The organism is Paenarthrobacter sp. YIM B13468 (assembly GCF_042788025.1).
GTDB lineage: Bacteria > Actinomycetota > Actinomycetes > Actinomycetales > Micrococcaceae > Arthrobacter > Arthrobacter aromaticivorans.
The window spans coordinates 1-56,798 of sequence record NZ_JBHZPI010000020.1; the positions used below are offsets into that span (position 1 = coordinate 1).

Consider the following 56,798-nt stretch of genomic DNA (forward strand, 5'->3'; position numbering starts at 1 on the left):
TCACTATTCCAGAGCAGTACCAACCAAAACCCCTACAGGGCCTCAGAATCGCTCCGGAGCAACTTTTCAAACTTACCCGATCAACCAGATCTTTGCAAATCAGCGTTTCCGCGATTACCGATCCAAGTCTCGGCCCCACCATCACAGGCACGCTCAAAAGCGAACCATGTTCCAGGCTGTCATCAAAGGGGGTCGGCCCCCGCGGCTCTCAGCACCAGGCTGTCTCACTCGCGGCGACTCAGAAGACATTACACGCCCACAAGCCCCGACACAAATCCACCCCCACACCACCCAAAACCCCGCAAACACACGCCAAACACCCCCACCCAAGACCCAAAACCAGCCCAAAACCACCAAAACAACTTACCGTGAAGCCCGTCACACCAACCAAACCCCATCACCCCGCCCACCAAACACCACACCCAGCCACCGCCGTCGAACCCTACTCCCCCACCCCCATCCCGACAGAACCTGAGACAACAAACCCCAAAACCCGCCGCGATGTGAGAGAAGGATGCTCGAAAACAACGATGATGTGAGAGAAGAATGCTCGAAAACAACGACGATGTGAGCGAGCAACTTTCCCCAGCAAAGCACCGCTTAAACGCAGAAAAGGCCGGCAACCATAACGGTTGCCGGCCCTTTCAGGTAGAGCGATGATCGGGAAATTAGGCTGAAACCTCAATGGTCGCCAGGTTTTTCTTGCCGCGTCGAAGGAGCAAGTACCGGCCATGAAGGAGCTCGTCCTGGGCGATGACGGCGTCGGGATCGGACACCTTCGTGTTGTTCACGTAGGCGCCGCCTTCCCCTACGGTGCGGCGTGCTGCCGACTTGCTGTCGGACAAACCGGAGGCAACGAGCAAGTCAATGATTCCGAGACCATCGGCGCCGATTTTCGCTGACGGAAGTTCCGCCGTCGCTGATTCCAGGGTGCGCTCGTCCAGAACGGTGAGGTCGCCGTTGCCGAATAGAGCTGCGGAAGCGGCGATGACCTTTTCGGTTGCGTCGATGCCATGGACCAGTGAGGTGACCTCGAACGCAAGCTTCTTCTGGCCTTCGCGTGCAAAAGGGCGCCCGGCAACGGACTGGCCAAGCTCTTCAATTTCTGCCCGCGTCAGGAACGTGAAGACCTTCAGCCGGTCGACAACATCGGCATCGGCCGTGTTCAGCCAGAACTGGTAGAACGCGTACGGACTGCACATTTCTGGGTCCAGCCAAATGGCGTTGCCCTCGCTCTTGCCGAACTTAGTGCCGTCCGAGTTGGTGATGAGAGGCGTACCCAGAGCGTGGACGCTCTTGCCCTCCACCTTGCGGATGAGTTCGGTGCCGCTGGTGAGGTTGCCCCACTGGTCCGACCCGCCGGTCTGCAGCGCGCAGCCGTAGTCGCGGAACAGCTGGAGGTAGTCCATGCCCTGCAGGATCTGGTAGCTGAACTCGGTGTAGCTGATGCCCTCGTCGGAGCTCAACCGCGACGCGACAGCATCCTTGCGCAGCATGGTGCCCACCCGAAAGTGCTTGCCGATTTCACGCAGGAAGTCGATGGCGCTCAGCGGGGCAGTCCAGTCCAGGTTGTTGACCATGCGCGCCGCGTTGTCGCCCTCAAAGCTGAGGAAACGGCGTACCTGGCCCTGAAGGTAGCCGACCCACTCCGCAACGGTGTCCTTCGTGTTCAAGGTGCGTTCCGCCGTCGGACGTGGATCGCCGATCAGGCCCGTGGATCCGCCAACCAGGCCGAGCGGCTTGTGGCCGGCCAGCTGCAAGCGACGCATGAGAAGGAGCTGCACCAAGTTGCCCAGGTGAAGCGACGGGGCGGTGGGATCAAAGCCACAGTAATACGTGATCGGGTCCCCGGCGAGCAGCTTTTCCAGTTCCGTTTCATCGGTGGAAACGTGGACAAGGCCGCGCCATTTGAGCTCCTGCCAGATGTTGGCAAAAGCGGGATCGTTGTGCTGGGACTCGATGTTGTTTACGTGTGACACGAGATCTAAGTTAGCAGGATTGTTGAGCCGGCTTTTCCTAGCGTTCGATGCCGGCAGGGAGCGGCGCCGCGGCGATGAGCCTGAGCCGCTGGGTGGGTCGGGTCATAGCAACGTAGAGGTCACCCACCTTGCCGTGCTCATGGTTGAGCATTGCTGCCGGTTCCAGGACGATGACGCCATCAAATTCCAGGCCCTTCGCTTCCTTGGGACTGATGACCACGATGTCCTGCTCGTAGCTTCCGGCTCCAGTGCCGATACGACGGCCATAAATCCCACGAAGTGCCGCAGCCGCCTCGGGCAGCAGCGGCCCGTCGGCAATCACAGCGAGCAAGCCGCCGTCGATCGCTTCGACTTCCTCCGGCAGGACCTCGACCAGGCGCGCGACGATGCCGTCCGCTTCGACTCGGTCCACGATGGGTGACCATTTGCCTTCGCGAACCGCCTTGGGGGCGGAGACCACAAGGCCCGCGCGGTTGGCCATCCGGACAGCGGCCTCGGCAATCTGGGATGGCGTGCGGTAGTTGACGGTGAGTTCTTCAAGCTGCCAGCGGTCACCGAACGACGGCGCCAGCGCGCTTTGCCACGAATTGGCACCAGCCGCGGCACTCGTCTGGGCGATGTCCCCCACGATCGTGAAGGACTTCAGGGGGCAGCGCCGAACGAGGAGCCGCCACTGCATGGCCGAAAGTTCCTGCGCCTCATCAACCACGATGTGGCCGAAAGCCCAAGAACGGTCGCTCGTGGCACGCTCGGCTGCGGTGAGCCGGTTCTCACGTTCCTGGTTCTGGTCTGCCAGTTCCTCGGCGCTCACCAGGACATCCACGCCCATGGCTTCCATGTTGGCCAGGGTCTGCTTGGCGTTGGCGAGATCGCGAGCGCGGTCGGCTTCCTGCTGGGCCAATCCCCTGCCCGCGGCAGGATCCAGCTCACCGAGCAGCTCGGCAGCTTCGTCCAGGAGCGGCACGTCCGCCTCGGTCCAGGGAGCATCTGCTGGCCGTTGCAGGAGGGATCGCTGTTCCGGTGTGAGGTGCGGTGTACAGGCTTCGAGGATGGCGGGCTTGCTGAAGAGCTCGGAGATCAGCTTCTCCGGTGTCATCGGCATCCAGCACAGGTTCAATGCGATACGGACGTCCCGGGCAGACCGGACGTCTTCGGCGAGGTAGGCGCGATCGGCGTTATTGCCGATGTTCGATTCCTCGACGAGGTCCGTTAGTTGCTCCGTGAGCTCACGGAGGAGGATCTTGACGAACGTCAGCCGGGCTTCGTTGTGGGGTTTGCCGGTGGCCCGGGCCTTTTCCCGTGCGCGGCGGACCTGGCGGACGGTCAGCGTCAACTTGCGGGAATCCACTTCGAGAATGCGATCTTCTGCTGGGGTACGCTGCCGGTTTGCTACAGCGTTGGCCACCACCGTGGCCATGTCGAGCTTGCCCTTGAGCGCAGCGACGTCAGGATCTTCCTCGGGAACAGCGTGAATTCCGGGCATGAGTCGGCCAAGACTGGCCATGACGACGCCGGTCTCGCCGAGCGAGGGCAGCACACGCTCGATGTAGTGCATAAAGGACGACGACGGTCCCACCAGCAGCACGCCGGCACTCTTGAGGCGATCACGGTGCGTGTAAAGGAGGTAGGCCGCGCGGTGCAGTGCCACTGCGGTCTTACCAGTGCCCGGACCTCCCTGCACAACGAGCGCGCCCGAGATCGAGGACCGGATGATCCTGTCCTGCTCGGACTGGATGGTTCCCACGATGTCCGACATGCGGCCCGTGCGCTTGGAATTCAGGGCCGCAAGGAGTGCGCCCTCGCCTTGCAGGGAATCGTTGTCCGCGAGCATCCCGGCATCCAGGACATCGTCCTCGATCGCCTTCACGTCGCGGCCTTGCAAGATCAGGTGCCGACGGCGGCGCACACCTTGGCGGTCGAACGCGGTGGCCTGGTAGAAGTGGCCGGCTTCGGGGGCGCGCCAGTCAACCATGAGCCGCTGGAGATCGGCCGTAGACAGCCCGATGCGGCCAATGTACTGAGCCTCACCCGAGTCCAGGTCCAGGCGGCCGAAAACCAGACGGTCATCGACGGCGTCGAGCTGGGCAAGGCGGTCCTCGTACAGTGCGGCGAACGCGTCACGTTCCGAAACGTTTTGCATGGTTCCCACTGCACCGGCCTTGCGCACCTGCGCCAGCTGGGCGCGCTTTTCTGCGCGCAGCTCATCGAGCCGGGCGTACAGCCCGGCAACGTATTCCTGCTCGTGGACCAAATCAGCGTCGTGCATCGAACCGTAACCCCTATCGCAAAAGACAGACCTACCATTCTACAGCGATTTTGGTAAACATGTGGGGTGCGGGCCATATCGCGGACCAGCGTCCCAAGTCAGGCCCGGTTGCTCTGTTCAGGCCCGGTTGCGAGGCCGCGCCGCTTTGTACCGTGAAACCGTCGGGTCATCTTCGATCCAGAAACGCCAGGGATAGTCGGTACTTCCACCTGGCCCAGCCACTCCAACCCGCGGTCCGCTGGCCACTGCCGCCGCCGGCGTCCCAGGCAACCACAGGCTGAACGGTGACGCGAGCGCGTCACGGCCGGTGTCCGCCGTCGTAAGTCCCAGTGCCGAGGCGAGCCGCGCCGGTCCACTTGCCAAATCTTTGTGGGCTTTGGAGGCAGGCCTACGTAGGGTGGCGAGCCCCTCCCCTTCGACAATCTCCCCGGCCCGCAGAAGCAACGCCGACGGCGAGCCTCCGGGACCGCAGACGATATTGGCGCAGTAGTGCATTCCGTAAGTGAAGTAGACGTACAGGAACCCCGGCGGTCCGAACATGGGCGCGTTACGGGCAGTTGGTCCGCCGAAAGTGTGCGATCCAGGATCGGGGTGTTCGGAATCGCGGGGGCCCATATACGCCTCCACTTCCGTGAGTCTCACCGCGACAGGTCCAGCCTCGGAGTGGTGGGTGAGCACCGCGCCGAGGATCAGTGGAGCGATGAGACGGGGGTCGCCCTCGAGGAACTTGCGTACTTTTTCGGGATCGGTGACTCCCTTCTCCATGGACGAGCTCATGCCCAGACCCTAGCAAAAATCGTGGAACGGCCATGTCCGATTTCCGCTAGCAGCGGACGTGGACTCCTGACAGGATGAATGTATGGACTTCTGGCAGCGCTACCGGGCAATTGACGCCCGCGACACCCGCTTCGACGGACAATTCTTCACAGCCGTCAGTTCGACGGGTATCTACTGTCGGCCGTCCTGCCCTGCCCGGACGCCGAAGGCCGAGAATGTCACGTTCTACGAGACCTCGGCCGCTGCCCACGAAGCCGGGTACCGTGCTTGCAAGCGATGCCTTCCCGAGGCCGTGCCCGGAACACCGGCCTGGAACATCCGATCTGACGTTGCCGGCCGTGCAATGCGTTTGATCAACGACGGCGTTATCACACGCGAGGGGGTCGACGGCCTGGCGCACCGTCTGGGCTACTCGGCGCGCCAGCTCAACAGGATCCTCAGCCACGAACTCGGCGCCAGTCCCCTCTCGCTGGCGCGGGCAAGCAGGGCCCAGACTGCCAGGACACTGCTGGTCTCCACAGACATGCTCCTCGCCGACGTCGCCTTCGCTTCCGGCTTCAACAGCGTGCGGCAATTCAACGACACCATTGGTGAGGTGTTCGCGATGACGCCGACGGCGTTGCGCGCCACAGGTGCGAAATCGGGAGTTCGCCGGGGTGCTGCCGCGCCGACTGCGCTGACGCTTAATCTGCCTTACCGGGAACCATTTGATCCAGGCATCTTCGACTTCCTGGCCGTCCGTGCGGTGCCGGGAATTGAAGTGGCACGTACGGAGGCCGACGGAACCAGAAGCTACGGGCGCACGCTCCGCCTCCCCCGAAGCACCGCCTCCTTCTTCGTGGTGTACAACCCCTCGACGCCGGGCAAGCCGTTGCAATTGACGGCCACTGCCGTGGACCTGCACGATCTTCCTGCCTTGTTGAGCCGCGTCCGGAGATTATTCGACCTGGACGCGGACCCGCAGGCAATCGACGAAGCCCTCGGCATGGACCCTCGGCTCACGGGTCGCATTAAGACGATTCCCGGAATTCGCGTGCCGGGTGCGGTCGACCCCCAGGAATTACTCATCAGGGCAATGATTGGTCAGCAAATAACAGTTGCTGCTGCTCGAACGGCACTGACTCAGTTGTCCGTCGTTGGCTCCCTCGCGGGGGCGCCTTCGCCCGGGCTGGAACGGCTGTTTCCGACGGCGGCTGAAATCGCCGAACACGGACGCGAGCTGCTGCGGGGACCCCGCCGTCGCATCGAGTCCGTCATTGCTGCGGCCGAAGCTATGGCCACGGGGGCCCTTGAGTTTGGCTATGGCGACGACGTTGCCGCGCTGGAGCGCAAGCTACTGCCGCTGCCAGGAGTTGGGCCATGGACTGTAGGGTACGTCGCCATGCGGGTACTCGGAGCACCGGACGTTTTCCTGGCTAATGACGCGGCAGTTCGCAACGGGTTGAGAGCACTCCCGCCTGGCGCTGACCTCAGCCCTGACTTCGGGGAAGTGAGCCCTTGGCGGTCATACGCCACCATGCACTTGTGGCGGGCGGCAGCAAAGCCCAAAGATTCGTAGCTCCCGTTTCCTCTCGCACATCCCGGCGCCCTTCCGCGATTCCTCTCGCACATCGCGGCGCCTTTTCTCGGTTCCTCTCTCACACCCCAACACCTTTTCGCGATTCCTCTCTCACACCCCAACACCTTTTCGCGATTCCTCTCTCACACCCCCAACGCGGGGGAGTGTCCGTTTAACGGTGGATTCGGGTGCTGGCGTTCATGTGATCCTGCCTTCGAAGGTGATGACCTGGAAAACACCGCGGAAAGTGAGAGAGGAACCGGGAAAACACCGCTGGAAGTGAGAGAGCGTCGCCGAAAACGCTTCAGGATCTGAGAGAACATTTCCATAGGGACAACGACTCGTAGCTCCCTTCCTCCCCTATAACCCGGCTTCCCCCATAACCCCGCGTCGGCATTCAGCCGCGAGCCGACGTCGTACTCTTTCCCTGAAACGTCGGGAAGTGAGAGAAGAACCGGCAAAACGCCGCAGGAAGTGAGAGAAGAACCGGCAAAACGCCGCAGGAAGTGAGAGAGCATCACCCTAGTGGGCTGCGGGAAGTCCTGCGGGCCATGGGAGTAGGTCGGGCAAGTCGACGCCGTCGGCAGCCGCGGTAGCTCGCAGGCTTCCCAGGCTCGGTTCGCGGCCGGCGAGCCATGCAGCAATATCCGTAAGCATGCCCGTGATCGCAATCGATGTACTGCCCGTGCCAATGACCTGCTGAGGCAGTCCCGTGGGCTGCAAGACAAATTTGTACTTCTCCGGAACGCGCGCCTCGAGGAAAGTGAACAGGTGCTCGCAGAAGGGGCGGCTCCAGGTTTCCGGACCGTAGCCCAAGCCCACGTCCGAAGCGTGGATGGTAAGTTCGCGCCACAGCGCCAGACCGCCGTCGAGGACGGTTCCGTTCCGGTAGCTGATGCGTGCTTCCCAGTCGTCCGGTTCCAAGGCGTCGAACGCGGCGAGTGCGGACTCCAGCGCAGCGGTAACACTTGCCGTGTGCTGCGCGAGGCTGTGCCCGGCGGCCAGCTCGATGGCCTTGTTGCGGCCGTCCATGCCGCCGTCGTACAGCTCCACGGCCTCACCGCGCCGGGCGTACTCGAGTTGGCGGGCCATGGCGCGAGAAATCCCGGCAATATGGGCAAGGACGTGGCCACGTGTCCAACCTGGGAGCTCCGACGGTTGGGTCACGGAGGACTCGTCCAGTTTGGTCAGGATGCGGGTAACGATGTCGGCGGCTTTGTGAAGCTCTTCGGGCAGCGCCCCAGTGGTGATCTGAGTCATAGCGCCATGCTAACGCACCCCTTAAAGCCCTGTGGGACAGCACGTGATGTGCCATCCCACAGGATTGATGGTGCGTTTAGCCGGCGTAGCTGCGCGCTGCGTCCAGTTCTGCCTTGAGCGCCACCAATTGGCGTTCGACGGCGGCCGGCGCAGTTCCGCCCTGCGAGTTGCGGCTGTTGAGCGAACCTTCGGTGCTGAGCACGCTGCGGACCTCGGGAGTCAAGTGCTCCGAGATCGCTGAATACTCTTCATCCGTCAGGTCCCACAGTTCAACGCCACGGCTTTCGGCCTGCTTGACCGCAGCGCCGGACAGCTCGTGTGCTTCACGGAAGGGGACTCCCTGGCGGACGAGCCATTCGGCGATGTCGGTAGCCAGCGCAAAGCCCTGGGGAGCCAGGGACTCCATGCGCTCGGTGTTGAACTTGAGGGTGGCGATCATGCCGGACACGGCCGGAAGCAACAGCTCCAAGGTGTCGGCGGCGTCGAAGACCGGTTCCTTGTCCTCCTGCAGATCGCGGTTGTACGCGAGAGGCAGGCCCTTGAGCGTTGCCAGCAGTCCGGTCAGGTTGCCGATGAGACGTCCTGCCTTGCCACGTGCGAGCTCGGCAACGTCCGGGTTCTTCTTCTGCGGCATGATCGAGGACCCAGTGGAGTACGAGTCGTGCAGCGTCACGAAGGAGAATTCCTTGGTTGCCCAGAAAATGACTTCCTCGGAGATCCGGGAAAGATCAACGCCAATCATGGAGCAGACCCACGCGAACTCGGCGAAGACATCGCGGGAGGCAGTGCCATCGATCGAGTTGTGGACGGCCGAGAAGAAGCCCAAATCGGCTGCCACGGCCTCGGGATCCAGTCCCAACGACGAACCCGCCAGGGCACCCGAACCGTACGGCGAAACTCCCGCACGCTTGTCCCAGTCCTGGAGGCGCTGTACATCGCGCAGCAATGCCCACGCGTGGGCAAGGAGGTGATGGCTCAGCAACACCGGCTGGGCATGCTGCAGGTGCGTCCGGCCAGGCATGGCCACACCTGGGTGTGCCTGGGCCTGATCGACAAGGGCATCAATGGTGGCAAGGACCCCACTGGCAATGATCCGTGCGTGATCGCGCAGGAACATGCGGCCGAGCGTTGCCACTTGATCGTTGCGGGAACGGCCGGCACGGAGCTTGCCGCCCAACTGTGTTCCGGCACGCTCGATCAGGCCACGTTCCAGCGAACCATGAACGTCTTCATCGCTCTCGGCTGGCAGGTAGGCGCCGCTGGCCACGTCCTCGTCCAGCTGGGTGAGGGCGGCAAGCATGCCTTCAAGCTCGGCGTCGTCCAGCAGTCCGGCCTTGGCCAGCACGCGGGCGTGAGCCTTGGAGCCAGCGATGTCGTAGCGGGCAAGCCGCCAGTCAAAGTGCGTGGACTTGCTCAGTGCGGCCAGCGCATCGGCGGGGCCGCCGGCGAACCGGCCGCCCCACAATGCGCCTTCGTTTGTCGCCGACGTCATTACTCGCCTGCAACCCGGAGGTCGCGGCCCGAGGCAACCTTGGAGGACATGCCCCACAGCTCGATGAAGCCACGCGCCATGGACTGGTCGAAGGTGTCGCCCGTGTCGTACGTGGCGAGGTCGAAGTCGTAGAGCGAGGTCTCGGAGCGACGACCGTTGACGATTGCCTGGCCGCCGTGGAGAACCATGCGGATGTCACCGGAGACGTACTTCTGGGTGTCCTCGATGAAGGCGTCCAAGGAACGCTTCAGCGGGGAGAACCACTGTCCGTCGTAAACCAGTTCTGCCCAGCGCTGGCCAACCGTGGCCTTGAAGCGGGCCTGCTCGCGCTCAATGGTGATGTCCTCTAGGTGCTTATGCGCAGTGATCAGCGCCATGGCACCCGGAGCTTCGTAAATTTCGCGGGACTTGATGCCCACCAGACGGTCCTCGACGACGTCGATGCGGCCAACGCCTTGTGCGCCTGCACGGCGGTTCAGTTCCTGGATGGCCTGCAGCGGGGTGACCTTGACACCGTCGATGGCTACCGGCACGCCAGCCTGGAAGGAAATGGTGACCTCATCCGGAGCCGGCGGGAATTCCGGGGTGGCGGTGTAGTCGTAGATGTCCTTGGTGGGTGCGTTCCAGATGTCCTCGAGGTAGCCGGTCTCGACGGCGCGTCCCCAGACGTTCTGGTCGATCGAGTACGGGTTCTTCTTGGTGGTCTCGATCGGCAGACCCTTTTCCTCGGCGAAGGCGATGGCCTTGTCGCGGGTCAGGGCGAGGTCGCGGACCGGTGCGATGCACTTCAGGTCCGGACCGAGGGTCTGGATGCCAACTTCAAAGCGAACCTGGTCATTGCCCTTGCCCGTGCAGCCGTGAGCGACGGTGGTGGCACCAAATTCGCGGGCAGCCTTCACCAGGTGCTTCACGATCACCGGACGCGAGATAGCCGAAACCAGCGGGTAGTGGCCCTGGTAGAGGGCGTTGGCCTTCAGCGTGGGCATGGCGTATTCGTTGGCGAACTCATCGCGGGCGTCGGCCACGTAAGCCTCGACGGCGCCGCAACCCAGGGCGCGCTGGCGGATGGTCTCCAGGGACTCGCCGCCCTGTCCGACGTCGACGGCCACAGCGATGACCTCGGCGCCGGTGGCTTCACCGATCCAGCCGATGGCTACGGACGTATCAAGGCCACCGGAGTAGGCCAGAACAATGCGCTCAGTCACGAGAGTGCTCCTTTGTTGTTGCTTGGTTCATTTGAAATCAATGCTGTAAAAGTCATGGGCCGCGTCCACGGCGGTTAGTTTCCGGGTCCGGCTTCCTCGGCCAGTTGCAGGAAACGAGCCGCGAGTTCCGCCCCGCCGTCGGGATCCCTGGCAACCAACAGCAGAGTGTCGTCGCCTGCGATCGTACCCAATACCGACGGCATGACGGAGTGGTCGATGGCCAGTGCCAGGAAGTTCGCGGCCCCAGGAGGGGTTCGCAGGACCACAATATTGCCCGATGCCTCCGCGGTAACGAGCAGTTCTCCGCATAGCCGGGAAAGCCGTGCGTCCAGAATTTCCTGAGTGACGCCGCTCTTGGCATTGCGGTCACCGCCCTCCCCCGGAACGGCGTAGACCAGGGCACCTTCCTTGCCCCGAACCCTTACCGCGCCAAGTTCCACAAGGTCGCGGGACAGCGTGGCTTGGGTGACCTGAACGCCGTCGTCCGCCAGCAGAGCTGCAAGCTCTGCCTGGGAACGCACGGACTCACCCGTCAGGATCGCGGTGATACGCGCCTGACGGGCAGTCTTGGTGGCCGGGCTTGCGCCCGGAACCGACGGATTCGTGGACACTAGAACGTGCTCTCCCCAGTGCCCTCAACTGGAGAAAGACCGTCAACGAATGCCAGGCCGGAGCGGTGCATCAGCCAGGCCATGAGGGCCTTCTGGGCGTGGAGGCGGTTCTCCGCCTCGTCCCAGACGATCGACTGCGGGCCATCAATGACGCCGGCCGAAATCTCATAACCGCGGTACGCCGGGAGGCAGTGAAGCACCACGGCGTCGGGCGCGGCCTGTGCCATGGCGGCCTCGTCCACGGAGTAGTCGCGGAACAACTGCATCCGGGCTTCCTTCTCGGCTTCCTGGCCCATGGACACCCAGGTATCCGTGGCCACGACGTCGGCGCCCTTGAGGGCCTCGGCCGCGTCGCTGGTGATCAGCACCGAGCCGCCGGTCTCAGCGGCGCGCTCTTCTGCAGCGGCGACGATGTCGGCTGCCGGCAGGTAGCCTTCGGGGCCGGAAATGCGGACGTGCATCCCTGCGGTCACGCCGGCAAGCAGGTAGGAGTTGGCCATGTTGTTGGCGGCGTCACCGAGGTAGGCCATGGTCAATCCGGCCAGCTCGCCCTTGTGTTCCTTGACCGTCAGGAGGTCGGCCAGGAGCTGGCAGGGGTGGTAATCGTCGCACAGGGCGTTGATGACGGGCACTTTGGAGTTTTCGGCCATGGCCACCAGACCGGAGTGGGCCCCGGTACGCCACACGATGGTGGAGACCATGCGCTCCAATACCTTGGCAGTGTCCTCCACGGATTCCTTGTGGCCGATCTGCGCTTCACCGGGATTGATGATGAGCGCATTGCCGCCCATGTCGGCAATGCCGGTGGCGAAGGAAACACGGGTGCGGGTGGAGGTCTTGTCGAAGATGACAGCCACGGTCTTGCGGCCGTTGCCTTCGGCGGCAAAGGGTTGGACGCTGTACGGCGCCGCCTTCATGCGGACAGCCAGTTCAAGGACCTCAGCCTGCTCAGCAGGGCTCAGGTCGGTGTCCTTCAGGAAGTGCCGGGTGCTGGTGGAAGTTGTCACTGTGCGTCCTTAGCGGTGGTGGCGGTAGCCGTTGCGATCAAGGAAGGGAGGGCGGCAAGGAACCGGTCAGCCTGTTCGGTGGTCAGGATGAGTGGTGGTGCCAGACGGATGGTCCGCGGGCCGGGGCTGTTGATGATGAACCCGGCGTCAAGGCCTGCAGTAACCATTGCAGGAGCTACATCGGCATTGACGTCGAATCCGATAAGGAGACCTTCACCGCGGACCTCAGTCACGGCGTCCACCCGGGCAAGACCCTCGCGTAAGTGTGCCCCGACACTCAAAACATTCTGGAGGACACCCTGGCTTTCGATGGCGTGCAGCGTCGCGAGCGCCGCTGCGGTTGCCACCGGGTTTCCGCCGAAAGTGGTTCCGTGCTGCCCGGCGGTGAGCAGGGCCGACGTCGTACTTCCAAACGTGAGGAGGGCTCCGATCGGGAAGCCGCCACCCAGGCCTTTGGCGAGGGTAATGGCGTCCGGAACGATTCCGGCGTCCTCGCTGGCCAGCCACTTGCCGGTGCGGCCGATGCCGGTCTGGACCTCGTCCAAAATCAACAAGGCGCCAGCCGCCGTGGTGGCTTCGCGGGCTGCCTGCAGGTATTCGGCGCTCAGCGGTCGGACGCCCGCTTCACCTTGGATTGGTTCCAGGAAGACGGCTGCTGTGGATTCGTCGACGGCGGAGCGCAGCGCTTTAATGTCACCGAACGGGATATGGACCACGCCGCCGGGCAGGGGCTCGAACGGTGCCCGGTAGGCTTCCTTGGCCGTGAGCGCGAGGGCGCCCATGGTGCGGCCATGGAAAGCGCCTTCAAGGGCGATGATCTTGGTGCGTTTGGCGTCGCTGTTCCGGCGGGCCAGCTTGAACGCGGCCTCGTTGGCTTCCGTGCCGGAGTTGGCAAAGAAAACCTTGGAACCCGCGGGAGCATTGGTGATGGCCAGGAGCTTTTCGGCCAACGCGATCTGCGTGGGGCTCGTGAAGAAGTTGGAGACGTGTCCCAGCGTGGCGAGCTGGCTGGAGATCACTGAGGTGACGAAGGGGTGGGCGTGGCCCAGCGCGTTCACGGCGATGCCACCGAGGAGATCCAGGTATTCCTTGCCGTCGGCGTCCCACACGAGGCACCCCGCGCCGCGGACCAGGACCCGCTGTGGGGTGCCGAAGACACCCATCAACGACGAGTTGTAGCGGGCCAGCCAGTCGGCGCCTGAGCTGTGGCCGGTGATGGCGTCTGCCGGGGTTTCCACCAGTTCTGCTTCGTTAGCGGTCATGCGGTCACTTCCTCGTCAGGAACAACCTGCGTGCCGATGCCCGCGGTCGTAAAGGTTTCCAGCAGCATTGAGTGCGGCAGCCGGCCATCCACGATGTGCGCGCGTTCCACGCCTTCGTCGATCGCCTTCAGGCACGCAGCCATCTTGGGGATCATGCCCGACTCGAGCCGGGGCAGCATTTCGCGGAGTTCGGTCGCCGTCAGCGATGAGATCAATGACGATTTGTCCGGCCAGTTCGCATAGAGGCCCTCGACGTCGGTCAGGATGACGAGTTTCGTAGCGCCCAGCGCCGAAGCAACAGCTGCGGCCGCTGTGTCCGCGTTGACGTTCAGGACCTGGCCGGTAGTGGGACCGGAACCGTTGCCGTCGTCGAGGATTTCCGGGGCGACCGTGGAGATCACCGGGATGCGGCCGGCGTCGAGGATGTCCTTGATCCCGGCGGGGTCCACGCCTACAACTTCGCCCACCAGGCCGAGGTCGACTTCCTCGCCGTCCACCACCGTGCCCGTGCGGACTGCGCGCAACAGGCCGCCATCCTCGCCGGACATACCAACAGCGTACGGACCATGGGAATTAATCAAGCCCACCAGTTCGCGTCCCACCTGACCGGTGAGGACCATGCGCACCACGTCCATGGCTTCCGGAGTGGTGACGCGCAGTCCACCCTTGAACTCGGACTCGATGCCAAGCCTGCCCAGCATGGAGTTGATCTGGGGGCCGCCGCCGTGGACCACCACAGGGTGGATGCCCACGTGGTGGAGGAACACGATGTCCTCGGCGAAGGCACGGCGGAGATCATCGTTGACCATGGCATTGCCGCCGTATTTGATGACCATGGTGGTTCCGGCGAAGCGCTGGATCCAGGGCAGGGCCTCGATGAGAGTTCCCGCTTTGTCCTGGGCGTCAGACATGGATGTGGTTTCCCGGGTGTGCGCAGTCATAGTCATCCGCTCAGCTCGAGTATGCACTGTTCTCATGCACGTAGTCGTGCGTGAGGTCATTGGTCCAGATGGTTGCCTCGGCGTCGCCGGCCTGAAGGTCGATGTCGACGTGCACTTCACGCGGTTCCAGGTCAACCAGGTTACGGTCCTCGCCGATGCTGCCGTTGCGGCAGATCTGCACGCCGTTCATGGACACGTTGAGCTGGTCCGGCTCGAACACGGCATCCGTGGTGCCCACTGCGGACAGCACCCGCCCCCAGTTGGGGTCCTTGCCGAAAATGGCGGCTTTGAAGAGGTTGGAACGTGCAACGGCGCGGCTAACGATCTCGGCGTCGCGTTCGCTGGCTGCGTTGAAGGTACGGATAGCGATATCGTGGCTGGCACCTTCGGCGTCGCCAATGAGCTTACGTGCCAACTCCGCGCAGACCTTCGTGATGGCCTCGCTCAGCTGCTCCGCTGAGGGCAAAGCCTCCGAGGCGCCGGATGCCAGCAACACCACGGTGTCGTTGGTGGACATGCAGCCGTCAGAGTCCGCGCGGTCAAAGGTGACCCGCGTGGCATCGCGGAGGACGACGTCGAGCTCGTCCGACGGTACCTGGGCGTCAGTAGTGAGGACAACCAGCATCGTTGCCAGGCCGGGGGCCAGCATGCCGGCACCCTTGGCGATGCCGCCAACGGTGAATTGCTTGCCCTCAGCATCAGTTCCCGTGAAGACAGCTTCCTTGGAGACGCTGTCCGTAGTCATGATGGCTGTTGCAGCAGCCGAACCGCCGTCTGCCGAAAGCTCGCCGAATGCGGCTTCAACGCCCGGAAGGATCTTGTCCATGGGCAGTTGCTCACCGATGAGGCCAGTGGAGCAAACCACGACATCGGAAGCTGAGACTCCCAGTACTTCTGCCACTTTCTCGGCCGTGGCGTGCGTGTTCTGGAATCCCTGCGGACCAGTGCAGGCGTTGGCTCCACCGGAGTTAAGGATCACGGCGTCCACGCGTCCGTCGCTGACCACCTGGCGTGACCAGTGAACGGGTGCAGCGGCTACACGGTTTGAGGTGAAGACAGCAGCAGCGGACTTTTGCGGGCCGTCGTTCACAACAAGGGCCAGGTCCGGGTTGCCGGATGCCTTAATGCCCGCTTTGATGCCGGAAGCCCGGAATCCCTTGGGTGCGGTAATGGTCACGGTGCAACTCCCTGCAGGTTCAGGCCGGCTGTTTCGTCCAGGCCGAGGGCAATATTCATGGACTGCACGGCTCCGCCGGCAGTTCCCTTGGTGAGGTTGTCGATGGCGCACGTCACGATCACGCGGCCAGCGTGCTGGTCAAAAGCCACCTGCATGACGGCATGGTTGGAACCCTGCACGGATTTGGTAGTGGGCCAGTGGCCTTCAGGCAGGAGGTGGACGAACGGTTCGTCGTCGTAGGAGTCCGCCCAGGCTTGGCGCAGCTCCGCGTAGGTAACGCCGTGACCAACTTTTGCAGTGGCCGTGGTGAGGATGCCACGGCTCATAGGCGCCAAGGTGGGAGTAAAGGAGACGGTCACCGGCTCCCCTGCAGCGTTGGATAATCCCTGCTCGATTTCCGGCGTGTGCCGATGACCTCCGCCAACACCGTAAGGACTCATGGAACCCATGACTTCGGAGCCGATCAGGTTAACCTTTGCGGCCTTGCCAGCACCGGAAGTACCGGACGCAGAGACAATCACGACGTCGTCCGTCAGGAGGAGATTATTGGCGAACCCGGGAGTCAAGGCGAGCAGGGCCGACGTCGGGTAGCACCCGGGAACGGCGATGCGCTTGGCACCCTTGAGGGCGTCGCGCTGTCCCGGCAATTCAGGGAGCCCATACGGCCAGGTGCCGGCATGGGCGGAGCCGTAAAACTTTTCCCACGTAGCCGCATCCTGCAGGCGGTGGTCCGCCCCGGCGTCGATGACAACCGTGCCTTCCGGCAGTTGGGCAGCGATCTCCGCAGAAGCGCCGTGCGGGAGTGCCAGGAAGACGACGTCATGCCCGGACAGGTTCTCCACAGTGGTGTCTTCCAGAATCCGGCTGGCCAAACCGTGGAGATGCGGCTGCAACTCCCCTAGTCTGGAACCGGCGTTGCTGTGCGCAGTGATAGCACCGATAGTGACGTTCGGATGGCCTGCAAGCAGGCGCAGCACTTCTCCCCCGGCGTAGCCGCTGGCACCGGAGACGGCAACAGAAATAGTCATAGCTCCACTGTACAGCAAAACTATTCATGGTTGCCGATATTTATGCATGCCGTCTTCTGGCAAGTGCAAGGCGTCACATAGGTTAGTGCCGACAGCGTATGCTTAGTGGAGGGTGATCCAGACCGTGCAGTCCGAACGTCGGCTGCAGCGTTGCCCGTTAGCGATACGGGGCACATATATGGCACCCACGTCCACCGCTGAGCGCCCCAAGACACGCGCAATTCAGCCAAACCCCGTTGTTCAAAGCTATTCGGAGCTCCTTAAGAGCGTGAAAGCTGCCGGTCTTCTCGAACGGCGCAGCGGGTTCTACATCTGGCTCTTCGTAGCCCTCATGATCCTCATGGCCGCCACCTGGACAGGCTTCGCCCTCTTGGGTGATTCCTGGTTCCAGCTCCTGATCGCAGCCGCCGTGGGTATCTTCTGTACACAGTTGAGCTTCCTGGCCCACGAGGCCGGACACAAGCAGATCTTCGCTTCCCGTCGTGCGAACGATTGGTCAGCCCGCCTCCTGGCAACAGGAGTCGCAGGCATCAGCTACTCCTGGTGGGAGCAAAAGCACGGTGCCCACCACAACCATCCCAACGTCATTTCCAAGGACCCTGACATCCGGAACAACGCGCTGGTCTTCTATGAAGATGCAGCCGCCGAACGCAAGGGACGCCTGGCCTTCCTGACCAAGAAGCAGGGCTGGTTCTTCTTCCCGCTCCTCACGCTCCTTGGCCTGAGCCTGCAATTCGACTCACTTCGCTTTGTCTTCGGCAAGCAGAAGGTCCGCCACCGCTGGGTGGAGACGCCTATCCTGGTGGCCCGTCTCACCGCTCTTCCGGTCCTCGCATTCACCTTCCTGCCCATCGGTATGGCCTTTGCGTTCCTCGGCGTGCAGATCATGGTGTACGGCTTCTACATGGGTGCTTCGTTTGCCCCCAACCACAAAGGCATGCCCGTCCTTCCCAAGGACAGCCGCGTCGACTTCCTCAACCGCCAGATCCTTACCTCCCGCAATATCTCGGGCGGACGCTTCATGGACTTCCTGCTGGGCGGACTGAACCGGCAGGTGGAACACCACTTGTTCCCTGACATGGCCCGGCCCCACCTTCACAAGGCAGCAGGAATCGTCCGCGAGTTCTGCACGAAGCACTCCATCCCCTACACGGAAACCACGCTGATTCAGTCCTACGGGATAGTAGTCAGCTACCTCAACGACGTAGGCCTGGCAGCTGGCCGCGGCTTCGACTGCCCCGTGGCTTCGACGCACGGACGCTTCTAGGCCTCCACAACCAAGGGCGGCATCCTTCATAGGATGGGTTCTGGAACCGGGCACCGGAAGGACCGTCCCGGAGTAAGGAGCCACCATGACGCACGCCATCGTTGCCCAGCAGCCCGGAGGACCTGAAGTCCTCGAATACGCCTCCGTGGAGCCTCCCACACCAGGTCCCGGGCAGCTGCTGATCAAGGTCGCAGCTGCCGGGGTCAATTTCATAGAGACCTACCAGCGCCGCGGCACCTACAAGGTTGACTACCCCTTCACCCCCGGCGCGGAAGCCGCCGGAACGATCGAAGCAATCGGTGAGGGCGTAGAGGACTTCTCGGTAGGTGACAGGATTGCCACGGCCGAGGCTTCGAAAACCTACGCTGAATACGCCGTCGTGGATGCTTCAAAGGCGCTCCCTGTTCCGGCCGGAGTCGACGACCATACGGCGGCTGCCCTGCCGCTGCAGGGAATCACCGCGCACTACCTCATGAACTCGTCCTTCCGCGTGGAACCCGGCCACACGGTGCTCCTGCACGCAGGAGCCGGCGGCGTGGGACTGCTTCTGACCCAGCTCCTGAAGGCCCGCGGTGCCAGGGTTATCACCACAGTTTCTTCGGACGAAAAGGCCGACCTCTCCAAGCTCGCCGGCGCGGACGAAGTCCTTCGCTATGAAGGCTTCGCGGACAAGGTCCGCGAGCTTACCGACGGCGAGGGGGTGAACGTGGTGTACGACGGCGTGGGCAAGGATACGTTTGACGACTCCCTGCGAAGCCTGCGGATCAGGGGTGCCATGGTGCTCTTCGGCGCCGCGTCAGGGCCGGTCCCCCCGTTCGATCCCCAACGCCTGAATTCCGGCGGGTCCCTGTCATTGACCCGCCCCACGATGGGCCATTTCGTCCAGAACGTCCACGAGCGGCGTTGGCGTTCAGCTGAGATCTTCGAGGCCGCAGCAAACGGTACGCTGGCGGTTCGCGTCGGCGCTACCTACCCCCTGGCCGAAGCGGCCCAGGCGCACCGGGACCTTGAAGGGCGTCTCACCACAGGAAAGCTCCTCCTGCTTCCCTAATCGCCCCGCTCAGGGACCGGTCAACGCCGAGACCGCATCCAGCTACTTGGGCAGGCAAGTGAAAAAATCCCCGGAACCAGGAGGTTCCGGGGATTTCGTCGTATAAGAAGGCGTTATCGCTGGACTGCTCCGAAGCGCTCGGCAGCAACTGCTACTGCACCGGCCCGGGCTTCAGAAGCCTCGTCCGCAGTGAGGGTGCGGTCAGCAGCACGGAAGCGAAGGCCGAAGGCCAAGGATTTCTTGCCTTCCTCAATGCCCGGTCCAACGTAGACATCGAACAATGCGACGTCTTCAAGGAGTTCGCCTGCACCTTCACGCAGCGCGGCAAGCACGTGGTCAGCCGGTACGTCCTGCGGAACCACCAAGGCGACATCCTGCGTCGCGACGGGGAATCCGGAGATGTGCTTGGCCACAATGACGTCGGCAGCAGCTTCGAAAAGAGCCTCTACGTTGACCTCGAGGGCCACAGAGCGGGCAGGCATGTCGTGGGCTGCGAGGAGCTTCGGGTGCAGCTCACCGGCGTAGCCCACAACGTCGCCGGATCGCAGCGCGAGCTGGGCGGCACGTCCCGGGTGATACGCCTGGTGGCTTCCCTGGCTGACTACAAGTTCAACGCCGAGAACGTCGGCGATGAGCCGGGCTACATCCAAAGCATCGGCCCAGTCCCAGGCACGAGGCGTGTGCGTTGCCGCCGCCGGCGAATCATGGCCAGTCAAGACAGCGGCGATGTGCAGCGGCTGGTGCGGGACGCCGTCGTACAGTGCATCCAGTACCTCATCCGAAGGCTTGACGCCCAGCGGTGGGATGGATTCGGTGCCGAGCCTCTCGCCGGGGAGGAAGACCGAACCGGCCTCGTAGAGTGCCAGGTCACGGAAGCCGCGGGAGTGGTTGCGGCGGGCAACCTCGATCAGTCCCGGCAGGATGGACGTACGGAGGTAACCGTGTTCCTCGCTGATGGGGTTCGCCAGCTTCAAGGCCGCACGTTCTTCGCTCTCTTCAGGCACACCGAAGGTGTCATTGGCGGCCTTCGAGACGAACGGATAGGACAGGACTTCCGTGAGTCCGGCGTCTGCCAGTGCCTGCACAACGCGGCGCTTCTGCTGTTGGCTGCGGCTCAGGCCACGGCCGGGAGGTGCCACAGGCAAGGTGGCCGGAATGTTGTCATAACCAACCAGGCGGGCAATTTCCTCGGAGAGGTCTTCCTTGGTTTCGAGGTCGTTGCGCCAGCTTGGAGCTGTTACCAGATAACCAGTGGCAGTCTTTTCCACGGCAGCGCCAAGATCCACCAGGGACGTGGTGATTTGCTCTTCCGTGAAGTCGATCCCAATCCGGGCGGCAGCGAACTCTGCCGGCAGTTCGATGGTGACGGCGTCAGGCGCGGTTCCGACGTCGGTGCCGGTCTCGTCGGCGGTGCCACCAGCGAGTTCAACCAAGAGGTCCACGACGCGCTGGGCGGCGATATTGGCGACGTGCCAGTCAACGCCGCGCTCGAAACGCTTGGAAGCCTCGGACGGGAGCTTGTGCCGACGACGCGAACGGGCGATCGATACTTCATCGAAGTGCGCAGCTTCCACCAGGATGTTGGTGGTGGAATCTGAAACCTCTGTGTGGGCACCGCCCATGACCCCGGCGATGCCGATGGCTCCGGAGTCATCGGTGATCAGCAGGTCTTCGACGTCGAGCGTGCGCTCTTTGTCGTCCAGCGTGGTGATCTTCTCCCCCGCTACGGCGCGGCGAACCACGATGTCGCCGGCAAGTTTGTCGAGGTCGTAACAGTGGTTCGGCTGGCCGAGTTCAAGCATGACGTAGTTGGAGATATCAACCGGCAGGGAGATGGAACGGACGCCGGCCAGGCGAAGACGTGCGGACATCCACGGCGGGGTGGGACGGGAAGCATCCACGCCACGCACCGTCCGTGCCACGAAGCGGTCACAGCCCGGCTTGCCGTAGATGGGGGCGTCGTCGTTGAGCTTGACGCCGTACCCGCCTTGGAGGCTGGCCGGAGCGTTGACCTTGGAGGCCGGGTCAACGAAGGATGTCCCGGTGGCGTGTGCGTACTCCCGTGCCACACCACGGATGGAGAACGCGTAGCCGCGGTCCGGGGTGACGTTGATTTCTGCAGCCTGGTCATAGAGACCAAGGAGTTTCATCGCGTCCGTGCCGATTTCCGGATCCAGCCCGATCCGTGAGAGGACCAGGATTCCATCGTGGTCATCGCCGATACCCAGCTCGCGGACGGAAGCGATCATGCCCGCAGACAGGTGACCGTAGGTCTTCCGTGCCGAAATCCGGAAGTCGCCGGGCAGCACAGCTCCGGGAAGCGTGACAACAACTTTGTCGCCTTCCACGAAGTTGTGGGCGCCACAAATGATGCCCTGCACGCCGGAAGGATCGATTCCCTCGCCAGTCAGGGTCTGTTCCTGCCCTTCAGGGACAACACGGACCTGGCACCAGTTGATGGTCTTGCCATTGGATTGCGCTTCCTTGACCAGGCTCAGCACCTGGCCCACCACAATGGGACCCGTGAGTTCATCCGTGGGACGGTGGACTTCTTCTTCTTCAAAACCGACCTTGACCAGGTCCGCCATAACATCTTCGGCCGTAGCATCGGCCGGAACCTGCGCAAATTCACGCAACCAGGAAAGTGGGATACGCACTGTTAGATCTCCATCCCGAAGTGCTCGCTGAAACGTACATCGCCCTCGATCATGTCGCGCATATCGCCGACCTCGTTGCGGAACATGAGCGTGCGCTCGATGCCCATGCCGAAGGCAAAACCTGAATAGACGTCCGGATCGATGCCGGCAGCCCGGAGGACGTTGGGGTTGACCATGCCGCAGCCACCCCATTCAATCCAGCGGGGACCACCCTTGGCGCCGGGGTGCCAGATATCCAGCTCAGCAGACGGCTCGGTGAACGGGAAGTAGTTCGGGCGCAGGCGAATCGAGGCTTCGTCGCCAAACATCTGGCGGGCGAAGTGCTCCAGCGTTCCACGGAGGTCGGCCATGCTCAGGTTCTTGTCGATCGCCAGGCCTTCGAACTGGTGGAAGACAGGCGTGTGCGTTGCATCGAGTTCATCCGTGCGGAACACCTTGCCCGGGCACAGCACGTAGATAGGAACTTCGCGCTCCAGCATGGAACGCACCTGCACTGGTGAGGTGTGCGTGCGCATCAGCAGATGGGCCTCGGGAGGCTCCACGAAGAACGTATCCTGCATTTCACGGGCCGGGTGGTCCGGTTTGAAGTTCAGGGCGTCAAAGTTGAACCACTCGGACTCGACCTCGGGGCCTTCGGCAATCTCCCAGCCCATGCCGACGAAGATGTCCGAAACACGGTCCTGCAGAGTAGACAGAGGATGACGCGCGCCGGCCCGGCGTCGACGCGGAGCAGCCGTGACATCAACGGTTTCCTCCACCAGGATCCGGGCGTCGTTCTCGGCTTCCAGGACTTCGGTCCGCGCTGCGAGCGCTTGGTTGACCCGGCCGCGCGAGGATCCCATGAGCTTTCCGGCGGCAGCCTTGTGCTCCTTGGCGAGGCCACCGATTTCACGGTTGGCCAGGCTCAGGGGCGACCTCTCTCCGGTGTGGGCGAGGCGGACAGCCTTGAGTTCTTCGAGGGAGGAGGCAGCCGCAATCGCGGCGATCGCATCCTCAACGGCGGCGTTGATGGCGGCTTCATCCAGCGGATTCGGGATGGCAGCGCCTGGCAAAGTGTCAGTCATCTACTGTTCTTAGCTACGAGTCGGGAGCGGCCGGCATGGCTGGCCTGCAAAACGAAAGGGCAGTGCTCACCGCGGACGGCAGACACTACCCTTCAGTCTAGTTGAAGCTCACAGGCGGAACTTAACCCCGTCGGCTTACTCCCGTCAGCACCCTAAGTACCCGACGTCGGTGGTGCGGCAGGTGGAGGAGGCACCTGGCCGTCGTCGGGCTTTGGTTCTTCCGCCTGCCACTGCGGAGGCTGCTGCGCTTGTGGCTGAACGGGCTGCGCCCCTGGCGTGTAACCCTGCCCTGCCCAATTTTGCTGGGGCTGCTGGAAACCTTGCTGGCCAGGCTGCTGAGGCGCGTAGCCGGGCTGCTGAGGTCCATAACCAGGCTGGTTGTATGGAGTCGCGCCTGCGGGCGCCAGTGCCTGCTGGCCTGACCTCCTGCGCAGCAACACGAACAGGAGCACCAAGGCTGCGGCAATCACCAGTACGGCTACGAGCACCCAGATGATCCACATTGGAACGCCGGGATTGGCCTCAGCCTTTGCCTGGACGGTGGTTTCGTTGATGGCGAGCATGTCGAAGGTGGCCGTATTGCCGTCCACCACAGCACCCTTTGCCTCAACAACCTTGCCCGGGAACGTGAATTTGACGGTTGCTTCGTCGAAGATGGATTTGGCCATTCTGGCTGCGGAGGGATCGCTGCCGCCCGAGCCAGTGACTCCGCCCATGGTGATGACGTAGAAGTCGCCATCCTTCTTCAGCTCGAACGGCGATTCCGAACTCGATGCTTCGGCAAGCTTGGCCGGATCCAGATTAACCGCGCTGATCCGCTTCCCTTTGTACTTATCGTCCTCGTAGTCCACGACTGTGGAGCCCTCGGGGATGTCCATGTCTTCACTGCCGTTGCCATTGGCTTGCATGAATTCGTCGAAGGACTTCTCGCCAAGGACCGTTTTTTGGATGGCGTAGACAACCTCGTAATCGAGGCTCTTTTCGTTGTTGACCTTCACCGCCATGTTGAGCTTGAAGCAACCGGTCAGAGCCACCATGACTGCGATCATCACACCGACGACGCCGATGGCGCGTTTGACGTTCATATTCCCTCTTCCCCCTAGAGTGCGTAGGCACCAGGCGCGCCCGGTGCGTGAACAGCGTATCCCCGCCGATCCTGCCGTGCCATACGCCACGGGTCTAGCATGTCTTCATGACTCGCGGGCAGCGACTAAGGCAAGTCGCAAACTTCCTGAACCTAACCACTCCGTTGGGGCTCATGGTCGCGCGAGCCTCCCGATCACGCATTTCGCGTGGGCCCCGCGGACTGCTGATAGCAGCAGGGTACGCGTGGAAGCTTCCACACGCCGGAGCGTTCACCGTGGGGAACGTCGTCCTCTACCGTGCAGCGCACGGCGTGGCAGGACGCAATGAGCTGCTCCTTGCCCACGAGGAACGGCACAGTACTCAGTACGCCTATTGTCTGGGGTTGCCGTTCCTCGTTTTCTACGGTGTCGCCGCCGGCTGGTCGATGCTGCGCACGGGCAATCCGGCGTCGAGGAATTTCTTTGAGCGGCAGGCCGGACTCGCAGCAGGCGGCTACATTGACCATCGAATCGAGGCCGAAGCATGAAACGCACGATTACCGTTACGGGAACGGCGAGCGCCAAGGCAGTTCCGGACCTGGTGACGCTGACTCTGGGCGTCGAGACGCGGAGGGAGACTGCATCCAAGGCATATGACGACGCCGGTAAGGCGGCCGCCGCCGTCGCCACCAGTTTGCGGGCGGCTGGCGTGCAGGATGCGGATCTACGCACCAGCGGCTTGAACCTTCGAGCAGACCTGGTGTGGGTGGAGGGGCAAGGACAGAAGGTCGCCGCCTATGTAGCGTCCACTAATGTGCGCGTCGGCATCCGATCACAATCGCAAGCGGGTGCCACCATTGCTGCGGCCGTGGCCGCCGGTGGGGACGAGATCCGGATCAACGGGATAGAGCAAGGATTTGCGGATACCTCTCCGGTCACCAGCCAGGCGCAGGAAGCAGCGTGGCAGGACGCGTTTCAGCGGGCGGAGCAGTACGCGTCCTTGGCGTCCGCCCGGCTGGGCCCGGTGGTTTCCATTTCCCAGCAACCTCTGCCGGGCTCCCCCATTCCGATGGGTGGACTCCTCAGGGCCTCCGCTGCTGAAGCACTTCCCATCGAGGCCGGCGAGTCGTCCGTGGCGGCAAGCGTCACTGTGGAATGGGAACTCTTGAAGCCCTAGGTCCATCCACCGGGGCCTGAACTGCCGTCCGCACCACCACTGCGATGCCGGCAGCCATGGCCTCGAGCGGCATGTACGGCGTCGCGCTCCCCTCGGGAACCTGCTGCGGAAGATAGGGAAGATGGACAAATCCTCCCCGGACACCGTCCTTGGTTGCGAGAGCATGCATCAGTGCATAGAACACGTGGTTGCAGACGTAAGTTCCCGCGGACTGGGAGATCTCACCCTTGATGCCTTCGATCTGAAGATTCCGTAGGGCGGCTTTGATCGGCAGCGTCGAGAAGTAAGCTGCCGGGCCGCCAGGAACCACTTCCTCGTCGATGGGCCGCTTGCCCTTGTTATCCGGGATGCGGGCGTCATCGCAATTGATGGCTACACGCTCCAGCGAGACCCTTTCGCGCCCTCCCGCCAATCCAGCGCACACCACGACGTCCGGTGTCAGGGATTCGATGGCTGCCAGCAGGACTGTCGCCGCTTCACCGAACACGCAAGGCAGCTCTAAAGCTTCCACCTTGTGCCCCTCCGAACGAAGGATGTCGCGAGCGCGCTGGACGGCCTGCCAGGAAGGGTTAACGTTCTCTTCGCCAAACGGTTCGAAGCCAGTCAGCAGAATCATGGGCCAACCTTAGCAATGTCCGGAATCGGCATTCGAGGTCCTTGACATTTATTCGAACATACATTCGAATGGAGTGCATGAGATGGGACGCACAAGCACTTTCGCCAACTCGTAGACCGGCGTCCGAAAGCGTTGACAGTATCGCTCCTGGCCCTGCCCCGGCCATGGACGCCCTGCTGCCGCTGGCCGGGCTTGTGCGTTCCGTCTCAACACCCGGATTCTCCGGAGTCACCTTCCATGAGGTCACCGCAAAGTCAGTGCTCAACAAGGTGCCTTCGGGTTCCAATATGCCTTTCGAATGGACAGTGAATCCCTACAGGGGCTGCAGCCATGCCTGCGTCTATTGCTTCGCCCGGAAGACGCACACCTACCTGGAGTTCGACGCCGGACGCGACTTCGACTCCCAGGTGGTAGTCAAGATCAACGCGGCAGAGGTCCTTCGGAAGGAACTGGCCAAACCCTCCTGGGAACGGCACCAAGTTGCCCTCGGAACCAACACCGACCCCTACCAGCGCGCCGAAGGCCGATACGCGCTGATGCCGGGGATCATCCGGGCACTTGCCGATTCCGGCACACCGTTTTCAATCCTGACCAAAGGCACGTTGCTTGCCCGGGATATTCCCCTGCTCAAGCATGCGGCTACCCAGGTACCCGTGGACCTGGGTATCTCGCTGGCCATGACCAACGAGGACCTTGCAGAGATTGTTGAACCCGGCACCCCATCCCCGAGGGCCCGCCTCAAGCTCATTGCGCGGCTACGTGAGGCAGGTCTGGGTTGCGGAGTCATGGCTATGCCCATCCTGCCTTGGCTCACGGATTCAGACGAAGCCCTTGAGTCCTTGTTCTCGGAACTAGCCAACGCCGGCGCCACAGGCGTCACTGCAGGAGCCCTCTACCTTAAGCCGGGTACACGTGAGTGGTACATGAAGTGGCTCGCCGCCCACCATCCCGAACTTGTAGGACGGTACCGTCGCTTGTACGGGCAGGGATCGTATGCGTCAAAGGAGTACCGCTCCTGGTTGTCGGCCAGGATCAATCACTTCAAAGCCAAGCATGGCTTTACCGGAACGCAAGGCTTCAGCCACCGCAATGCCCGGTCAGCCACCACCCCGGCCTCGGGCCCGGAGCCTGCAGTTGGGACGCCGCTGCCAGGGCAAGAACCACTTTTCTAAGCTGCTAGGCCCGTTTTCCAAGCAGCTAGGCCAGTGCAGTCACGCGTTCCAGCAACGCCCGGACTATAGGGAAGTCAGCCGGGATCCAGGCCAGGCCAAGAGCTTCTTTGTCATCAAGCAGGGATACCCAGCGCAGCTCGTCGTGATCCTCAAGAGCAAGAGGTGTGCCTTCAGCGAGTTCCGCCAACCAGACACGCATAGCCGCGCGCTCATTGAGGGGCCACCCCGCGGCCTCACCAGACTCCAGCTCCGCCCCCAGCCGGACCGTAACTCCCAGCTCCTCCGCGAGCTCCCGATGAAGGGCAGCTTCGGCCGACTCGCCCTCCTCTACTTTGCCGCCGGGAAATTCCCACATTCCGGCGAACTGCGGGGGTGCAGTGCGGCGGGCTACAAGGAGTTGGGCCGGGGCGTCCAAGTCGTCGACGACGGCGGCGCCCACCACGTTTATCAGTCCAGTCACTGAAACAGTCTATGGGTGGCGCGTAGCATGGGCATCGTCACATACCGACGTCAAGTCGCGGTCACGGGACTAAGCTTGTAATCGGATTTTCTCCACCTTTTCCCAGCCCTCAAGGCACCTCACGAAGCAGGCTCATGACTATCACTGTGTCCCCACCCGCCGTCGCCAAAACAGCAAGGCGTCACCTGGGCTTGGCCATCCTCGCGCTGGCCACGGGTGGGTTCGCCATCGGCACCACCGAGTTCGCCATGATGGGTCTACTCAAGGAAATCGAGGAAGGACTGGGCATCAGCACTCCCGAGGCCGGCAACCTCATCTCCGCCTATGCCTTGGGCGTTGTCATCGGCGCGCCCATCTTCGCTGCATTCGGAGCCAAACTTCCCAGGAAGTACCTGGCTCTGGGGTTGATGCTGTTCCTCTCCATCGCCAACCTGACCTCTTTCATTGCTCCCGACTACGGTTTCATGCTGCTCTCCCGCTTCGCTTCCGGGCTCCCCCACGGCGCGTTCTTCGGTGTGGCTGCCGTCATTGCTGCCGGCTTGGTGGCACCCACAAAACGCGGTTGGGCCATCTCCATGGTGATGGCAGGCCTCACCGTCTCCAACGTCATCGGCGTGCCTGTGACCACCTGGGTGGGGCAGACCTTCGGGTGGCGCCTTCTCTTCATCATCGTGGGGGCCATCGGCCTGCTCACCGTGGTCATGGTCTGGAAATTCGTCCCCTTCGAAGCAGCGCACCCTGAGGCGAGTATTCGACGCGAACTCGGTGCCCTCAAGCGGCTTCAAGTCTGGCTTGCTTTACTGATCGGCATCATCGGCTTTGGTGGGTTCTTCGCCGTCTACACCTACATCGCGCACACCATGACCGGCGTGGCAGGGATACCCGAAAGCCTCATTCCGGCAGTCGTGGCGCTCTACGGACTCGGCATGGTTGCGGGCAACATCATCGGTGGCCGCATCGCGGACAAGTCAGTTATGGGCACCATCTATTGGGTCATGCCGGGCATCGCCGCAGCATTGGTGGTTTACGCCATTGCCGCCCACTGGGCTTGGTCCGCCTTCATCATGGCCTTCGTCGTTGGCGGCATAGGCTCCATGCTCACGCCAGCGTTGCAGACCCGTCTCCTGGATGCCGCTCCAGGCGCTGCCTCGCTCGCTTCGTCACTAAACCACTCCGCCCTTAACATTGCCAATGCACTGGGGGCCTTCCTCGGCGGGACCGTGATTGCCTGGGGTTGGGGCTACGTGGCTCCGGCCCTTGTGGGTGCCGTCCTTGCCATCCTCGGCTTGGGAGTTGCCATCATCAGCGGACTGCTGGAACGCAAGAAGCCGCTGGCTACCTCATGAATCGCTAGAGCGTGATCCAACTGCTGGATACCGCAACAAAGAAAGATGGGCTCTTCAGTTTGAAGAGCCCATCTTTGGTTAATGCCGACTTTGGTTGACGCTGACCTGACTAAGCCTGGACGCGCTCAACATCGGGTTCAAGGTAGATGACCCGGGCGATCGGTACCGCCGCCCGGATCCGCTGCTCGGCGTCGTCAATCACACGGGCAATTGCTTGACCGGTATCGGCGGCGCCCATGGTGATCTTGGCTGCAACCAGCAGTTCTTCCGGCCCCAAGTGCATGGTCTTGAGGTGGATGATCCGGGTGCCATCCGCCTGCAGTGCCTCGGTGATGCGTGCGACGTCGTCTTTGGTGGCCGACTCACCCAGCAGGAGCGATTTGGTCTCCACCGCAAGGATGACAGCAATCGCGACAAGCAGCAGGCCGATCATGGCCGTACCGAAGGCGTCCCAAATGCCATCGCCGGTTGCGAGGGTCATGCTGACGCCGAACAGGGCGAACACCAAGCCAAGCAAGGCGCCGAAGTCTTCCAGGAGGATGACCGGCAACTCGGGCTGCTTGGCGTTGCGGATGAACTTGGCCCACGTCTGCTTGCCACGGATATGGTTCGACTCCACGATGGCGGTTCGGAAGGAGAACGACTCGGCGATGATGGCGCCAACAAGGACAGCCAACGGTACCCACCAGAAGTCGCCTTCGATGCCATGCGGGTGCTGGAACTTCTCCCACGCCTCGTACAGGGCGAAGAGGCCACCCACGCTGAACAAGACGATGGACACGATGAACGCGTAAATGTACCGTTCGCGGCCGTAGCCAAAGGGGTGCTCGGGGCTTGCCGCACGCTGTGCGCGCTTGCCTCCTACCAGGAGAAGGATCTGGTTGCCGGAGTCGGCCACTGAGTGAATGGCCTCAGCGAGCATGGACGATGACATCGTCAGGACGAATGCAACGAACTTCAGGACAGCGATGGTCAGGTTCGCGGCGAGGGCCGCCACGATCGCTTTGGTACCGCCACTTGCAGCCACGAAAGCTTCACCTCTTCGGTTTTGGGAAAGTTTGGAATGGGCCAGGAAGAGTCGTCAACGTGACGATCTTGCAAGAAATACCGTACCGGGCGTCAGGCTGTTTCTACATTCCCGACCCGGGCGCCCTGCTGCGAACGGGCGCTGGCATAGAGGCAAACTGTGGCCGCTGTGCCTAGGTTCAGGCTCTCGGCCGCGCCATAAACAGGGACGGCTACGCGGTGATCGGCGAGTGCCAGTTCTGCATCGGACAGCCCTTGCGCTTCGTTCCCGAACAACCAGGCTGTGGGTGCCTCAAGGGCGTAATCCGAGGCTACATCGCCGTTTCCGAGCCTCCGGGCAGCATTCTCGTCCTGGAGTTGGTCAAGGTTTACCGTCCCATACCCGTCGGCGGCCAGGATCCCAATACCCAGTTCCCGGCAGCGCGCGACAAGATCTTCAACGTCAGCCCCCAGCACCACCGGCAGGTGGAACAACGAACCGGCCGTGGACCGTACCGCCTTGGGGTTGTATATGTCCACGCTTGAGCCGGTCAGGATCACGGCGTCGGCACCTGCGGCGTCGGCCGCGCGCAAAACGGTCCCTGCGTTGCCGGGGTCCCGGACCTGGCACATGACGGCGATAAGGCGAGGACCGGCGTCGAGCACCGATTCGAGGCTGACATCCACGAAACTACACACGGCAACAATGCCCTGCGGGTTGACGGTGTCCGCCATGGCGGCCAGGACGTCGTCGCTGGCCAGCCGAAGATGTGTTCCTTCTGCAAGGTCCGCGAGTTCCGGGAGCCGCTCCAGGCATGCCTCGCTCGCAAAGACTTCATGCACGACGGCGGAACCGCCTGCCGCAGTACGTTCCCGGTGCAGGGTCAAAGCCTCGCGAACCGCCTGTGGACCCTCAGCCAGGAAACGGCCGCGCTTTAAACGGGCCGGGCGCCCGGCAAGCTTTGCAACGTCCCTCACCCGATCTGCTCGGGGGTTGGTCATCGGAAAGTCTTGCGGGCGCCCGGTTTCGTTCATATAAAGAACTTTAGTGGCAGTTGCGACTAGTTCTTGATCTGCTGGCGGGCTTCGCCGCCGGCCGGCTCGAAGCCAGCAGCCTTTGCAGCCTCAACCGTGGAGAACCAGTATTCTGCAGCAGTGTTCTCGTACCAAGTGGAACCCGGTACGTGGTACTTCTTGGACTCGGCGTTGCCCTTGATGGCGTGGCCTTCCGGAGCACCTTCGCCGTCAACGGCAGCAATAGCGCCATCGATAGCGGGCTTCTCGGAGACAGAAGCCTTGACAGCCGTTGCGGTAGCAGCAGCGGGAGCAACCTTGGCAGCCTTCGGTGCGGCAACCTCGGCCTTAGCAGCCGGAGCAGACGTGTCGGCCGGGAGGGCAGCCTTGGCAATGTTCACCAGAGCGGCGAATGCGTTGGCGTCCGAAACAGCCAGTTCGGCCAGCATACGGCGGTCAACCTCAACCTCAGCGGCCTTCAGGCCCTGGATCAGGCGGTTGTAGGTGAGGCCGTTGGCGCGGGATGCAGCGTTGATGCGCTGGATCCAGAGGCGACGGAAGTCACCCTTCTTCTTACGGCGGTCGCCGTAGCCGTACACAAACGAGTGCAGCAGCTGCTCTTTGGCCTTGCGGTACAGGCGCGAACGCTGACCGCGGTAACCCTTGGCGCGTTCGAGGATAACCCGGCGCTTCTTGTGGGCGTTTACCGCCCGCTTCACACGTGCCACGTGCGTACTCCTTCAGAAATCTTTATCCCAAGCTGCTACTGCCGGAGATCCGGCCGGCCTGAGAAGGCTTTTGGTGTAGTCGGCCGCTACCGGATGGCAGCAACCAAAGAACTTGGAACTTAGACGCCGAGCATCTTCTTGATGACCTTGGCATCGCCCTTGAAGACGATCTTGTCGCCGGCGAGGCGACGGGTCAGCGTGGAGGACTTGTGCTCCAGGTAGTGGCGGCGGTTGGCCTGCTGACGCTTCAGCTTGCCGGTGCCGGTCAGCTTGAAGCGCTTCTTAGCACCGCTGTGGGTCTTCATCTTCGGCATGGGGACCGATCTCCTTACGTATCCACGGACAAAGTCCGCAGTTCTTTCGTGCAGCCGGCCTACGAGGGCCGGCGTGCTGGTTGCTTGCCGTTGGAGGTCAGGACCTCCGGGGCGTTGAACTAGTTGGTCTTGCGTGATGCAGGCTTCGGCGCAGCCTTGGGAGCTGCGGGCCGAGCTGCCGGCTTGGGAGCTGCCGGCTTGGCGACGGGCTTCGGAGCCGAGGGAACTGCAGGCTTCGGGGCAGCTGCGGGAACAGCTGCCTTCGGAGCTGCCGGTGCGGGAGCTGCTTTGGGGGCCGGTGCTTTCTCCGCCGGTGCAGTCTTCACAGCCGGGGCTTTCTCAACCACGGGTGCTTCTTCGACTACAGGAGCTTCCTCAACAACCGGAGCCTCTTCGACTACGGGTGCTTCTTCAGCTACCGGTGCTTCCTCGGCTTCTTCAACAACCGGTGCCTCTTCAGCAACGGGGGTTTCAGCCTCGGGAGCGTCCACGGCTTCCTGCTTGGGCTCTTCTTCGGAAGCGAGCAGGCCTGCGGGCAGAAGGTCGCCCAGGGTCTGCGTCAGCGGAGCCTGCTCACCTGTGGTGTCCACGCGTCCGGATGCCTTGGCCTCATTCTGGGCCTTGGCTTCGGCACGCTGGGCTGCACGCCGGGCTTCTGCCTTGGCTTCCGCCTTGTTCTTCAGCGGGCCGATCACCATGACCATGTTGCGGCCATCGATGCGAGGGCTGGACTCAACAATGCCCACCTCTGCGACGTCTTCAGCAAACTTCTGAAGCAGGCGGATGCCCATTTCCGGACGCTGCTGTTCGCGGCCGCGGAACTGGATCATTGCCTTGACCTTGTCACCTGCACCGAGGAAGCGAAGTGCATGTCCGCGCTTGGTTTCGTAGTCGTGCTTGTCGATCTTGAGGCGGAAACGGATTTCCTTCAGAACCGTGTTGGTCTGGTTCTTGCGGGCCTCACGCGCCTTCACGGCAGCTTCGTACTTGTACTTGCCGAAGTCCATCAACTTGCAAACAGGAGGCTTAGCCTGCGGGGCAACTTCAACGAGATCGAGATCGGATTCGGCAGCAAGACGCAGGGCGTCCTCGATGCGGACGATTCCTACCTGTTCGCCGGCAGGGCCGACCAGCCGCACCTCGGGGACGCGGATACGCTCATTGATTCTTGGCTCGCTAATGTTAAAGCTCCTGTGGTTGTGGTGAGTTTCACCGGCAAATAGAGAAGGCCTCCAATTGCTGGTGCAATCGAAGGCCTCAAGGATCGGGTGTGCTCCTTTGAAGGGTGCACGCACTCCAGAGGCTACGCCTCCGGGTGTCCGACCAGTACCCGGCAACCTCTTGTTCCGTGGAGGAATCCTGTTCCCCGAAGGGAAAACGGCTGACGCGGGTGGGAGAGAACTCCGCTTGCAAACTGAAAATCAATTCTACAGAAATAACCCGCCAAGCGCACATTGCACGCGGCGGGAGCATTTAATGCGAATAACGACTTCCAGTCGGTCTGTGACAAGCTTACCAGTATGAGCACTGAAGACAGCAATTCGCGCAACTCCTACTCCGAGGACACAGCCACGGCCACCGCAGCCGACGCCGGGGTTTCCCAGCAGATCCGTGACATCGCGGAAGTTCCGGCAGTAGAAGTCATCACCACCGGCGCGGTCCACCTGATGAGCGCCGCCGCTGTGAAAGTCGGCCTTGCCGATGACCCCAACGCAGAAGACCTCAAAGACCTCGACGAGGCCCGCAAGCTCATCACTGCACTGGCTGGCCTCGTAACGGCGGCAGCCCCCGAAATCGGTTCGCAGCATGCCGGGCCCTTGCGTGATGGACTGCGCTCCCTCCAGTTGGCATTCCGCGAAGCCTCCCTTATCCCTGACGCACCGGGCAAAGGCCCGGGCGAGAAGTTCACCGGGCCTGTGAACTAGCCAGGAACTGCCCAAAATACCTACGACGGCGGCCCGACCACATGTGGTCGGGCAGCCGTCGTCGTTAGTCACTGGTATTACGGCTCAGTGGGTTTATGGATCACTGGGATTACGGCCCCGAAGAATTAGCGACGCCGGAGTTACACCCGGGCGCGCCGACGCCTGGACATGAGGGCGAAGCCCGCGATGCAAAGTACGACTCCTGCAAAGCCGACGGAGGCAAAACCTCCGGACGGCCCCACAGTGTCAATAAATATCCCGGCAAGGGGCGCGCCGAAGGCAATCCCGGCCGTCAGCGCGGATCCGTACCACCCCATGGCCTCGCCGCGGCGTTCCTCATCTACGAGGTCCGCCACCTTCTCCGATGACGCCGACAACACCGGAGCGCAGAGAAGGCCGGGGAGAATCGAGAGCACCGCCAGCGTCCAGGTATCGTGTGCGAAACCCATCGGGATGGTGAGCGCGGCCATGCCCAACAACAGCAGCATGGGAGAGACCGAACGATTCATTGCGCCGTAGATGAGTCCGCCCACAACCGATGCCGCACACCAGAAGAAGAAAACGATGCCGATCTCGTTTTGGTGGCCCCCGCGCTCCAACAGGCCAACAATACTGACATCCGAGCCGCTAAGTACCATCCCCGATCCCGCAGCTACGGCGAAAAGTGCCGCTACGGAAACCGTAAACCAGGTGAAATTGCGGGCCACGCGCTTCCGAAGTCCAGCTGTGCGGGACGTGGCTGCCGGCGCCATTTCAGAGGCCGCCTCCTGCACGTGACCTGGCGCGGAGGCCACCATTGCCGCCTCGGCAGCGGCAAGGTCCGCGGCCGCCCGTGCAGCGGATTCCTCCGGACTGCAATTGGCATCGCTGCGGGTGGGAGGGTTGAACCAGATCAAAAACAGGCCAGCCACGGAAACAGAAATGCCCACCGCGGTAAGCCCCACGGCCGAGAAGCCGCTGGTGGCGACGATCGCGCCAACGGCGGGACCTATCATGAACACGAACTCAGTGGCGATGGAATCGAGCGCAAACGCCGAGCGTCGCTGGTCGCCGTCCACCATGACGCCCAACGATTGACGAACGACGCTAAAGATCGGCAACGTGAACAAGCCACCCACGAAGACCAAGGGAAGCAGCCAGGCGTAAGGGACGTGCGGAACAATGGACCAAATCACTGTTTCCGAGATGACGGATGGGATCAGCGCCTTACGCAGGCCCACCATGTCCACGCGCCGACCACGCCAGGGCGCCCCCAAGGCAATGCCTATGGTCATGACGGCGGCAGCGGCACCCGCGGCGGCGTAGCCCTCCCCCAGTGACAGGACAATGTGCAACGTCAGGAGCACGCCCGCCGCCGAATGCGGAATGCGGGCGATCATGCCCACCAGCAGGAGCCGCCGGACAGGGCGAATGGACAGCATCTCTTTGTAGAGAGCGAAATTCACGGGCTAATTCCTCTTGTTCCCCCAGGGCAGTCCCCGGTGGACGGGTACTGCCGTTAGTGCCGCCCAGGCTCCTGTGCCGCACGTTGCAGTTTTACTTCAACGGAATCGACGCCCTCGGCAAACGATTCCACCTGTGCCCACGCCTCGTTCAGGTCAGCCACCAGCGATTGGACGGCAGCGGCATCGAGTCCGTCCTCAAGGAAGAGCACTATTCGCAGTTCCGGGCCAGCGCCTCCGCCCGGGACCGTGCGGCCGTCCGCAGTCAGGGAGGCGACACCACCACCGGCCTGTGTTTCGAGCCGGCGCACCGCCGGAAACGCCTCGGCCTGTGAAGCGAGAGCAGACTCCAGTTGATCATCAAGGTATGACGGCGTCCAGTCCCGCTGCTGCGCCAACGCCCACATGGCTGGCCGCCGAACCACGAAGGTGAACGCCGAACCGGGGTCCAGCACCAACAATTGTGCGCCTTCGGAAACAGCCGAAAGGGCCGCCCTTGCCGCATAAACAGCTACGGGCCGGGCCTCTGCATGCCACGATTCAAGAGCGGCGGCCGTGGTGAACACCGGCATTGCCTTCCGGCCATCAGGCGCCTTAAGTGTGACTAATGCCATATCGGCCTGCTTGTCCGCGTGCAGCCCGTCAACGCCTTCGGCTTCCTCGGCGAGCTGGGCTACCACGGGAACGAAAACCCGGGCGGTAGCGAGTGAAGCCAGGACCTCCGCCTCACTGCCCGTCCCGTTCAGCAGTGCATCAACGGCGGCGAGGTAACCGGGGTCGGCACTGCCGTCGTCGTCTTCGAAATTGTGGATCCTGGCATCGTCACCAGTCAGGCTCCGGCCTTCCCAAGGTTGCCCCGCCGAGTCGGTAGCACCGCCGGCGCCGGCCAGGGCAGCGGCAATATGGCCTGGAAGTTCGCGTCGTCCGGCATCGCGGTTCCCCGGGTGGTTCTCCGGGCCGGAATCTGTGGGACGTGAAGCAGCCATCATCGACGACCGGCTACATCCAGGGCTTCGGGCAAAGTGAAAGCGCCTGCATAAAGGGCTTTGCCAACAATCGCACCCTCGACGCCCAAGGGCACGAGCTCGCGGAGCACGCGAAGATCCTCAAGGCTGGATATACCGCCTGAAGCCACCACCGGCTTGCCCGTCTTCTGCACCATCTGGCGCAGCAAGTCAACGTTCGGGCCCTGCAGCGTTCCGTCTTTGGTGACATCGGTGACCACGTAGCGTGCACAGCCAGCGTCCTCCAGTCGGGCAAGAACTTCCCAGAGGTCGCCGCCTTCTTTGGTCCAGCCACGACCAGCCAGGGTGGTACCACGGACGTCGAGGCCGACGGCGATCTTGTCACCGAAACGGTCAATGGCGCGCCTTGTCCACTCAGGGTTCTCCAATGCTGCCGTACCGAGGTTCACGCGCTCCACGCCCAATTCCAGGGCGCGTTCCAGCGACTCGTCATCCCGGAGACCGCCGGACAACTCGACCTTGACGTTGAGCTGGGAGACGACCTCCCTGATGAGGTCCGCGTTGTTGCCGCGGCCAAAAGCGGCGTCGAGGTCCACCATGTGCACCCACTCGGCACCGGCGTTCTGCCAGTTCAAGGCAGCTTCCAGAGGCGTGCCGTAGCTGGTTTCCGAACCTGCCTCGCCTTGCAGCAGGCGGACTGCCTGGCCATCAACGATGTCGACGGCGGGGAGGAGTTCCAGAACGGACTGGGCAGAGGTGGTCATGTGTGTCCTAGGAGTTGATGGGGACGCGAGGCGTTCAGTTGCCCGGCAGCGTCAGGAGATAGGCGGCAAGCAGGGACATCCCCGCCAGTACATAGAAGGAAACGGAAACCCACAGTGGCTTCTTCTGCTGGTGGAAAGATATACCTCCACCCACCAGCACGCCGGCAAGGCCCATAAGCACTACAGACCACACTTAGGCTGCACCACGATCGTCCGCTGCCGGAGCCTGTGCCACCTTGGATGCAGGCTTGCGAAGCCCGTCCACCCAGTTGCGCAGGAGGCGTGCCCCGGCATCTCCGGATTTCTCGGGGTGGAACTGGGTGGCGCACAGGGGGCCATTTTCAACAGCAGCAATAAAGCGGGCACCGTGCTCGGACCACGTCACCAAAGGTGGAGCCATCCGGGGCTGAACGACGTCGAAGTTCCACTCCTGCACGCCGTATGAGTGAACGAAGTAGAAGCGTTCCTGTTCGACGCCCGCGAAAAGCTTGGACCCTTCGGGCACGTCCACCGTGTTCCAACCCATGTGGGGAACCACGGGGGCGGGAAGGAGTTCAACCTTGCCCGGCCATTCGGCCATGCCCTCGGACTCGGTTCCGTGTTCGACCCCGGCTTCGAAGAGCACCTGCAGCCCAACGCAAATTGCCAGGACAGGCCGTCCACCCGCAACACGTCGGCCAATCATGCGGATCGCATCGACGGCCTTGAGTTCCCCCATCACTGTTTCAAAGGCACCCACGCCGGGGACCAGCAACCCGTCGGCATTCAGCACGTCCTCAGGCTTGGAGCTGAGAACCACCTCGGCGCCTGCCCGTTCAAGGGCGCGAACGGCCGAACGGACATTGCCTGAACCGTAGTCCAGCACCGTAACCGTGGGCTTACCTTCGGGCGACTCAGGCTTGACGGTAGCCGAAGCGTCAGTAACCGCACCGTCCTTCAGGATTTGGCCGCTCATAGCGCGCCCTTGGTGGATGGGATGCCCTCGACGCGGGGATCCGACTCCACTGCCGAGCGAAGAGCCCGGGCAAAGGCTTTGAATTGGGCCTCGACGATGTGGTGGGGATCGCGGCCTGCGAGAACGTTCATGTGCAGGCAGATACCGGCGTGCAATGTGATGGCCTCAAAGACGTGGCGGGTCAGCGAACCCGTGAAGTGGCCGCCGATCAGGTGGTACTCCTGCCCTGCGGGTTCTCCACCGTGCACCAGATACGGGCGCCCCGAGACATCCACGACAGCGTGCGCCAAGGCTTCGTCCAAAGGAACCGTTGCTTCGCCGAAGCGGCGGATTCCGGCTTTGTTGCCCAAGGCAGTACGTAAGACCTCACCAAAAGTAATGGCCACATCTTCAACTGTGTGGTGGGCATCAATGTGGGTGTCACCCGTGGCTTTGACGGTCATGTCAATCAGGGAGTGCTTGCACAACGCCGTCAGCATGTGGTCATAGAAGGGAACCGTGGTGCTGATGTCCGAGACACCGGTGCCATCCAGGTTGATCTCCACCAGGACGGAGGATTCGCTGGTGGTGCGCTCCATGCGCGCAGTGCGGTCAGCGGACGGCTTGGCGCCGGTTTCGCTCATTGGGACGTCCTTATACACGAAGAATGGGGTGGGTCTATTGACAAGTTTAGTTGGGTTGGGACGCAGGACTGTCCAGAAGGGCTTCCAAGGCTTCAAGGAAGGCCGTCGTTTCCTTTTCTGTTCCCGCTGTCACGCGCAGGTGCCCCGGAATGCCGACGTCGCGGATCAGGACTCCCGCATCCAGCAAGCCCTGCCAGATCGCGTGCGGGTTCGAAAGCCCACCGAAGAACACGTAGTTTGAGTCCGAGGCCGCCGGCTTGAGCCCCATTCGGAGGAGCTCGGTCACAATCCGGTCCCGTTGCACCTTGATGTCCTCGACGTCGGCCATGAGCGCTTCGCGGTGATTGAGGGCGGCCAGGGCCGTGGCTTGTGTGACGGCTGAGAGGTGGTAGGGCAGCCGAACGAGCCTGATGGCATCGGTAACCTCAGGCGCGGCGGCCATGTAGCCCAAGCGGGCACCTGCCAGGGCAAAGGCCTTGCTCATGGTTCGCGAGACGATCAAACGTTCGCGCCCGGGAAGCAGCGTCAGCGCGCTTGGCGTGTTGTCGTGCGCGAACTCGTGGTAGGCCTCATCTACGATGACGATCGCCTGGCTGGCCTCGCCGGCTTCGTACACGGCTTCTACGACGTCCAGGCCCAGTCCCGTTCCCGTGGGGTTGTTGGGCGAGCACAGGAACACGATATTTGCGCCAGTCTCCTTCACTTGGGCAGCAGCAGAAGCCGCATCCAGGCCATAGTCGTCAGCTCGGACTCCACGGACATACTCGGTGTCCGTGCCGCTGGCAAGCAGGGGGTACATGGAATACGTGGGAGGGAATCCCAGAGCTTTGCGCCCCGGACCGCCAAAGGCCTGCATAATCTGCTGCAGGACCTCGTTGGAGCCGTTGGCTGCCCAGATGTTCTCCGCGGAAAGCCCGTGTCCGAGGTAATCGGCAAGGGATTCACGGAGTTCCGTGAATTCGCGGTCAGGGTACCGGTTCAGACCGGTGGCCGCAGCAGCAACAGCCTGGGTAATCGCCTCTTGCACATCTGCCGGCACGCCATGGGTGTTCTCGTTGACGTTGAGCAAAATGGGGACGTCAAGCTGCGGCGCGCCATAGGGGCTCAATCCACGCAGGTTGGTCCGAAGGGGAAGGCGGTCAAGTCGCTCAAGCTGGTCACTCACCAAGACAGTTTAAGGTGCCGGTGCGACTGCAGAGTAACTGTGACGCCAGAGACGCCCACCCATAGGCCCACGGCCGCTCAATTGGCGGGAACGAACAGCTGCTGGCCGGGCTGGATGCGTCCCCCGCGGAGATCGTTCAACTGAATGATTTCTGCGATGACATCACGCGGGTCCCGCTCCGGCGCGGCCGCACCGGCGATGCCCCACAAGGACTGCCCGGGCTGGACAGTAACCGTAACGGCCACCGGCGGCTGAAGCTGACCTTGGGAATCAGAAGCTTTAGCCGGGGAGTTAATGAAGCCGGCGAGGCTCAGCAGCGCGGCAAGGAGCAGCATGATGGGGATCCCGAAGAACACGATCCTGCCGCGTTGGGTCAGCCGGAGACGCGCAGGAGCCGGAGTGTTGCGGAATTCATGGAACGTGGAGATTGCGGACATGAGCTGAGCCCTTCTGAGCGATTGCCTGCATCGGATGCCCGCTGCTGGCTGCCAATTCCTTGCGTTCGTTGGACCCGGCCCGAATATTCGAACACTTTCTTCGAACATCCGAACCCCGCTCAACTTTTATAGAACACATATTCGAACCTTGCTATGACATTTTTAGCACTTATCAACGAACGGTGTCGAGACTCGCTAGAACGAATGTTTGATAAACGCCTGTGCCTGGCCTAGGTTTGAGTGAAGAAACAGGCACTGTTTCAGTGGAACAGGAGGGTCTGACATTTTTCAGATCCAACATCCCCGGGCTCACTCCAGACGGTGACCGGGCGGAACGGAAGGGCATTGGCGAACATGGCAGCGAAAGCCACCGGCGGCGGGGTACCCCTGCGGAGCCAACAGCCTCAAAAGAGTCCCAAAAGCCTGACTGTCCGGCAGAAGAAAATCCTGGAAACCATCCAGCGGTCCGTCAATGACAACGGGTATCCGCCCAGCATGCGCGAAATTGGCGACACCGTTGGTCTCGCGAGCCTCTCCAGCGTCACGCACCAGCTCTCCCAGTTGGAGAAGCTTGGCTACTTGCGCAGAGATCCCAAGCGCCCCCGCGCCATGGAAGTACTTATGCCTTTGACCCTTGACGGCGGGACAATTCCCGGAGTGGAAGCAACTACTACCCTCCGCAGTGCAGGCGGACTCGCCGTGACGGAGTTGGCCAGTGCCAGCGACACCGCGATGGTGCCCCTGGTGGGACGCATCGCAGCCGGTGGGCCCATCCTCGCTGACCAGACGATTGAGGACGTCCTGCCCCTGCCCCGGCAACTGGTGGGCCACGGCGAACTGTTCATGCTGAAGGTCGCTGGGGACTCAATGATCGATGCCGCCATTTGTGACGGTGACTGGGTAGTTGTCCGCCGCCAGAATGACGCCATCAACGGCGACATCGTGGCAGCACTCCTGGATGACGAAGCCACGGTAAAGACTTTCCGCCAGCGGGACGGCCATACCTGGCTGCTCCCCCAGAACACGCAGTACGAACCGATACTTGGAGACCAAGCCACCATTATGGGCAAGGTCGTCTCGGTCCTGCGCTCCCTCTAGGGCGTTCGCCTACGTTTTCTTTGCGCCCAAGCGTTCCAGGACGCCGCGCACCACGTTGCGGTCCGTCGTAGCCCAAAATGGCGGCAAAGCGGCCCGCAGGAACCCGCCGTACCGTTCGGTGGAAAGCCGTGAGTCCAGGACGGCGACCACGCCTTTATCGCCGGTGGAACGAATGAGGCGACCTGCTCCCTGCGCAAGACGAATTGCCGCGTGCGTAGCTGACACCGCCATGAACCCGTTGCCCCCGGACTGTGCAACAGCTCGCGAGCGTGCGGTCATCAGCGGGTCATCAGGCCTCGGGAACGGAATGCGGTCAATCACCACAAGGCGGCAAGAACCGCCAGGGACGTCGACGCCCTGCCACAGGGACATCGTGCCGAAGAGGCAGGTGTCCGGTTCATCAGCAAATTGCTTCACCAGTGCTGCCATGGTGGATTCCCCCTGGCAGAGGATGTCCACATCCAGCCGTGGGCGCATCGCGTCTGCAGCTTCCTCGGCCGCCCGACGTGAGGAGAAGAGGCACAGGGCTCCCCCACCGGACGCACGGATCAGGTCTTCAAGCTCATCCAGTGCCTCGGGAGAAGTGCCCCTGCCGGGCTTGGGCAGGTGTTTGGCCACGTAAAGCACACCCTGCTTGGGATAATCAAAAGGCGATCCGACGTCCAACCCGGTCCAGCTGGGCGCCCCATCTCCAATGAGCCCCAGGCCACCTGCTGCGGGCTCAAAGGCAGATCCAATAGCCAACGTGGCCGAAGTAAGCACCACAGTGTGCCCTGCGAAAAGGCCTTCCCGCAGCCGGCCGGCAACGCTTAGCGGGGCGATGTTGATCAGTGCCGGCGCGGTCTCGTCCGGGTGCGAGTACCCTTGCTGGGGATCGAAGGTGCTGTTCCTGGAGAACCACACCACTTCGCGGTTCTCCTTGGCCGCGAGCATCCGCTCGCACAGTTCCAGAATGAGCATGAGCCGTGAGCGCGCAAGCTGCCTCCCGCCGTCGACGGCGTTTGAAGAGTCAGTCTTCGAGTCAGATAACGCGGCGCGGGTGGCATCGCGCAGTTGATCCAGGCAGTCCAGTTGTTCGTCGTTGAGCCCGTTGGGCAGCAAACCATTGGGAACTCCTGCAATGGCCATGTCGAGTCGATCGGCTGCCGCGTTCAGGGCGTCTACGGTAATAGCGGTGTGCTTGCGCGCGCTCGAAGCCGCGGCATGCACCATTGCCACGGACAGCTGACCGGTAACGGCCCCCGTCACCCGGTCCTGCAGCTCATGCGCTTCGTCAACCACAACGACGTCGTACTCGGGCAGGACAGCAAGCCCTTCGAAGGCACTCACGGCCAGCATGGCATGGTTGGTCACCACGACGTCGGCCTCAGCCGCCCGGGCCCGTGCCTGCTCGCTAAAGCACTCCTCGGCAAGTGGGCATTTTTGCGCTCCCAGGCACTCCATGGACGTCACGGAGACCTGCCGCCAGGCGCGGTCGGTAACGCCCGGCATCAGTTCATCGCGGTCGCCCGTGGCCGTCTTTTCGGCCCAGTCACGGAGCCGGACCACTTCCTTGCCCAATTGCGACGACGGGCCGCCAACCGCCGCTGCAAAATGCGGCACGCTGGTGTCCTCACCCAGGGAAAAAAGTTGGCCCTCGGACGGCTCTTCGCTGGGGAAGCCACCCTCCAGCTTTTGCAGGCAGACATAATTTGCCCGGCCCTTGACGAGTGCCACGTTCACGGGACGCTCAAGGGCCGGGCTTATGGTCTCCAACAGCCGGGGCAGGTCCCGGCCCACAATCTGTGTTTGCAGGGCCAAGGTAGCGGTGGACACAAGCGTCGGTTTGTCGCTGTCCATGGAATGGGCGATCAACGGAATCAGGTAGGCCAAAGACTTACCCGTTCCCGTTCCCGCCTGGACCAGCAAATGCTCACCGGACTCGATCGCCCTGGTGACTTGCCGTGCCATCTCGTGCTGGCCTGAACGGCTTTGACCGCCCATCCCGGCAACAGCTTTGTCCAACAGCTCGAGGGTAAATTTCTCCCCCACTGACTCGACGACGTCCGCCGCCACCTTCTCAACCATTGCTGACGAATGACTCCAGCTCGGCGGCCAATCCTTCACGAACCATGGCCACCACGCGGGTTCCGTTTTCCTCGTGCTCGAGGCTCAGGATTTCCGAATCGGAGTTGTGCAGCTTGTTGACCATGTCACCGCGGTCATACGGGATCAGCACCTCGAGGCGGACTCCCGGCCGCGGAATGGACCGGCTGATCTCTTCCAGGAGTTCAGGAATGCCCTGGCCCGTACGGGTGGAAACCACGGCGTGCCGCGGTTCCTTTTGCTTCAGGCGTTCCACCACGAAAGGATCCGCTACGTCCACCTTGTTCAGGACGATGATTTCCGGAACCTTGCGGGCGTCGACCTCGGTGAAGACAGCACGCACTGCCGCGATTTGCCCTTCCGGGTCCGGGTGGGAGGCGTCCACGACATGCAGGATCAGGTCTGCGTCCGCGACTTCTTCCAGTGTGGAGCGGAAGGCTTCCACCAGTTGCGTAGGCAACGAGCGGACGAATCCAACGGTGTCCGCCAGCGTGTAGCCGATACCATCCGGCGTCTGCGCCTTCCTGACCGTCGGGTCCAGGGTGGCGAACAGTGCGTTTTCCACCAGCACTCCAGCATCGGTCAGCCGGTTCAGGAGCGAGGACTTTCCAGCGTTGGTATAACCAGCGATGGCAACCGAAGGTACGGCATTACGACGGCGGTTGGCCCGCTTGGTCTCGCGCGCCGGCTTCATGGCCGCGATCTCCCTACGGAGCTTGGCCATGCGCGTCCGGATCCTGCGGCGATCGAGCTCGATCTTTGTTTCACCTGGACCACGGGAACCCATACCGGCACCGGCTCCACCCACCTGGCCACCGGCCTGGCGTGACATGGAGTCACCCCAACCACGAAGCCTGGGGAGCAGGTACTCGAGCTGTGCGAGTTCAACCTGTGCCTTACCTTCACGACTCTTTGCATGCTGCGCGAAGATATCCAGGATCAGCGTGGTCCTGTCCACCACCTTGACCTTGACGATGTCCTCAAGTCCGCGTCGCTGCGAGGGGGAAAGCTCGGTGTCGACCACCACGGTATCGGCTCCCGTGGCAGCCACGATGTCCTTGAGTTCCTGGGCCTTGCCCGAACCAAGGAACGTTCCCGGATCCGGCTTCGTGCGGCGCTGCACCAGGCCGTCAAGGACCTCGGATCCGGCAGTCTCTGCCAGTGCTGCGAGTTCGCGAAGCGAATTCTCGGCGTCAGCCAGGGTGCCTTCTGTCCACAGGCCAGCCAGGACAACGCGCTCCAGACGCAACTGCCGGTATTCAACCTCTGTGACGTCTTCGAGTTCGGTGGAAAGGCCGGCGGTACGGCGGAGGGCCCGGCGTTCGGCCAGGTCTTCCTGCTCGCCGTCGTAAATGCTGTGTTCCTGGTCAAGCGTGGAGATCGCTTGTGCCCTGCCGAAAACGCCTTTGGCGTCATTGTCATCGGATGCCTGTGCGGGTACATCCTTGGAAAGAATCCGGTCAATGACGGCCTGGATTTGTTCAGGACTCATGTCCTGGGCGTCGGAATCGGATCCGGAGTGCTTCTGGGTGGTCATGGTCTCCTTAGACTGTTCGGCATATCCAGAATAGTGCTGTTTGGTGTCCAATGGGACGGTATTCGCGCTGGGCTGACGGGCTTCGGCCATAGACGGCCTCCTGTGGTGCTTGAATCGAGCGGGTTGGTCCGCGGGAGGTCCTGTCCTGCAGGAGAATTCATCGCCAAACCCTAAGCCAGGCGCTAACAGCAGATGGCTGGGCCACTGCTTTCGCGACAGCTGGGGGGACATGTTCTACTGAGCAACCGCGATCCACCAACAATGGGAGGTGCGGAGTCTGCCGGACGGAACCTGCGGGCGGAATGGCCATGCGCTGGGCTGATATGCCAAGCGGGCCTGCATCGCGGGCAGGTGCCTTGCCGACGTGGTGGCCGGCTCGGGCTGATTACTCAAAGATCAAGAACATGCCTTAAACATTAGCAGCACTGTCAAACCGTCCTGGCCCGAGGGCAGTTTCCCAAGCCGACGATAGCCAACTAATCTGGCAAATTATGGAGTCTGCACACTATTTCAGCGCCCAACCGGCCGGTCCGTTCACCCGCAAGCCCCTCACTGTGGAACTGGCTGGAGCTACCCGTCACGTGCAGACCTCGTCGGGTATCTTCAGCCCTGACGGTGTGGACAAGGGTACCAAGGTACTTTTGGCCGAGGTTCCACCACCTTCGCCCCGTGGCAACCTGCTGGATATCGGGTGCGGCTGGGGCCCTGTTGCCCTCACCATGGGGCTCATGGCGCCCTTGGCACAGGTCTACGCCGTGGACGTCAACGAGCGCTGCATCGCCCTGACCAATGAGAACGCGCTTGCCCTGGGTTTGAACAACGTGAAGGCCAGCCTCCCGCACGAGGTAGACCCCGGCGTCGAATTCGACACGATCTGGTCCAACCCGCCAATCCGCATCGGCAAGGACGAACTACACACGCTGCTCCTGACGTGGCTGCCCCGGCTGGCACCTGGCGGCAATGCGTGGATGGTGGTTCAGAAGAACCTGGGTTCGGACTCCCTCCAACGCTGGCTGGCCAACGAACTGGACAAGTCCTTCACGGTCTCCCGGGAGAGCACCTCCAAGTCCTTCAGGATCCTTCGGGTCAGGAAAGCGTCCCACTAGCCACGATGACTGCAGGGCCGCTCAGCTCAACGTGTTCGCGGCCGTCCTCCCCCGGGAAGAACCTGACGTCCACCACGCCACCAGGAACGTTGACATGCCAGGCATTTGGGGCGCTGCTGCCAGCCCAATGACGGATCGCGACAGCGGCGGCACAAGCCCCGGTGCCACACGATTGGGTTTCGCCCACTCCGCGCTCGTGGACGCGCATGGTGATGGTTCCCACGCCGTCGTGAACCAGCGGCTCTGCGGGCACCACAAACTCGACATTGGTGCCATTGGCAGGCTTGGGATCCACTACCGGCGCGGTGAACAACTTCGTGGCGGCGAGCTCGCCAAGCTCCGCAAGCGCTACCACCGTGTGCGGGTTGCCCATGCTGACCGAGAGCCCGGGCCGGGCCACCTCCAGACCGTCTGCGCTGACCAAGGCATCCATGGCTTTGCTTTGTGCTTCTGTGGGGAAAATGAATTCCCAAGGGCCCATATCCACGGCATAGCCGTCGGCCGTGCGCACAATCTTCTTAATGCCGCCACGTGTTCCGATGGTCAAGGACTGGCCCGGCCCGAGCTCAACCAGGCCTTGGGCGATCAGGAAATGCACGAACACGCGGACGCCGTTACCGCACATCTCCGACAGCGAGCCGTCGCCGTTTCGGTAGTCCATGAACCACCCGGCGGAGGCGTCCTGCTCGAGCAGGTCGCGGCCCTCAGGCAGGTAACGGGATGGGACAGCCCGGATGAGACCGTCACCACCTATCCCCCGATGCCTGTCGCACAGCTGTGCTACTTGCTCGGGAGAGATCTCGTGGGCATCACCGGGATCAGCAATCAGGACGAAGTCATTGCCCGTTCCATGGCCCTTGGAAAACGCCAAACCGGAAAGGCTGGTAGCGGGCACGGGGGCACCGGCAGCGGCGGACTGCTGGGCGGGAACTGCGGCGGTTTGATCCATGGGACTAGGCTACCCGCCGGGCAGGTTCGGCCAGAAATTGCTGTATGGAGTGCCAGCCCTGCTAGGCCAGCGCCACTGCCTTGGACACGAGGTCCGGGTCCTGCCAGTCAAGCCAGGTAATGCGGGGATCGGCCCGAAACCACGTCAATTGTCGCCGGGCGAACTGCCTCGTGGCCACAATGGTTTCCTCAGCTGCCTCCGGGACGCTGGCTTCGGCGTCGAGCACCCTGAGGAACTGAGCGTATCCCAAGGCACGCGAGGCTGTCTTGCCGCGCCGAAGCCCAGCCGCATCAAGCCGTTCCACTTCCTGCAGCAACCCCGCATCCACCATGCGGTGTACGCGGAGCGCCAGCCGCTCCCGCAGAACCTCCCGGTCCACAGACAGGCCAATCTGTAGGGCCGACTGGAAGTACTCGCGTTGCGGCATGAACGAGCTGAACGGCCGTCCCGTCATTCCATGGACCTCCAGGGCCCTGATCACCCGCCGGGCATCCCCCAGACGGCCGGCCGAGATCGGATCCACCTTTTCAAGCCGGGCCCGCAACGGCGCCAGACCGAAGGTTTCCCATTCGTCCTCAAGCCGTTTTCGCAAGACGGGGTCCGTGCCGGGGAACTCCAGTACGTCCAGGGCGGCCCGCACATAGAGGCCGGAGCCGCCCACCATGATGGCGCGCTTGCCCCGGGCATGGACGTCAGCAATGACGGCGCGGCATTCCGCTTGGAAGTCCGCCACGCTGGCTTCCTCCGTGACGTCCTTTGTGTCCAGCAGATGGTGTGGCACACCCTTGCGCTCGTCCACAGTGATCTTGGCCGTACCGATGTCCATGCCCCGATAAAACTGCAGGGCATCAGCGTTGATGACCTCGCCATTGAGGGCAAGGGCCAGCTCGACGCCCAGATCTGATTTACCCGAGCCGGTTGGGCCGACGACTGCGATTACCGGCTGCGCGGCATGGGAGGGAGTCATTCGATCTCGAAGAATGGGCGTCAGGCGCCGCGAACAGGCAGCGACGGCATGCCCAAAGACACACCTTTCTTGCCCGGGGCGGAACCCGCGCTCGGAACACCGCAGGAGTCTGCCTGCGAACGATCCCAGGCGTCTCCTGCCCTTGACCGGCGCAGCATGTAATCGTCCAGACCGGCAGGATCGGCGACCAGGTGGAATGCCGCGGCTTCGGTGATGGTCACGGTGACAAAGTCGCCGGGGCGTGGGGTTTCCGCACCATCAGGTACTGAGAAATGAACGAGTCGCTGATCCTTGGACCGGCCAGACAACCGGTGCGTTTCCTCTGCTTTGCGGCCGGACTGCGCCGTCACCAGAATTTCCACGCGGCGACCCAGTTGCTTGGCGTTCTCCTCCGCGGCAATACGGTCTTGCAGGGCCGTCAGCCGTTCAAAACGCTCCTGGACCACTGCTTTGGGAAGTTGCTCCGGAAGCTCGGCAGCAGGCGTACCAGGCCGTTTGGAGTACTGGAAGGTGAAGGCTGAGGCGAACCGTGATTTCTCCACGACGTCAAGCGTCGCTTGGAAGTCCTCTTCGGTTTCTCCGGGGAAGCCAACAATGATGTCCGTAGTGATGGCCGCATTGGGGATCCGCTCACGCACTTTGTCCAGGATGCCAAGAAACTTGCTGGAGCGGTACGAGCGCCGCATATCCTTCAGGACCTTGTCCGAGCCCGATTGAAGGGGCATGTGCAACTGGGGCATCACGTTGGGTGTCTCGGCCATCGCATCGATGACGTCGTCCGTAAACGCGGCAGGGTGCGGGCTGGTGAAGCGTACGCGCTCAAGGCCTTCGATGTCCCCACAGGCACGGAGAAGCTTTGAGAAGGCCAAGCGGTCACCGAATTCAACCCCGTAGGAATTCACGTTCTGGCCCAGCAACGTGACTTCAACGGCGCCGTCGTCCACCAAGGCCTGAATTTCAGCCAGGATTTCTCCGGGACGCCGGTCCTTCTCCTTGCCACGGAGCGATGGCACGATGCAGAAGGTGCAGGTGTTGTTGCAACCCACTGAAATCGAGACCCAGCCGGAATAGACGGAGTCGCGCTTGGTGGGAAGGGTGGAGGGGAAGACGTCCAGCGATTCCAGGATTTCGAGTTGGGCCTCGTTGTTGTGCCGCGCCCGCTTCAGCAGTGCTGGAAGTGCTCCCACGTTGTGGGTGCCAAATACAGCGTCAACCCAAGGAGCCTTCTTGACGATGGTTTCCCGGTCCTTCTGGGCGAGGCAGCCACCAACGGCAATCTGCATGCCAGGGTTGGCTGCCTTGACCTGCCGAAGCTGGCCAAGGTTTCCATAGAGCTTGTTGTCGGCATTTTCCCGAACGGCGCACGTGTTGAACACCACGATGTCAGCGACCTCACCCTCCGCCGGCACGTAACCAGCGTCCTCAAGGAGGCCCGCCATACGTTCGGAATCGTGGACGTTCATCTGGCAGCCGAAAGTCCGGACCTGATACGTCCTCGGTTCAAACGGGGAACGGGCATCCGTCACTTGGGCATCAGCACTTGTTGCCAATACTGATGCCGAAGGCGTGGTTTCTGCTGAGGGGGAAGGAATGGTCAAACTCACTACTCAAGGGTACCGGCTTGGGCAAGTACCTCGCCGACGATCCGGAAGGCCATGGAAGGGGCATATCCCTTCCGGGCCAGCATGGATGCCAGCCTGCGGGTGCACTTGTCACGTTCCGCACGATCGGAGAGATCCACGCCCGGCCTCAGTTTGCGCTCAACAAGCTCACGGGCGGCGATTTCCTCATCTTCATCGCTGAGCTGCGAGAGTGCTTCCTCGGCATCATCGAGCTCGATACCTTTCTCCGTTAGCTCACGGCGAATGGCACTTTTTGCCAGCTTTCGGCTTTGGGAGCGGCTACGCACCCACATTCTGGCAAACTCAGCGTCGTCAATGAGCTGGACTTCCTCGAAGCGGTCCAGCACAGCCTCAGCAACATCCCGAGGGACATTCCGCTGGGCCAGCTTGCGGGACAGCTGCAGCCGACTCCGTGGCGCCATCGTCAATTGCCTCAGGACGATGGCGCGGGCCACGGATTCGGGATCAGGCTCAGGATCGCCGGAGACGGAGGACTCCGGGTCCGGCCCGGTTCTAGCCGTCAACGGCCTTCAGCTTTGGGGAATCTTCCTCCGGCTTGACACCCACGCCAAGCTTTTCCTTGATAAGGCGCTCAAGTTCCTGTGCCAGCTCCGGATTATCACGCAGGAAGCGCCGTGAATTCTCCATGCCTTGGCCCAACTGATCGCCGTCGTACGTGAACCACGAACCAGATTTCTTGATGATGCCGTGCTCGACGCCCATGTCAATGATGCCTCCCTCGCGGGAGATGCCCTGGCCGTAGATGATGTCGAATTCAGCAATCTTGAAGGGCGGGGCCATCTTGTTCTTGACGATCTTGGCCTTGGTCCGGTTACCGACGGAGTCGGCACCTTCCTTCAGCGTCTGAATGCGACGGACATCGATGCGCACCGAGGCGTAGAACTTCAGAGCCTTACCACCGGTGGTGGTTTCCGGCGATCCAAAGAAGACGCCGATCTTCTCACGCAACTGGTTGATGAAGATGGCGGTGGTCTTGGTCTGGCTTAGGCGACCGGTGATCTTTCGCAGGGCCTGGCTCATGAGCCTCGCCTGAAGGCCGACGTGGGAGTCGCCCATCTCGCCCTCGATTTCAGCACGCGGGACCAAGGCAGCCACGGAGTCGATGACGATAATGTCCAGGGAGCCCGAGCCCACCAGCATGTCCATGATTTCCAGGGCCTGCTCACCAGTGTCAGGCTGCGACACGAGCAAAGCGTCTGTGTCCACCCCAAGCTTGGCGGCGTAGTCGGGGTCAAGGGCGTGCTCGGCGTCGATGAAGGCCGCGATGCCACCGTTACGTTGCGCATTGGCTACAGCGTGGAGCGCAACTGTGGTCTTACCAGAAGATTCCGGGCCGTAGATCTCTACGACGCGGCCACGGGGCAGGCCGCCAATGCCAAGGGCGACATCCAATGCAATGGATCCAGTAGGAATGACTTCGATCGGGGCGCGGGTGTCATCACCCAAGCGCATGATGGAGCCTTTGCCGAACTGCTTGTCGATCTGGGCAAGCGCTGCTTCGAGCGCCTTCTCACGATCCGGGGTTGCCGCCATGGTTCACACCTCTGATGCTTTCTCGCTGTGGAGTGGCCTGAATGGCCGCTTTCCTGTCATGTCAGACGCTATTACGGCTCCCTGACATTTTTTGAAGCCGACGTGGGCTATGTGGATAACCAACCCTCGGATTGCCTGTGGAATGCGTCCTTCAGGAACAATTTTCCTCTCACAGGAGCATATCCCCATCCGAACAGATATTCGAACAATGCAGCGGGCGTGTCACCACCACAGAGCTGGAAGTCCCTTGGCAAACATGTCCGGACTTCAGTTGGCCGCAGGCTTGATGTCCCTGCCGAGCCTGCGCTCCATGGGGACATCCTGGACTTCGCAAATGGCCAACCACACTTCCCGCGGCTGGTAGCCGGCGGCAAGCGCCTCTACGGCGGTACGCCCTCCCACGCCGGCCAGCACCAAGGAATCGGCCAGGACGCGGGAATAGCCTGCCCCAAATTCATCGTCCATCAATCGCCAGAAGTCACTTGCCCTCACGGATAGAGTCTCTCACGACGCCGGACTCTAGAATGGTTGCCATGAGCAATCCTCTCCAGAGCATGCCCCCCGAGGCCGTGCCAGGTGACACCATAGACGACGCCCTTCAGCAGGTGGAACACCAGCTGAGCCTGCTCTGGCGCCGTGCCCGTTCCATCTCGCATCAGTTGTCCCGCCAGGTCCACCCGGACATGGAGCCTGCCGCGTACGGACTGCTGACCATCATTCGCCGCGAAGGCCCCATCCGCCTGACGGACCTTGCCTCGTGCATCGGCGTAGGCAAACCCTCAGTCAGCCGCCAGATCGCATTTCTGGAAAGTATCGGCCTGGTCTACAAGGAGGCCGATCCGCAGGACGGACGGGCTCAGTCCATCCGCCTGACGGAAAAAGGCGAAGAGAAGATGCACCAGGTCCAGGACGCCCGCCGGCAGGTATTCCGTGAGCGACTCGGTGAGTGGCCGCTGGAGGATGTCCAAACCTTGGCCGACTACATGGGCCGGCTCAACGCCGTCTACGGTGACAGCGTCATCAAGGACGCCACCCTGAAGGAGACCGAGTCCGGGGAGACTGCCAATCCCGCAGAGGACTGACCCGCGTCCCAGCCCCGCTTTGGACCACAGGGCAGCACAAACGAATGGTCACCAGACGCGAAAGGCCCCCAGCCGTAGGCTGGGGACCTTTTCTTGATAATTCCTGGTCTGGGTGTGACCTCTACCGGGCTCCGGAGAGCATGCCCTGCGGGAAGTCGTCGGTAAGGTCAAGATCGCGACCGTAGCGCTGGGAGAATTCCTGCGGAACGGTATCCGGAACAGCTACGCCCTCCGCAACGGCCACGCGGTCGCTGACTTCGCGGAGCATGCTGGACAACGGAACGTCCAGGGCGGTGCAGATAGAGGACAGGAGCTCGGAAGAAGCCTCCTTTTGGCCGCGTTCAACCTCACTCAGGTATCCGAGTGAAACACGGGCGCTGTGCGAGACCTCGCGGAGGGTGCGGCCCTGACGCTGGCGGACATCGCGCAGTACATCACCGATCTCGTGGCGTAGTACAACCATTTTGCGCTCCTTCTGTTCGCTCTGTGCCTGCTTAGCCAAGCCCACATCCTTCCAGCGGACAACGCCGTTTACGGATACGGGCTGCTTTACCATCTGTATCGCCTTGCTCCCTCGTTCATCCGGTTCGCTGGCTGGCGGACCGGTGTGGTTTTCTACATCCTAGGCGCCCCGGCTGTTCCGAAGCGACACAATGACACAACTATTGGCAATGAGTTTTTGTTCCCGACTACTTTACGAACGGTAACCAACCCCTTCCAGTGCACCAATCAGGCGCGCCAGCGCAGCTTCACAGGCTTGTTGCCTGATACTTTGCCTGTCCCCAGAAAAGCTGAATTCAAACGAACCCGTGCCAGTACTCGTAGCGACGCCGACGAATACGGTTCCCACGGTTTTACCGTCATGGGGCTCCGGACCAGCCACCCCTGTAGTGGATATTCCGACGTCGGCCATACAGGCGCGCCTGGCGCCCTCGGCCATCTCCGCAGCTACGGCGCCATCCACCGAACCAACAGCAGCAATCAGTTCCGTTGAAACGCCGAGGACGGAGGCCTTCACGGAGTTCTGATAAGCAACCACGCCGCCCTGCAACATTCCGGACGCACCGGGCGTGTTGGCCAGGCTGGCCGCCACCATTCCCGCGGTCAGCGACTCCGCCGTGGCCACCGTCAGGCTCTTTCCCAGCGCCAGGACCACTGCCGCCGTCGCTAGCTCTGCCGCTTTGGCAGCGTCTCCGGGGTGACTCATGCCCGGCGTCCCGCGGCACGAAGCCGGAGCGCCTGGACGACGTATTCCACTCCGGTCCATAGCGTGATGGCAAGGGCGGCCATCATGACCCAGAAGGCCACAACAACCAGCCACGGTGCGATCGCCTCGAGCGGCAGGATATACAGGAAGATGGCCACTGTCTGGATGACTGTTTTCAGTTTTCCGCCGCGTGAGGCCGGCATGACGCCGTAGCGGATCACAAAGAACCTCAGTGCCGTGATGCCCCACTCGCGGACCAGGATGAGGATAGTCACCCACCAGGGCAGTTCCCCGAGGATGGACAAGAGCACCAGCGCTGAACCGATGAGCAATTTGTCCGCAATGGGGTCCGCAATCTTGCCGAAATTGGTGATGAGGCCACGCGCGCGGGCGATATCGCCGTCGAGCTTGTCGGTGTAGATCGCCACGGCAAAGGCCACAACAGCCGCCCACCGCCAGATACCTTGATGGTTGTCATCCGCCACGAGGAACCAGACGAAAAACGGAACCAGGACGATGCGGAGCATCGTGAGGATATTGGGAAGGTTCCAGACGTCGGAGCTGCTGGAAGAGGCGTTGTCACCTTCGGCTGTAGTCACCCCTCTAGGCTACCGTCCGGTGAGCGACCAGGCGTCCTCGCCGTCCTCGTCCTCGTCATCGGAGACGTCCGCGCCGTCGAAATATTCCACAGCTTGGGTCCGGTTGTCCAGGTCCGCTGCCACCAGGTCCTCGGCATAACCGCCGACGGCGATGTTGGAGTTCGCGTTATCGCTCAGGGCCGCAGTGTGGGCATCAGGCGCGGCCGGGGATTCCTGTCCCTTCATGGCGGCAAGCACGGCAGCGAGGTCGTCAGGCTTGACCAGCACATCCCGGGCCTTGGACCCTTCGGAGGGACCAACTACACCGCGGGATTCCAGGAGGTCCATTAGGCGCCCGGCCTTGGCAAAGCCGACACGAAGCTTGCGCTGCAACATGGAGGTGGAACCGAACTGGGTTGTGACCACCAATTCGGTGGCCTGAAGAAGCACCTCGAGGTCGTCTCCGATGTCGTCGTCGATCTGTTTCTTGGGGGCCTCGGCAGCGACGTCGTCCCGGTACACGGCCTGCAACTGGCCCTTGACGTGTTCCACAACTTTGTGGATTTCGGATTCCGTCACCCAGGCACCCTGCACGCGCATGGCCTTGGACGCGCCCATCGGCAAGAAGAGCGCATCACCTTGGCCAATAAGCTTTTCCGCGCCCGGCTGGTCCAGCACCACTCGGGAGTCCGTAACGGACGAGGTGGCGAACGCCATGCGGGAGGGCACGTTGGCTTTGATCAAGCCCGTGACGACGTCCACGGAAGGTCGCTGCGTAGCCAACACCAAGTGAATGCCCGCGGCACGTGCCAACTGGGTAATGCGGACGATCGAATCTTCGACGTCGCGTGGCGCCACCATCATGAGGTCCGCGAGCTCGTCCACGATGACCAGCAAGTACGGGTAGGGCTTGATGACACGCTTGGAGTCAACCGGCGGAGTGACCTTTCCTGCCCTGACCGCCTTGTTGAAGTCGTCGATGTGCTTGTAACCGTAGTTGGCGAGATCGTCATAGCGGGCGTCCATCTCGCGAACCACCCATTGCAGGGCTTCTGCGGCCTTCTTGGGATTGGTGATGATCGGCGTGATCAGGTGTGGAACGCCTTCATACGCAGTCAGTTCCACGCGCTTTGGGTCCACCATGACCATGCGGACTTCGTCAGGCGTAGCGCGCATCAGGATCGAGGTGATCATCGAGTTCACGAAGCTTGATTTACCAGCACCCGTAGCACCGGCAACCAGGAGGTGGGGCATCTTGGCAAGGTTGGCAACTACATAACCACCCTCGACGTCCTTGCCGACACCCATGACCATGGGGTGGTCGGTGCGCCGTGCGTTCTGGCTCCGCAGCACATCACCCAGGGAGACTGTTTCGCGGTCCGTGTTGGGAATCTCGATACCGATTGCGGACTTGCCGGGAATGGGGCTCAGAATGCGGACGTCGCTGGATGCCACCGCGTAGGAGATGTTCTTGGACAGCGCCGTTACGCGCTCCACCTTGGTGCCGGGAGACAGTTCGATTTCATAGCGTGTCACCGTGGGGCCGCGACTGAAGCCGGTTACGGCGGCATCGACGTTGAACTGCGTCAGCGTGTCCGTCAGGGCGGCCACGACGGCGTCATTGGCCTCGGTGCGCTCCTTGGGAATGGAACCCGGCGTGAGGAAGTCAGAGGCTGGCAGGGTATACGTGACGTCCCCTGCCAGGGACAGTTGCTCTGTGCGCTGCGGAATTGGCGTGGGCGGCGGAGGTGGCGTTGGCGGTCTGGCCGGCACCTGGGCCGCTGTGGGTGCGGTCATCTCAGGGGTGAGGACGGGAATGGCCTCGGTGGGGTTGTCGATGCCGGGAGCAGCGCCCAAGCCTTGGGCAGCCTTGATCTTTCCCACCGCTATCTCGGCCTGGGTGGGGCGGCGTACGCCCGGCGGAACGCGGGGTGCAGACGGTTGGGGAGTTTCGTCGTCGTCGACTATTGCGTGCTCAAAGGCCTCGTCACCGACGTAGCCTTCCAAACCGGCGTCGGTCTCCTCATCCTTGCCGAAGAGACGCATCCGCTTCTTCTTCTTGGGCTCTGCAACAGCCCCGTTTTCATAGAGGTAGCTGCGATCATGGGCATCCTTGCCGGACTCGGCGTCCATGAGGTCCACGCCCATGAGGTGCTCGTAGGCGGAGCGGATCCTGGAGGGGATCGCCCCGAACGGCGTGGCCGTAACGATCAGGACCGATACGAAGGCCAGCAGGCTGTAGACAATCACCGGGACAATGGCATGAATTGCAGCCAGTGGGGACGCCGCAAGGAAGCCCAGCATTCCGCCCGCCCTGCGCAGTCCATCGAAGCCATCCGCCACGGTGGGCTGGCCGCCAATAATGTGGGCCAAACCGGAACCGGCAAAAGTCATGATCATGAAGCCGATGCCAACACGGTTGTTGCCGCGGCCATCCTGCGGTTTGCGGAAGAGGCGGAAAGCGCAGATGAAAAGCATGAAGGGCAAAACAAGCGACATCCAGCCGAAAGTGCCATTGACCACGCTGTAGACGGCGTCAGGCAGCCATCCTGTCAGACCCCACCAGGCGAATGTTGCAATGCCGATTCCCAACACAAGGTTGAACAGGGCTGCGCCGTCGCGGCGATCGGCGGGATCGAGATCGCTGACGTCGTACCCGATCCGGCGGACTCCCGCGCCCACGACGTGGCCAATACCCTGCCAGGCGCCTGCGAGCAAGCGCAATGGCAGCGGTGCATGGGGCTCGACGGCGGCCGGCTGCTTGGAGCGCGCGCTGCCGCCCCGACCGTTCCTGGGCGTGGCTGCACTGCTTTTGGATGCAGCTGCGCCCCGGCCTGTGCCGCCGGATTTACTACTGGAGCTGCCTCGTGGCGTGGAGGAAGTACGGGTCGCCATGATTGCCACGCTACCCCAAGGGGGCCCGAAATCCGCGGATTTCAGGCCCCCTGGGATGCATGTTGCCGGTGGACTACGCTTCCAGGACCACCGGAATGATCATGGGACGGCGACGAAGCTTCCGGTTCACCCACGTTCCGATGATCCTGCGCACAACCTGCTGCAGCTGGTGGTTGGTGTGGTCTGCGTGGTTGAGCACAGCTTCTTCCAACGCGGCGTTGATCTTGGGGATGATTTCGTCGAAGACGGCGTCGTCCTCCGCCACACCGCGTGCATGGATTTCCGGTCCGGAGACAATCTTGCCGGTGGTCCGGTTGATGACGGTGATGATGGAGATGAAGCCT

Annotated in this window: 54 protein-coding genes (1 of these 54 running past the window's edge); 11 read left to right on the top strand and 43 right to left on the bottom strand. The window is 62.4% G+C overall.

Translation table 11 applies throughout. From position 1 onward, the window contains the following. Positions 1–668: 668 nt before the first annotated feature. The 3 genes from tyrS to ACFX4T_RS17930 form a co-directional block, all read right to left on the bottom strand. Positions 669–1,979, bottom strand: coding sequence for a tyrosine--tRNA ligase (tyrS, locus tag ACFX4T_RS17920; protein ID WP_377653087.1), 1,311 nt, complete (start codon positions 1,977–1,979; stop codon positions 669–671). 37 nt (positions 1,980–2,016) lie between these two features. Then, on the bottom strand, positions 2,017–4,245 hold the full coding sequence (locus ACFX4T_RS17925) for an AAA family ATPase (protein ID WP_216925216.1): 2,229 nt from the start codon (positions 4,243–4,245) through the stop codon (positions 2,017–2,019). 117 nt (positions 4,246–4,362) lie between these two features. Then, positions 4,363–5,022: a DNA-3-methyladenine glycosylase gene (locus ACFX4T_RS17930; RefSeq protein ID WP_377653089.1), complete on the bottom strand. Its 660-nt coding sequence runs from the start codon at positions 5,020–5,022 to the stop codon at positions 4,363–4,365. Between the two features lie 82 nt (positions 5,023–5,104). Here ACFX4T_RS17930 and ACFX4T_RS17935 point away from each other — a divergent pair, with 82 nt between their 5' ends. Next, positions 5,105–6,580 (top strand): AlkA N-terminal domain-containing protein, encoded by a 1,476-nt coding sequence (locus ACFX4T_RS17935; protein WP_377653091.1) that lies wholly within the window; start codon positions 5,105–5,107, stop codon positions 6,578–6,580. A gap of 522 nt (positions 6,581–7,102) precedes the next feature. Here ACFX4T_RS17935 and ACFX4T_RS17940 read toward each other — a convergent pair. The 9 genes from ACFX4T_RS17940 to argC all read right to left on the bottom strand — a co-directional run bounded on the left by ACFX4T_RS17940 (position 7,103) and on the right by argC (position 16,563). Further along, the gene (locus tag ACFX4T_RS17940) at positions 7,103–7,840 is read right to left on the bottom strand and encodes a maleylpyruvate isomerase family mycothiol-dependent enzyme (protein WP_377653093.1); all 738 of its coding nucleotides are present in this window, start codon (positions 7,838–7,840) and stop codon (positions 7,103–7,105) included. Positions 7,841–7,916: 76 nt separating this feature from the next. Continuing rightward, complete coding sequence (gene argH / locus ACFX4T_RS17945; protein ID WP_216925219.1) at positions 7,917–9,332, bottom strand: argininosuccinate lyase; 1,416 nt, start codon at positions 9,330–9,332, stop codon at positions 7,917–7,919. Further along, complete coding sequence (locus ACFX4T_RS17950; RefSeq protein WP_211711897.1) at positions 9,332–10,537, bottom strand: argininosuccinate synthase; 1,206 nt, start codon at positions 10,535–10,537, stop codon at positions 9,332–9,334. The genes argH and ACFX4T_RS17950 overlap by 1 nt, the downstream gene beginning before the upstream one ends. 74 nt (positions 10,538–10,611) lie before the next feature. Then, on the bottom strand, positions 10,612–11,148 hold the full coding sequence (locus tag ACFX4T_RS17955; RefSeq protein WP_216925220.1) for an arginine repressor: 537 nt from the start codon (positions 11,146–11,148) through the stop codon (positions 10,612–10,614). Further along, positions 11,148–12,155 (bottom strand): ornithine carbamoyltransferase, encoded by a 1,008-nt coding sequence (gene argF, locus ACFX4T_RS17960; protein ID WP_377653095.1) that lies wholly within the window; start codon positions 12,153–12,155, stop codon positions 11,148–11,150. Before argF ends, ACFX4T_RS17955 begins: the two co-directional genes overlap by 1 nt. After that, positions 12,152–13,417, bottom strand: a complete 1,266-nt coding sequence (locus tag ACFX4T_RS17965) for an acetylornithine transaminase (protein WP_377653096.1) — start codon at positions 13,415–13,417, stop codon at positions 12,152–12,154. The genes argF and ACFX4T_RS17965 overlap by 4 nt, the downstream gene beginning before the upstream one ends. Next, entirely contained in the window at positions 13,414–14,358 is a 945-nt protein-coding gene (gene argB / locus ACFX4T_RS17970) for an acetylglutamate kinase (protein WP_223948583.1), read from the bottom strand. Before argB ends, ACFX4T_RS17965 begins: the two co-directional genes overlap by 4 nt. Before the next feature lie 10 nt (positions 14,359–14,368). Beyond that, on the bottom strand, positions 14,369–15,535 hold the full coding sequence (gene argJ / locus ACFX4T_RS17975) for a bifunctional glutamate N-acetyltransferase/amino-acid acetyltransferase ArgJ (RefSeq protein WP_223948582.1): 1,167 nt from the start codon (positions 15,533–15,535) through the stop codon (positions 14,369–14,371). After that, a complete protein-coding gene (gene argC, locus ACFX4T_RS17980; RefSeq protein ID WP_223948581.1) occupies positions 15,532–16,563 on the bottom strand; it encodes an N-acetyl-gamma-glutamyl-phosphate reductase in 1,032 nt (343 codons plus the stop codon). Before argC ends, argJ begins: the two co-directional genes overlap by 4 nt. A gap of 178 nt (positions 16,564–16,741) precedes the next feature. On the opposite strand from argC, the gene ACFX4T_RS17985 reads away from it, so the two are divergent. Both ACFX4T_RS17985 and ACFX4T_RS17990 read left to right on the top strand, forming a co-directional pair. After that, the gene (locus tag ACFX4T_RS17985; protein WP_216925226.1) at positions 16,742–17,830 is read left to right on the top strand and encodes an acyl-CoA desaturase; all 1,089 of its coding nucleotides are present in this window, start codon (positions 16,742–16,744) and stop codon (positions 17,828–17,830) included. 85 nt (positions 17,831–17,915) lie between these two features. Then, positions 17,916–18,881, top strand: coding sequence for a quinone oxidoreductase (locus ACFX4T_RS17990; RefSeq protein ID WP_216925227.1), 966 nt, complete (start codon positions 17,916–17,918; stop codon positions 18,879–18,881). Between the two features lie 113 nt (positions 18,882–18,994). On the opposite strand, the gene pheT is transcribed toward ACFX4T_RS17990, so the two are convergent. The 3 genes from pheT to ACFX4T_RS18005 form a co-directional block, all read right to left on the bottom strand. Continuing rightward, positions 18,995–21,538, bottom strand: coding sequence for a phenylalanine--tRNA ligase subunit beta (gene pheT / locus ACFX4T_RS17995; RefSeq protein WP_377653099.1), 2,544 nt, complete (start codon positions 21,536–21,538; stop codon positions 18,995–18,997). 2 nt (positions 21,539–21,540) lie between these two features. Beyond that, on the bottom strand, positions 21,541–22,602 hold the full coding sequence (gene pheS, locus ACFX4T_RS18000; protein ID WP_377653101.1) for a phenylalanine--tRNA ligase subunit alpha: 1,062 nt from the start codon (positions 22,600–22,602) through the stop codon (positions 21,541–21,543). A 152-nt stretch (positions 22,603–22,754) separates the two neighbouring features. Continuing rightward, a complete protein-coding gene (locus ACFX4T_RS18005; protein ID WP_377653103.1) occupies positions 22,755–23,687 on the bottom strand; it encodes an LppM family (lipo)protein in 933 nt (310 codons plus the stop codon). A 107-nt stretch (positions 23,688–23,794) separates the two neighbouring features. Here ACFX4T_RS18005 and ACFX4T_RS18010 point away from each other — a divergent pair, with 107 nt between their 5' ends. Further along, positions 23,795–24,214 carry a hypothetical protein gene (locus ACFX4T_RS18010; protein ID WP_377653105.1) on the top strand — a complete coding sequence of 140 codons (420 nt, stop codon included), beginning with the start codon at positions 23,795–23,797 and terminating at the stop codon, positions 24,212–24,214. Next, on the top strand, positions 24,211–24,843 hold the full coding sequence (locus ACFX4T_RS18015; protein WP_223948577.1) for an SIMPL domain-containing protein: 633 nt from the start codon (positions 24,211–24,213) through the stop codon (positions 24,841–24,843). Before ACFX4T_RS18010 ends, ACFX4T_RS18015 begins: the two co-directional genes overlap by 4 nt. Here ACFX4T_RS18015 and pcp read toward each other — a convergent pair. Then, positions 24,812–25,459, bottom strand: a complete 648-nt coding sequence (gene pcp, locus ACFX4T_RS18020; protein ID WP_377653107.1) for a pyroglutamyl-peptidase I — start codon at positions 25,457–25,459, stop codon at positions 24,812–24,814. The two genes, ACFX4T_RS18015 and pcp, sit on opposite strands and share 32 nt — an antisense overlap. 77 nt (positions 25,460–25,536) lie before the next feature. Between pcp and ACFX4T_RS18025 the strand changes: the two genes are divergently transcribed. Continuing rightward, positions 25,537–26,631, top strand: coding sequence for an Rv2578c family radical SAM protein (locus ACFX4T_RS18025; RefSeq protein WP_377653109.1), 1,095 nt, complete (start codon positions 25,537–25,539; stop codon positions 26,629–26,631). A 25-nt stretch (positions 26,632–26,656) separates the two neighbouring features. On the opposite strand, the gene ACFX4T_RS18030 is transcribed toward ACFX4T_RS18025, so the two are convergent. After that, the gene (locus tag ACFX4T_RS18030; RefSeq protein WP_377653111.1) at positions 26,657–27,091 is read right to left on the bottom strand and encodes a (deoxy)nucleoside triphosphate pyrophosphohydrolase; all 435 of its coding nucleotides are present in this window, start codon (positions 27,089–27,091) and stop codon (positions 26,657–26,659) included. Between the two features lie 134 nt (positions 27,092–27,225). On the opposite strand from ACFX4T_RS18030, the gene ACFX4T_RS18035 reads away from it, so the two are divergent. Next, positions 27,226–28,437 carry an MFS transporter gene (locus ACFX4T_RS18035; RefSeq protein WP_377653113.1) on the top strand — a complete coding sequence of 404 codons (1,212 nt, stop codon included), beginning with the start codon at positions 27,226–27,228 and terminating at the stop codon, positions 28,435–28,437. A 109-nt stretch (positions 28,438–28,546) separates the two neighbouring features. Here the strand turns inward: ACFX4T_RS18035 and ACFX4T_RS18040 are convergent, their stop codons facing one another. From ACFX4T_RS18040 to infC, 5 genes are all read right to left on the bottom strand, one after another. Next, positions 28,547–29,464, bottom strand: a complete 918-nt coding sequence (locus tag ACFX4T_RS18040) for a cation diffusion facilitator family transporter (RefSeq protein ID WP_377653115.1) — start codon at positions 29,462–29,464, stop codon at positions 28,547–28,549. 92 nt (positions 29,465–29,556) lie between these two features. Next, positions 29,557–30,477, bottom strand: coding sequence for a TrmH family RNA methyltransferase (locus ACFX4T_RS18045; protein ID WP_377653117.1), 921 nt, complete (start codon positions 30,475–30,477; stop codon positions 29,557–29,559). A 26-nt stretch (positions 30,478–30,503) separates the two neighbouring features. Continuing rightward, on the bottom strand, positions 30,504–31,184 hold the full coding sequence (gene rplT, locus ACFX4T_RS18050; RefSeq protein WP_377653119.1) for a 50S ribosomal protein L20: 681 nt from the start codon (positions 31,182–31,184) through the stop codon (positions 30,504–30,506). A gap of 119 nt (positions 31,185–31,303) precedes the next feature. After that, positions 31,304–31,498, bottom strand: coding sequence for a 50S ribosomal protein L35 (gene rpmI / locus ACFX4T_RS18055; RefSeq protein WP_059387794.1), 195 nt, complete (start codon positions 31,496–31,498; stop codon positions 31,304–31,306). A gap of 119 nt (positions 31,499–31,617) precedes the next feature. Next, entirely contained in the window at positions 31,618–32,793 is a 1,176-nt protein-coding gene (gene infC, locus ACFX4T_RS18060; protein ID WP_377653121.1) for a translation initiation factor IF-3, read from the bottom strand. 225 nt (positions 32,794–33,018) lie between these two features. Between infC and ACFX4T_RS18065 the strand changes: the two genes are divergently transcribed. Then, positions 33,019–33,423 carry a DUF1844 domain-containing protein gene (locus ACFX4T_RS18065; protein WP_223948569.1) on the top strand — a complete coding sequence of 135 codons (405 nt, stop codon included), beginning with the start codon at positions 33,019–33,021 and terminating at the stop codon, positions 33,421–33,423. A gap of 140 nt (positions 33,424–33,563) precedes the next feature. Here the strand turns inward: ACFX4T_RS18065 and ACFX4T_RS18070 are convergent, their stop codons facing one another. From ACFX4T_RS18070 to ACFX4T_RS18105, 8 genes are all read right to left on the bottom strand, one after another. Next, entirely contained in the window at positions 33,564–34,868 is a 1,305-nt protein-coding gene (locus tag ACFX4T_RS18070) for an MFS transporter (RefSeq protein ID WP_223948568.1), read from the bottom strand. Positions 34,869–34,921: 53 nt separating this feature from the next. After that, positions 34,922–35,854, bottom strand: a complete 933-nt coding sequence (locus ACFX4T_RS18075; RefSeq protein ID WP_377653123.1) for an SseB family protein — start codon at positions 35,852–35,854, stop codon at positions 34,922–34,924. Further along, positions 35,851–36,594 carry a bifunctional 1-(5-phosphoribosyl)-5-((5-phosphoribosylamino)methylideneamino)imidazole-4-carboxamide isomerase/phosphoribosylanthranilate isomerase PriA gene (gene priA / locus ACFX4T_RS18080; RefSeq protein ID WP_377653125.1) on the bottom strand — a complete coding sequence of 248 codons (744 nt, stop codon included), beginning with the start codon at positions 36,592–36,594 and terminating at the stop codon, positions 35,851–35,853. The genes ACFX4T_RS18075 and priA overlap by 4 nt, the downstream gene beginning before the upstream one ends. Before the next feature lie 34 nt (positions 36,595–36,628). Continuing rightward, positions 36,629–36,787, bottom strand: coding sequence for a hypothetical protein (locus ACFX4T_RS18085; RefSeq protein WP_216925244.1), 159 nt, complete (start codon positions 36,785–36,787; stop codon positions 36,629–36,631). After that, positions 36,788–37,549, bottom strand: coding sequence for an imidazole glycerol phosphate synthase subunit HisH (hisH, locus tag ACFX4T_RS18090; RefSeq protein WP_377653127.1), 762 nt, complete (start codon positions 37,547–37,549; stop codon positions 36,788–36,790). It abuts the gene before it with no gap. Then, positions 37,546–38,172 carry an imidazoleglycerol-phosphate dehydratase HisB gene (hisB, locus tag ACFX4T_RS18095; protein ID WP_216925246.1) on the bottom strand — a complete coding sequence of 209 codons (627 nt, stop codon included), beginning with the start codon at positions 38,170–38,172 and terminating at the stop codon, positions 37,546–37,548. The genes hisH and hisB overlap by 4 nt, the downstream gene beginning before the upstream one ends. Before the next feature lie 46 nt (positions 38,173–38,218). Beyond that, the gene (locus ACFX4T_RS18100) at positions 38,219–39,337 is read right to left on the bottom strand and encodes a histidinol-phosphate transaminase (RefSeq protein WP_216925247.1); all 1,119 of its coding nucleotides are present in this window, start codon (positions 39,335–39,337) and stop codon (positions 38,219–38,221) included. A 77-nt stretch (positions 39,338–39,414) separates the two neighbouring features. Next, positions 39,415–39,774, bottom strand: coding sequence for a LysM peptidoglycan-binding domain-containing protein (locus ACFX4T_RS18105; protein WP_216925248.1), 360 nt, complete (start codon positions 39,772–39,774; stop codon positions 39,415–39,417). A gap of 354 nt (positions 39,775–40,128) precedes the next feature. Here ACFX4T_RS18105 and lexA point away from each other — a divergent pair, with 354 nt between their 5' ends. Continuing rightward, positions 40,129–40,872, top strand: a complete 744-nt coding sequence (gene lexA / locus ACFX4T_RS18110; RefSeq protein ID WP_216925249.1) for a transcriptional repressor LexA — start codon at positions 40,129–40,131, stop codon at positions 40,870–40,872. 9 nt (positions 40,873–40,881) lie between these two features. Here lexA and ACFX4T_RS18115 read toward each other — a convergent pair whose 3' ends face one another. Both ACFX4T_RS18115 and hflX read right to left on the bottom strand, forming a co-directional pair. Continuing rightward, positions 40,882–42,939, bottom strand: a complete 2,058-nt coding sequence (locus ACFX4T_RS18115) for an ATP-dependent DNA helicase (RefSeq protein ID WP_377653130.1) — start codon at positions 42,937–42,939, stop codon at positions 40,882–40,884. Then, positions 42,932–44,494: a GTPase HflX gene (gene hflX, locus ACFX4T_RS18120; protein WP_223948564.1), complete on the bottom strand. Its 1,563-nt coding sequence runs from the start codon at positions 44,492–44,494 to the stop codon at positions 42,932–42,934. The genes ACFX4T_RS18115 and hflX overlap by 8 nt, the downstream gene beginning before the upstream one ends. 491 nt (positions 44,495–44,985) lie before the next feature. Here hflX and ACFX4T_RS18125 point away from each other — a divergent pair, with 491 nt between their 5' ends. Then, positions 44,986–45,600, top strand: a complete 615-nt coding sequence (locus tag ACFX4T_RS18125; RefSeq protein WP_216925252.1) for a class I SAM-dependent methyltransferase — start codon at positions 44,986–44,988, stop codon at positions 45,598–45,600. Here the strand turns inward: ACFX4T_RS18125 and dapF are convergent. The 6 genes from dapF to ACFX4T_RS18155 form a co-directional block, all read right to left on the bottom strand. After that, positions 45,581–46,549 (bottom strand): diaminopimelate epimerase, encoded by a 969-nt coding sequence (gene dapF / locus ACFX4T_RS18130; protein WP_377653132.1) that lies wholly within the window; start codon positions 46,547–46,549, stop codon positions 45,581–45,583. The genes ACFX4T_RS18125 and dapF overlap by 20 nt on opposite strands. A 61-nt stretch (positions 46,550–46,610) precedes the next feature. Further along, on the bottom strand, positions 46,611–47,516 hold the full coding sequence (gene miaA, locus ACFX4T_RS18135) for a tRNA (adenosine(37)-N6)-dimethylallyltransferase MiaA (protein WP_377653134.1): 906 nt from the start codon (positions 47,514–47,516) through the stop codon (positions 46,611–46,613). A 20-nt stretch (positions 47,517–47,536) separates the two neighbouring features. Continuing rightward, positions 47,537–49,120, bottom strand: a complete 1,584-nt coding sequence (gene miaB / locus ACFX4T_RS18140; RefSeq protein WP_377653136.1) for a tRNA (N6-isopentenyl adenosine(37)-C2)-methylthiotransferase MiaB — start codon at positions 49,118–49,120, stop codon at positions 47,537–47,539. Then, entirely contained in the window at positions 49,120–49,662 is a 543-nt protein-coding gene (locus tag ACFX4T_RS18145; protein ID WP_377653138.1) for a regulatory protein RecX, read from the bottom strand. The genes miaB and ACFX4T_RS18145 overlap by 1 nt, the downstream gene beginning before the upstream one ends. Then, complete coding sequence (gene recA / locus ACFX4T_RS18150; protein WP_216925257.1) at positions 49,652–50,692, bottom strand: recombinase RecA; 1,041 nt, start codon at positions 50,690–50,692, stop codon at positions 49,652–49,654. Before recA ends, ACFX4T_RS18145 begins: the two co-directional genes overlap by 11 nt. 267 nt (positions 50,693–50,959) lie before the next feature. Next, positions 50,960–51,157, bottom strand: a complete 198-nt coding sequence (locus ACFX4T_RS18155; protein WP_254186457.1) for a DUF3046 domain-containing protein — start codon at positions 51,155–51,157, stop codon at positions 50,960–50,962. 68 nt (positions 51,158–51,225) lie between these two features. Between ACFX4T_RS18155 and ACFX4T_RS18160 the strand changes: the two genes are divergently transcribed. Further along, the gene (locus ACFX4T_RS18160) at positions 51,226–51,774 is read left to right on the top strand and encodes a MarR family winged helix-turn-helix transcriptional regulator (RefSeq protein ID WP_216925259.1); all 549 of its coding nucleotides are present in this window, start codon (positions 51,226–51,228) and stop codon (positions 51,772–51,774) included. A 121-nt stretch (positions 51,775–51,895) separates the two neighbouring features. Here ACFX4T_RS18160 and ACFX4T_RS18165 read toward each other — a convergent pair whose 3' ends face one another. The 5 genes from ACFX4T_RS18165 to ACFX4T_RS18185 form a co-directional block, all read right to left on the bottom strand. Beyond that, positions 51,896–52,330 carry a helix-turn-helix domain-containing protein gene (locus tag ACFX4T_RS18165; protein WP_216925260.1) on the bottom strand — a complete coding sequence of 145 codons (435 nt, stop codon included), beginning with the start codon at positions 52,328–52,330 and terminating at the stop codon, positions 51,896–51,898. Between the two features lie 138 nt (positions 52,331–52,468). Next, positions 52,469–52,981 (bottom strand): CinA family protein, encoded by a 513-nt coding sequence (locus ACFX4T_RS18170; protein WP_377653141.1) that lies wholly within the window; start codon positions 52,979–52,981, stop codon positions 52,469–52,471. Next, positions 52,978–53,580 (bottom strand): CDP-diacylglycerol--glycerol-3-phosphate 3-phosphatidyltransferase, encoded by a 603-nt coding sequence (pgsA, locus tag ACFX4T_RS18175; protein ID WP_216925262.1) that lies wholly within the window; start codon positions 53,578–53,580, stop codon positions 52,978–52,980. The genes ACFX4T_RS18170 and pgsA overlap by 4 nt, the downstream gene beginning before the upstream one ends. A 9-nt stretch (positions 53,581–53,589) precedes the next feature. Next, on the bottom strand, positions 53,590–56,454 hold the full coding sequence (locus ACFX4T_RS18180) for a DNA translocase FtsK (protein ID WP_377653143.1): 2,865 nt from the start codon (positions 56,452–56,454) through the stop codon (positions 53,590–53,592). A gap of 73 nt (positions 56,455–56,527) precedes the next feature. After that, a protein-coding gene (locus ACFX4T_RS18185) for a ribonuclease J (protein ID WP_216925264.1) crosses the window boundary here: on the bottom strand, positions 56,528–56,798 show its 3' end. It continues 1,421 nt past the right edge of the window; the window shows 271 of its 1,692 coding nt (coding positions 1,422–1,692); its start codon lies beyond the right edge, outside the window; its stop codon occupies positions 56,528–56,530.

Bases quoted from the DNA above. Each gene is read 5' to 3' on its own strand.
- argH (WP_216925219.1), bottom strand. From the start codon at position 9,332: ATGACGTCGGCGACAAACGAAGGCGCATTGTGGGGCGGCCGGTTCGCC.
- ACFX4T_RS17940 (WP_377653093.1), bottom strand. From the start codon at position 7,840: ATGACTCAGATCACCACTGGGGCGCTGCCCGAAGAGCTTCACAAAGCC.
- ACFX4T_RS18010 (WP_377653105.1), top strand. From the start codon at position 23,795: ATGACTCGCGGGCAGCGACTAAGGCAAGTCGCAAACTTCCTGAACCTA.
- hisH (WP_377653127.1), bottom strand. From the start codon at position 37,549: ATGAGCGGCCAAATCCTGAAGGACGGTGCGGTTACTGACGCTTCGGCT.
- ACFX4T_RS18165 (WP_216925260.1), bottom strand. From the start codon at position 52,330: ATGGTAAAGCAGCCCGTATCCGTAAACGGCGTTGTCCGCTGGAAGGAT.
- ACFX4T_RS18065 (WP_223948569.1), top strand. From the start codon at position 33,019: ATGAGCACTGAAGACAGCAATTCGCGCAACTCCTACTCCGAGGACACA.
- ACFX4T_RS18005 (WP_377653103.1), bottom strand. From the start codon at position 23,687: ATGAACGTCAAACGCGCCATCGGCGTCGTCGGTGTGATGATCGCAGTC.
- ACFX4T_RS18025 (WP_377653109.1), top strand. From the start codon at position 25,537: ATGAGATGGGACGCACAAGCACTTTCGCCAACTCGTAGACCGGCGTCC.
- argB (WP_223948583.1), bottom strand. From the start codon at position 14,358: ATGACTGCGCACACCCGGGAAACCACATCCATGTCTGACGCCCAGGAC.
- rpmI (WP_059387794.1), bottom strand. From the start codon at position 31,498: ATGCCGAAGATGAAGACCCACAGCGGTGCTAAGAAGCGCTTCAAGCTG.
- priA (WP_377653125.1), bottom strand. From the start codon at position 36,594: ATGACCACCTCTGCCCAGTCCGTTCTGGAACTCCTCCCCGCCGTCGAC.
- ACFX4T_RS17930 (WP_377653089.1), bottom strand. From the start codon at position 5,022: ATGAGCTCGTCCATGGAGAAGGGAGTCACCGATCCCGAAAAAGTACGC.
- dapF (WP_377653132.1), bottom strand. From the start codon at position 46,549: ATGGATCAAACCGCCGCAGTTCCCGCCCAGCAGTCCGCCGCTGCCGGT.
- hisB (WP_216925246.1), bottom strand. From the start codon at position 38,172: ATGAGCGAAACCGGCGCCAAGCCGTCCGCTGACCGCACTGCGCGCATG.
- ACFX4T_RS18180 (WP_377653143.1), bottom strand. From the start codon at position 56,454: ATGGCGACCCGTACTTCCTCCACGCCACGAGGCAGCTCCAGTAGTAAA.
- ACFX4T_RS18105 (WP_216925248.1), bottom strand. From the start codon at position 39,774: ATGTCCGCAATCTCCACGTTCCATGAATTCCGCAACACTCCGGCTCCT.
- miaA (WP_377653134.1), bottom strand. From the start codon at position 47,516: ATGACTCCCTCCCATGCCGCGCAGCCGGTAATCGCAGTCGTCGGCCCA.
- ACFX4T_RS18075 (WP_377653123.1), bottom strand. From the start codon at position 35,854: ATGATGGCTGCTTCACGTCCCACAGATTCCGGCCCGGAGAACCACCCG.
- pheS (WP_377653101.1), bottom strand. From the start codon at position 22,602: ATGACTGACACTTTGCCAGGCGCTGCCATCCCGAATCCGCTGGATGAA.
- ACFX4T_RS17925 (WP_216925216.1), bottom strand. From the start codon at position 4,245: ATGCACGACGCTGATTTGGTCCACGAGCAGGAATACGTTGCCGGGCTG.
- ACFX4T_RS18170 (WP_377653141.1), bottom strand. From the start codon at position 52,981: ATGAGTCACCCCGGAGACGCTGCCAAAGCGGCAGAGCTAGCGACGGCG.
- ACFX4T_RS18160 (WP_216925259.1), top strand. From the start codon at position 51,226: ATGAGCAATCCTCTCCAGAGCATGCCCCCCGAGGCCGTGCCAGGTGAC.
- hflX (WP_223948564.1), bottom strand. From the start codon at position 44,494: ATGACCACCCAGAAGCACTCCGGATCCGATTCCGACGCCCAGGACATG.
- ACFX4T_RS18045 (WP_377653117.1), bottom strand. From the start codon at position 30,477: ATGAACGAAACCGGGCGCCCGCAAGACTTTCCGATGACCAACCCCCGA.
- ACFX4T_RS18115 (WP_377653130.1), bottom strand. From the start codon at position 42,939: ATGGTTGAGAAGGTGGCGGCGGACGTCGTCGAGTCAGTGGGGGAGAAA.
- recA (WP_216925257.1), bottom strand. From the start codon at position 50,692: ATGGCGGCAACCCCGGATCGTGAGAAGGCGCTCGAAGCAGCGCTTGCC.
- ACFX4T_RS17965 (WP_377653096.1), bottom strand. From the start codon at position 13,417: ATGACCGCTAACGAAGCAGAACTGGTGGAAACCCCGGCAGACGCCATC.
- ACFX4T_RS18155 (WP_254186457.1), bottom strand. From the start codon at position 51,157: ATGGACGATGAATTTGGGGCAGGCTATTCCCGCGTCCTGGCCGATTCC.
- ACFX4T_RS17935 (WP_377653091.1), top strand. From the start codon at position 5,105: ATGGACTTCTGGCAGCGCTACCGGGCAATTGACGCCCGCGACACCCGC.
- pcp (WP_377653107.1), bottom strand. From the start codon at position 25,459: ATGATTCTGCTGACTGGCTTCGAACCGTTTGGCGAAGAGAACGTTAAC.
- argC (WP_223948581.1), bottom strand. From the start codon at position 16,563: ATGACTATTTCTGTTGCCGTCTCCGGTGCCAGCGGCTACGCCGGGGGA.
- ACFX4T_RS18015 (WP_223948577.1), top strand. From the start codon at position 24,211: ATGAAACGCACGATTACCGTTACGGGAACGGCGAGCGCCAAGGCAGTT.
- ACFX4T_RS17990 (WP_216925227.1), top strand. From the start codon at position 17,916: ATGACGCACGCCATCGTTGCCCAGCAGCCCGGAGGACCTGAAGTCCTC.
- ACFX4T_RS18125 (WP_216925252.1), top strand. From the start codon at position 44,986: ATGGAGTCTGCACACTATTTCAGCGCCCAACCGGCCGGTCCGTTCACC.
- lexA (WP_216925249.1), top strand. From the start codon at position 40,129: ATGGCAGCGAAAGCCACCGGCGGCGGGGTACCCCTGCGGAGCCAACAG.
- ACFX4T_RS18035 (WP_377653113.1), top strand. From the start codon at position 27,226: ATGACTATCACTGTGTCCCCACCCGCCGTCGCCAAAACAGCAAGGCGT.
- ACFX4T_RS17985 (WP_216925226.1), top strand. From the start codon at position 16,742: ATGGCACCCACGTCCACCGCTGAGCGCCCCAAGACACGCGCAATTCAG.